Annotated in this window: 55 protein-coding genes; 29 read left to right on the top strand and 26 right to left on the bottom strand. The window is 71.4% G+C overall.

Annotation, left to right across the window (positions count from 1 at the left end):
- Window positions 1–333: 333 nt before the first annotated feature.
- Window positions 334–921 carry a MarR family winged helix-turn-helix transcriptional regulator gene (locus tag AB0E02_RS29235; RefSeq protein WP_362144486.1) on the bottom strand — a complete coding sequence of 196 codons (588 nt, stop codon included), beginning with the start codon at window positions 919–921 and terminating at the stop codon, window positions 334–336.
- A gap of 222 nt (window positions 922–1,143) precedes the next feature.
- On the opposite strand from AB0E02_RS29235, the gene AB0E02_RS29230 reads away from it, so the two are divergent.
- Window positions 1,144–1,776, top strand: coding sequence for a GNAT family N-acetyltransferase (locus tag AB0E02_RS29230; RefSeq protein ID WP_362144483.1), 633 nt, complete (start codon window positions 1,144–1,146; stop codon window positions 1,774–1,776).
- A gap of 24 nt (window positions 1,777–1,800) precedes the next feature.
- Here AB0E02_RS29230 and dusB read toward each other — a convergent pair whose 3' ends face one another.
- Window positions 1,801–2,931, bottom strand: a complete 1,131-nt coding sequence (gene dusB, locus AB0E02_RS29225) for a tRNA dihydrouridine synthase DusB (RefSeq protein ID WP_362144480.1) — start codon at window positions 2,929–2,931, stop codon at window positions 1,801–1,803.
- Window positions 2,932–3,125: 194 nt separating this feature from the next.
- Between dusB and AB0E02_RS29220 the strand changes: the two genes are divergently transcribed.
- Window positions 3,126–4,589, top strand: coding sequence for an MFS transporter (locus AB0E02_RS29220; RefSeq protein ID WP_362144477.1), 1,464 nt, complete (start codon window positions 3,126–3,128; stop codon window positions 4,587–4,589).
- Between the two features lie 71 nt (window positions 4,590–4,660).
- On the opposite strand, the gene AB0E02_RS29215 is transcribed toward AB0E02_RS29220, so the two are convergent.
- A complete protein-coding gene (locus tag AB0E02_RS29215) occupies window positions 4,661–5,599 on the bottom strand; it encodes a helix-turn-helix transcriptional regulator (RefSeq protein WP_362144474.1) in 939 nt (312 codons plus the stop codon).
- A gap of 161 nt (window positions 5,600–5,760) precedes the next feature.
- Between AB0E02_RS29215 and AB0E02_RS29210 the strand changes: the two genes are divergently transcribed.
- The 3 genes from AB0E02_RS29210 (at window position 5,761) to AB0E02_RS29200 (ending at window position 9,185) form a co-directional block, all read left to right on the top strand.
- A complete protein-coding gene (locus AB0E02_RS29210) occupies window positions 5,761–7,188 on the top strand; it encodes an MFS transporter (protein ID WP_362144540.1) in 1,428 nt (475 codons plus the stop codon).
- A gap of 200 nt (window positions 7,189–7,388) precedes the next feature.
- Entirely contained in the window at window positions 7,389–8,393 is a 1,005-nt protein-coding gene (locus AB0E02_RS29205) for an aldo/keto reductase (protein ID WP_362144471.1), read from the top strand.
- 183 nt (window positions 8,394–8,576) lie between these two features.
- Window positions 8,577–9,185, top strand: a complete 609-nt coding sequence (locus tag AB0E02_RS29200; protein ID WP_362144468.1) for a TetR family transcriptional regulator — start codon at window positions 8,577–8,579, stop codon at window positions 9,183–9,185.
- 144 nt (window positions 9,186–9,329) lie between these two features.
- Here AB0E02_RS29200 and AB0E02_RS29195 read toward each other — a convergent pair whose 3' ends face one another.
- From AB0E02_RS29195 to AB0E02_RS29185, 3 genes are all read right to left on the bottom strand, one after another.
- Window positions 9,330–10,223 carry a D-alanyl-D-alanine carboxypeptidase gene (locus tag AB0E02_RS29195; protein WP_362144465.1) on the bottom strand — a complete coding sequence of 298 codons (894 nt, stop codon included), beginning with the start codon at window positions 10,221–10,223 and terminating at the stop codon, window positions 9,330–9,332.
- Window positions 10,224–10,489: 266 nt separating this feature from the next.
- Complete coding sequence (locus AB0E02_RS29190; RefSeq protein WP_362144536.1) at window positions 10,490–11,128, bottom strand: response regulator transcription factor; 639 nt, start codon at window positions 11,126–11,128, stop codon at window positions 10,490–10,492.
- Window positions 11,129–11,229: 101 nt separating this feature from the next.
- Window positions 11,230–12,447, bottom strand: a complete 1,218-nt coding sequence (locus AB0E02_RS29185; RefSeq protein ID WP_362144462.1) for a sensor histidine kinase — start codon at window positions 12,445–12,447, stop codon at window positions 11,230–11,232.
- Between the two features lie 152 nt (window positions 12,448–12,599).
- Here AB0E02_RS29185 and AB0E02_RS29180 point away from each other — a divergent pair, with 152 nt between their 5' ends.
- On the top strand, window positions 12,600–13,076 hold the full coding sequence (locus tag AB0E02_RS29180) for a hypothetical protein (protein ID WP_362144460.1): 477 nt from the start codon (window positions 12,600–12,602) through the stop codon (window positions 13,074–13,076).
- A gap of 507 nt (window positions 13,077–13,583) precedes the next feature.
- Here AB0E02_RS29180 and AB0E02_RS29175 read toward each other — a convergent pair.
- Window positions 13,584–14,966: a glycine--tRNA ligase gene (locus AB0E02_RS29175; RefSeq protein WP_362144457.1), complete on the bottom strand. Its 1,383-nt coding sequence runs from the start codon at window positions 14,964–14,966 to the stop codon at window positions 13,584–13,586.
- 210 nt (window positions 14,967–15,176) lie between these two features.
- Between AB0E02_RS29175 and AB0E02_RS29170 the strand changes: the two genes are divergently transcribed.
- The 6 genes from AB0E02_RS29170 (at window position 15,177) to AB0E02_RS29145 (ending at window position 19,989) form a co-directional block, all read left to right on the top strand.
- Window positions 15,177–16,139, top strand: a complete 963-nt coding sequence (locus AB0E02_RS29170; RefSeq protein ID WP_362144454.1) for a metal ABC transporter substrate-binding protein — start codon at window positions 15,177–15,179, stop codon at window positions 16,137–16,139.
- 52 nt (window positions 16,140–16,191) lie between these two features.
- The gene (locus tag AB0E02_RS29165) at window positions 16,192–16,971 is read left to right on the top strand and encodes a metal ABC transporter ATP-binding protein (RefSeq protein WP_362144451.1); all 780 of its coding nucleotides are present in this window, start codon (window positions 16,192–16,194) and stop codon (window positions 16,969–16,971) included.
- Window positions 16,971–17,870: a metal ABC transporter permease gene (locus tag AB0E02_RS29160; RefSeq protein ID WP_362144448.1), complete on the top strand. Its 900-nt coding sequence runs from the start codon at window positions 16,971–16,973 to the stop codon at window positions 17,868–17,870. The genes AB0E02_RS29165 and AB0E02_RS29160 overlap by 1 nt, the downstream gene beginning before the upstream one ends.
- 101 nt (window positions 17,871–17,971) lie before the next feature.
- Window positions 17,972–18,400, top strand: coding sequence for a transcriptional repressor (locus tag AB0E02_RS29155; RefSeq protein ID WP_030413701.1), 429 nt, complete (start codon window positions 17,972–17,974; stop codon window positions 18,398–18,400).
- Between the two features lie 153 nt (window positions 18,401–18,553).
- A complete protein-coding gene (locus AB0E02_RS29150; RefSeq protein ID WP_030413702.1) occupies window positions 18,554–18,907 on the top strand; it encodes a WXG100 family type VII secretion target in 354 nt (117 codons plus the stop codon).
- A 29-nt stretch (window positions 18,908–18,936) separates the two neighbouring features.
- Window positions 18,937–19,989, top strand: coding sequence for a hypothetical protein (locus tag AB0E02_RS29145; RefSeq protein ID WP_362144443.1), 1,053 nt, complete (start codon window positions 18,937–18,939; stop codon window positions 19,987–19,989).
- A gap of 79 nt (window positions 19,990–20,068) precedes the next feature.
- On the opposite strand, the gene AB0E02_RS29140 is transcribed toward AB0E02_RS29145, so the two are convergent.
- Both AB0E02_RS29140 and recO read right to left on the bottom strand, forming a co-directional pair.
- The gene (locus AB0E02_RS29140) at window positions 20,069–20,887 is read right to left on the bottom strand and encodes an isoprenyl transferase (RefSeq protein ID WP_261951562.1); all 819 of its coding nucleotides are present in this window, start codon (window positions 20,885–20,887) and stop codon (window positions 20,069–20,071) included.
- A 119-nt stretch (window positions 20,888–21,006) separates the two neighbouring features.
- Window positions 21,007–21,753, bottom strand: coding sequence for a DNA repair protein RecO (recO, locus tag AB0E02_RS29135; protein WP_261951561.1), 747 nt, complete (start codon window positions 21,751–21,753; stop codon window positions 21,007–21,009).
- 481 nt (window positions 21,754–22,234) lie between these two features.
- Here recO and AB0E02_RS29130 point away from each other — a divergent pair, with 481 nt between their 5' ends.
- From AB0E02_RS29130 to AB0E02_RS29100, 7 genes are all read left to right on the top strand, one after another.
- The gene (locus tag AB0E02_RS29130) at window positions 22,235–23,695 is read left to right on the top strand and encodes an ATP-binding protein (protein WP_362144440.1); all 1,461 of its coding nucleotides are present in this window, start codon (window positions 22,235–22,237) and stop codon (window positions 23,693–23,695) included.
- Window positions 23,692–24,120, top strand: a complete 429-nt coding sequence (locus AB0E02_RS29125) for a roadblock/LC7 domain-containing protein (protein WP_362144437.1) — start codon at window positions 23,692–23,694, stop codon at window positions 24,118–24,120. Before AB0E02_RS29130 ends, AB0E02_RS29125 begins: the two co-directional genes overlap by 4 nt.
- A complete protein-coding gene (locus AB0E02_RS29120; protein ID WP_030413708.1) occupies window positions 24,117–24,479 on the top strand; it encodes a DUF742 domain-containing protein in 363 nt (120 codons plus the stop codon). Before AB0E02_RS29125 ends, AB0E02_RS29120 begins: the two co-directional genes overlap by 4 nt.
- 34 nt (window positions 24,480–24,513) lie before the next feature.
- Window positions 24,514–25,092 (top strand): ATP/GTP-binding protein, encoded by a 579-nt coding sequence (locus AB0E02_RS29115; protein WP_078866169.1) that lies wholly within the window; start codon window positions 24,514–24,516, stop codon window positions 25,090–25,092.
- Between the two features lie 65 nt (window positions 25,093–25,157).
- On the top strand, window positions 25,158–26,543 hold the full coding sequence (locus AB0E02_RS29110; protein WP_362144532.1) for a cytochrome P450: 1,386 nt from the start codon (window positions 25,158–25,160) through the stop codon (window positions 26,541–26,543).
- Entirely contained in the window at window positions 26,459–27,730 is a 1,272-nt protein-coding gene (locus AB0E02_RS29105; RefSeq protein WP_362144433.1) for a cytochrome P450, read from the top strand. Before AB0E02_RS29110 ends, AB0E02_RS29105 begins: the two co-directional genes overlap by 85 nt.
- A 124-nt stretch (window positions 27,731–27,854) precedes the next feature.
- Entirely contained in the window at window positions 27,855–28,487 is a 633-nt protein-coding gene (locus tag AB0E02_RS29100) for a hypothetical protein (protein ID WP_362144431.1), read from the top strand.
- Here the strand turns inward: AB0E02_RS29100 and AB0E02_RS29095 are convergent.
- Window positions 28,379–29,089 (bottom strand): TerB family tellurite resistance protein, encoded by a 711-nt coding sequence (locus AB0E02_RS29095; RefSeq protein WP_362144428.1) that lies wholly within the window; start codon window positions 29,087–29,089, stop codon window positions 28,379–28,381. The genes AB0E02_RS29100 and AB0E02_RS29095 overlap by 109 nt on opposite strands.
- 211 nt (window positions 29,090–29,300) lie before the next feature.
- Window positions 29,301–31,064 (bottom strand): 2-isopropylmalate synthase, encoded by a 1,764-nt coding sequence (gene leuA / locus AB0E02_RS29090; protein ID WP_362144425.1) that lies wholly within the window; start codon window positions 31,062–31,064, stop codon window positions 29,301–29,303.
- A gap of 287 nt (window positions 31,065–31,351) precedes the next feature.
- On the opposite strand from leuA, the gene AB0E02_RS29085 reads away from it, so the two are divergent.
- The 4 genes from AB0E02_RS29085 to AB0E02_RS29070 all read left to right on the top strand — a co-directional run bounded on the left by AB0E02_RS29085 (window position 31,352) and on the right by AB0E02_RS29070 (window position 35,781).
- A complete protein-coding gene (locus AB0E02_RS29085) occupies window positions 31,352–32,461 on the top strand; it encodes a M4 family metallopeptidase (protein ID WP_362144422.1) in 1,110 nt (369 codons plus the stop codon).
- A 204-nt stretch (window positions 32,462–32,665) separates the two neighbouring features.
- Window positions 32,666–32,932, top strand: coding sequence for a protealysin inhibitor emfourin (locus tag AB0E02_RS29080; protein ID WP_362144420.1), 267 nt, complete (start codon window positions 32,666–32,668; stop codon window positions 32,930–32,932).
- Window positions 32,933–33,061: 129 nt separating this feature from the next.
- Window positions 33,062–34,429 (top strand): GH1 family beta-glucosidase, encoded by a 1,368-nt coding sequence (locus tag AB0E02_RS29075; RefSeq protein WP_362144418.1) that lies wholly within the window; start codon window positions 33,062–33,064, stop codon window positions 34,427–34,429.
- Window positions 34,430–34,554: 125 nt separating this feature from the next.
- Entirely contained in the window at window positions 34,555–35,781 is a 1,227-nt protein-coding gene (locus tag AB0E02_RS29070) for an MFS transporter (RefSeq protein ID WP_362144529.1), read from the top strand.
- 171 nt (window positions 35,782–35,952) lie between these two features.
- On the opposite strand, the gene era is transcribed toward AB0E02_RS29070, so the two are convergent.
- From era to AB0E02_RS29035, 7 genes are all read right to left on the bottom strand, one after another.
- Window positions 35,953–36,891, bottom strand: coding sequence for a GTPase Era (gene era / locus AB0E02_RS29065; protein WP_362144415.1), 939 nt, complete (start codon window positions 36,889–36,891; stop codon window positions 35,953–35,955).
- Entirely contained in the window at window positions 36,888–37,949 is a 1,062-nt protein-coding gene (locus tag AB0E02_RS29060) for an aldo/keto reductase (RefSeq protein ID WP_362144412.1), read from the bottom strand. Before AB0E02_RS29060 ends, era begins: the two co-directional genes overlap by 4 nt.
- A 233-nt stretch (window positions 37,950–38,182) precedes the next feature.
- The gene (locus AB0E02_RS29055; protein ID WP_362144409.1) at window positions 38,183–38,542 is read right to left on the bottom strand and encodes a cytidine deaminase; all 360 of its coding nucleotides are present in this window, start codon (window positions 38,540–38,542) and stop codon (window positions 38,183–38,185) included.
- 323 nt (window positions 38,543–38,865) lie between these two features.
- Window positions 38,866–40,182 (bottom strand): hemolysin family protein, encoded by a 1,317-nt coding sequence (locus AB0E02_RS29050; RefSeq protein ID WP_362144406.1) that lies wholly within the window; start codon window positions 40,180–40,182, stop codon window positions 38,866–38,868.
- A 12-nt stretch (window positions 40,183–40,194) separates the two neighbouring features.
- Window positions 40,195–40,692: an rRNA maturation RNase YbeY gene (gene ybeY / locus AB0E02_RS29045; RefSeq protein WP_362144404.1), complete on the bottom strand. Its 498-nt coding sequence runs from the start codon at window positions 40,690–40,692 to the stop codon at window positions 40,195–40,197.
- 42 nt (window positions 40,693–40,734) lie between these two features.
- On the bottom strand, window positions 40,735–41,739 hold the full coding sequence (locus AB0E02_RS29040) for a PhoH family protein (RefSeq protein WP_362144401.1): 1,005 nt from the start codon (window positions 41,737–41,739) through the stop codon (window positions 40,735–40,737).
- 219 nt (window positions 41,740–41,958) lie between these two features.
- Entirely contained in the window at window positions 41,959–43,122 is a 1,164-nt protein-coding gene (locus AB0E02_RS29035; protein WP_362144398.1) for a PfkB family carbohydrate kinase, read from the bottom strand.
- A gap of 48 nt (window positions 43,123–43,170) precedes the next feature.
- Here AB0E02_RS29035 and AB0E02_RS29030 point away from each other — a divergent pair, with 48 nt between their 5' ends.
- Window positions 43,171–44,508, top strand: a complete 1,338-nt coding sequence (locus tag AB0E02_RS29030) for a 6-phospho-beta-glucosidase (protein WP_362144395.1) — start codon at window positions 43,171–43,173, stop codon at window positions 44,506–44,508.
- A 255-nt stretch (window positions 44,509–44,763) separates the two neighbouring features.
- On the opposite strand, the gene AB0E02_RS29025 is transcribed toward AB0E02_RS29030, so the two are convergent.
- The 3 genes from AB0E02_RS29025 to AB0E02_RS29015 all read right to left on the bottom strand — a co-directional run bounded on the left by AB0E02_RS29025 (window position 44,764) and on the right by AB0E02_RS29015 (window position 47,994).
- On the bottom strand, window positions 44,764–45,393 hold the full coding sequence (locus AB0E02_RS29025; protein WP_362144392.1) for an MBL fold metallo-hydrolase: 630 nt from the start codon (window positions 45,391–45,393) through the stop codon (window positions 44,764–44,766).
- The gene (locus AB0E02_RS29020; protein ID WP_362144389.1) at window positions 45,393–46,478 is read right to left on the bottom strand and encodes an S-(hydroxymethyl)mycothiol dehydrogenase; all 1,086 of its coding nucleotides are present in this window, start codon (window positions 46,476–46,478) and stop codon (window positions 45,393–45,395) included. The genes AB0E02_RS29025 and AB0E02_RS29020 overlap by 1 nt, the downstream gene beginning before the upstream one ends.
- 208 nt (window positions 46,479–46,686) lie before the next feature.
- The gene (locus AB0E02_RS29015; protein WP_362144386.1) at window positions 46,687–47,994 is read right to left on the bottom strand and encodes an enolase C-terminal domain-like protein; all 1,308 of its coding nucleotides are present in this window, start codon (window positions 47,992–47,994) and stop codon (window positions 46,687–46,689) included.
- Between the two features lie 280 nt (window positions 47,995–48,274).
- Between AB0E02_RS29015 and AB0E02_RS29010 the strand changes: the two genes are divergently transcribed.
- Window positions 48,275–49,105: an HAD family acid phosphatase gene (locus tag AB0E02_RS29010; protein WP_362144382.1), complete on the top strand. Its 831-nt coding sequence runs from the start codon at window positions 48,275–48,277 to the stop codon at window positions 49,103–49,105.
- 28 nt (window positions 49,106–49,133) lie between these two features.
- On the opposite strand, the gene AB0E02_RS29005 is transcribed toward AB0E02_RS29010, so the two are convergent.
- Window positions 49,134–50,039, bottom strand: a complete 906-nt coding sequence (locus AB0E02_RS29005) for a ribonuclease Z (protein WP_362144380.1) — start codon at window positions 50,037–50,039, stop codon at window positions 49,134–49,136.
- Window positions 50,040–50,045: 6 nt separating this feature from the next.
- Window positions 50,046–50,405 (bottom strand): histidine triad nucleotide-binding protein, encoded by a 360-nt coding sequence (locus AB0E02_RS29000; RefSeq protein ID WP_362144377.1) that lies wholly within the window; start codon window positions 50,403–50,405, stop codon window positions 50,046–50,048.
- Window positions 50,406–50,556: 151 nt separating this feature from the next.
- Here AB0E02_RS29000 and AB0E02_RS28995 point away from each other — a divergent pair, with 151 nt between their 5' ends.
- The gene (locus AB0E02_RS28995; RefSeq protein ID WP_030815083.1) at window positions 50,557–50,988 is read left to right on the top strand and encodes an OsmC family protein; all 432 of its coding nucleotides are present in this window, start codon (window positions 50,557–50,559) and stop codon (window positions 50,986–50,988) included.
- 98 nt (window positions 50,989–51,086) lie between these two features.
- On the opposite strand, the gene AB0E02_RS28990 is transcribed toward AB0E02_RS28995, so the two are convergent.
- Window positions 51,087–51,728, bottom strand: a complete 642-nt coding sequence (locus AB0E02_RS28990) for a TetR/AcrR family transcriptional regulator (RefSeq protein ID WP_362144374.1) — start codon at window positions 51,726–51,728, stop codon at window positions 51,087–51,089.
- A gap of 195 nt (window positions 51,729–51,923) precedes the next feature.
- Here AB0E02_RS28990 and AB0E02_RS28985 point away from each other — a divergent pair, with 195 nt between their 5' ends.
- From AB0E02_RS28985 to AB0E02_RS28975, 3 genes are read left to right on the top strand one after another with little or no spacing between them, the layout of a single operon-like run.
- Entirely contained in the window at window positions 51,924–52,481 is a 558-nt protein-coding gene (locus AB0E02_RS28985) for a dihydrofolate reductase family protein (RefSeq protein WP_362144371.1), read from the top strand.
- Window positions 52,482–52,507: 26 nt separating this feature from the next.
- Complete coding sequence (locus AB0E02_RS28980) at window positions 52,508–53,077, top strand: dihydrofolate reductase family protein (RefSeq protein ID WP_362144368.1); 570 nt, start codon at window positions 52,508–52,510, stop codon at window positions 53,075–53,077.
- 49 nt (window positions 53,078–53,126) lie between these two features.
- Window positions 53,127–53,339 (top strand): DUF4287 domain-containing protein, encoded by a 213-nt coding sequence (locus tag AB0E02_RS28975; protein ID WP_362144365.1) that lies wholly within the window; start codon window positions 53,127–53,129, stop codon window positions 53,337–53,339.
- 27 nt (window positions 53,340–53,366) lie between these two features.
- Here the strand turns inward: AB0E02_RS28975 and AB0E02_RS28970 are convergent, their stop codons facing one another.
- Both AB0E02_RS28970 and AB0E02_RS28965 read right to left on the bottom strand, forming a co-directional pair.
- Window positions 53,367–54,110: a 16S rRNA (uracil(1498)-N(3))-methyltransferase gene (locus tag AB0E02_RS28970; protein ID WP_362144362.1), complete on the bottom strand. Its 744-nt coding sequence runs from the start codon at window positions 54,108–54,110 to the stop codon at window positions 53,367–53,369.
- Window positions 54,107–55,249, bottom strand: coding sequence for a nitronate monooxygenase (locus AB0E02_RS28965; RefSeq protein ID WP_362144359.1), 1,143 nt, complete (start codon window positions 55,247–55,249; stop codon window positions 54,107–54,109). Before AB0E02_RS28965 ends, AB0E02_RS28970 begins: the two co-directional genes overlap by 4 nt.
- Window positions 55,250–55,411: the final 162 nt, after the last annotated feature.

The raw sequence follows: 55,411 nt of genomic DNA, 5'->3' as shown, positions 1-55,411 counted from the left end.
CGGTGCCACCTTTCCGAGAGGTGGAGCCCGGCCCTATTCGCTCATCTGAGCGCAACCCCTATCAGGGGTGGCGAGAATCACGCGCTCATGTGTGCTGGGGTCCCATCATTTGGACCCTCCTGGTGGTCGGTCGATCAAGAAAACCGCACCGTCGGACAGTCGTCCGCGCACACGCGGTAGTCCGGTCACTACGCAATTCGGCCACCCGGCACCCGGCAGCCAGGTTTCGGCAGGGCCTGCCGGGAGGGGGCGTAGCTATCAGGCCATAGTTTCCGGCCGGGCCGGAACGCTGCCCGGACGTCCGGAGTCGTATACGACCCGGCGGGCGGGGCCTCACAGCGCACCTGCACCCTTCGGCCGGCGGCCGCTGCGGCGGGGCGGCGGGTCGCGGCCGTCGAGCAGTTCCAGCCGCCGTTCCGCGCCGCGGCGCTCCACCTGCGCCACGATCCGGCGCAGCAGCTCCGCCAGGTCCAGCGCCTCGTCGTCGTTCAGCCCGCCGGTCACGAAGACCTCTTCGTCGTGGAACTCCGGGAAGAGCCGGGCCATCAGCCGCTCCCCCTCGGGCGTCAGGGAGAGCAGCGCGAGCCGCCGGTCGGTGGGGTGCGCCCGGCGCTCCAGCAGGCCGCGGTTCTGCAGGGTGCGGGCGACGCCGGTGAGCGTGCCCTTGGAGATGCCGGCCTCCTCGGCGACCTTGCGGGTCTCGCGTTCGCCGCCGATCCACACCACCCAGAGCACGACGAAACCGGTCCAGGTCAGATCGGCGCCGCGCAGTACGGAGTTCTCGAAGTGCTGGCGCACCGCGGCCGCGGCCCGGTAGATGCCCGCCACCGCGGCCATCTGCTCGGAGCGCACGGGCAGGTCCCCGACCCGGGCCCGGACCGCCCGCTCCACCTCCCCGGGCGAACGGTCCCCGCTCAGCACGACTGCGTCCTCGCCACGGCGGCTCCTTCACATCCGGCATGCCGTAAATCCGGCATTCGGCCTCAAACGGTACGCGGCCACCGCCGATATCCCCGCACGCCGCGCCCGACGCCAACCCGCCCGCGTAAAGAGGTGCCTCGACGGCCCCCCATCGCGTAATGTGCGCACCCGGGCGGCACCACTTACTGTCACCACCAACGACCGCCACTCGGGGAGGACTTGATGCTTTCGGAACTCGTCAGCAACTGGGGAGCCGGCTGGGCGATATCGCGCGGCACGCCGGAGCCGGTGGCCACGCCCTGGGGCCTGTACCTGGAGGTCGGCGCGCCCGGCCAGGTCGGGCGGCACGTCCTGCCCGAGGCCACCGAGGCCGCGGTGCGCGCGGCCACCGCGTCGGTGACCGTGCCCGACACCTGGCTCAAGGTGTGCCTGGAGGACGCGGAGGTCGAGCGCTGGCTCCCGGCGGGCTGGTACGCCGACCGGGAGGACGCCGGCCACCTGATGGCCGCCGATCTGCGCACCACGCATCCGGTGACTCCCGACGGCTACGCCACCTCCGTGGAGCAGCGCGCCGGCGTCACCCACGTACGGGTGCACGACGCGGCCGGCACGCTCGCCGCGAAGGGACAGATGGCCGTCGTCGGGGACACCACCATCGTCGACCGGGTCGAAACCCATGCCGCCCACCGCCGTCGCGGGCTCGGCAGCGTGGTCATGCGCACCCTCGCCGACCGCGCCGTGGCCGAGGGCGCCCGCGTCGGCATCCTGGGCGCCACCGACGAGGGCCGGGCGCTCTACGAGTCCCTGGACTGGAAGCGGCAGGCACCGCTGGCGGCGTGCGTGTACCGGCCGTAGGGACGGCAGGCCGGGAAGCGGGCGTCAGCCCCCGGACGTGTCCAGCTCGGCGTCCACGCTCACGCCCGCGCAGTCGTTCGGGTCGTCCAGCCAGCCGTCGGGGAGGACCACGCGGTTGCGGCCGGAGGTGCGGCCGCGGGGGCCGTCGGCGCCGGTCGGCCAGGGCTGGTCGAGGTCCAACTCGCCCAGCAGGTCGGAGAGTTCGTTGAGGGAGGAGGAGACCGCGAGGTTCTTGCGCATCTCCGATCCGATCGCGAAGCCCTTGGTGTACCAGGCGACGTGCTTGCGGAAGTCGATGACGCCGCGGGCCTCGTCGTTCAGCCACTCGCCGAGCAGGGTGGCGTGCCGCAGCATGACGTCGGCGACCTGCTTCATCGTCGGCCGGGCGTAGTCCTCGGGGCGCCCCTCGAAGGCGGCCACGAGATCGCCGAAGAGCCACGGCCGGCCCAGGCAGCCCCGGCCGACGACGACACCGTCGCAGCCGGTCTCGCGCATCATCCGGACCGCGTCGTCCGCGGACCAGATGTCGCCGTTGCCCAGCACGGGGATCTCGCCGACGTGGTCCTTCAGGCGCGCGATGGCGTCCCAGTCGGCGGTGCCGCCGTAGTGCTGGGCGGCCGTGCGGCCGTGCAGGGCGATCGCGGTCACCCCCTCCTCGACGGCGATCCGGCCGGCGTCCAGGTAGGTGATGTGGTCGTCGTCGATGCCCTTGCGCATCTTCATGGTCACCGGCAGCCCGCCGGCGTTCGCCACCGCCTCGCGCAGGATGGAGCGGAGCAGCGGGCGCTTGTACGGCAGGGCCGAGCCGCCGCCCTTGCGGGTCACCTTGGGGACCGGGCAGCCGAAGTTCAGGTCGATGTGGTCGGCGAGGTCCTCCTCCGCGATCATGCGGGCGGCCTTGCCGACGGTGTCCGGGTCGACGCCGTACAGCTGGATCGAGCGCGGCTTCTCCGTCGCGTCGAAGTGGATCAGCTGCATGGTCTTCTCGTTGCGCTCGACCAGCGCCCGGGTCGTGATCATCTCGCTGACGAACAGGCCCTTGCCCGCGGAGAACTCCCGGCAGAGCGTCCGGAACGGGGCATTGGTGATCCCGGCCATGGGCGCGAGGACCACGGGCGGCTGCACCGTGTGCGGACCGATCTGCAGCAGCGACATGGAGCGATACCTTCGACTTTCTCCGGCGGTTCTCTTCGGGTGTGCCCGGCTTCCGGGGCGGCGGTACGGGCGGGCGGGCCGGTGCCTCGCGGCCTGACGCGCCACGGACGACGGGCTGCGGCCTCCCATTGTCCCGCACCGTGCCCGCGGCCCCGCCCGGGCCGGACCCACCGGGATCGTTGTAGCGTTCAAGGATGCCCGATCTCAGCCGCCGACGGCGTCTGCTCGTGCTGGCGATCTGCTGTCTGAGCCTGCTGATCGTCAGCCTGGACAACACCGTCCTCAACGTCGCACTGCCGTCCATGCAGCGCGAACTGCACGCCTCGGTCTCGGGGATGCAGTGGACGATCGACGCCTACACGCTGGTGCTGGCGTCGCTGCTGATGCTGGCCGGTTCGACCGCCGATCGGCTCGGCCGGCGGCGGATCTTCCTGGTCGGGCTGGTGGTCTTCGCGCTCGGCTCGCTGCTGTGCAGCCTGGCGCCCGACCTGGAATGGCTGGTCGTCTTCCGGATGGTGCAGGCGGTCGGCGGCTCGATGCTCAACCCCGTCGCGATGTCGATCATCACCAACACCTTCACCGACCCCCGGGAGCGGGCCCGCGCGATCGGGGTGTGGGGCGGGGTCGTCGGCATCAGCATGGCGGCCGGGCCGGTGATCGGCGGGCTGCTGGTGCAGAGCGTCGGCTGGCGCTCGATCTTCTGGATCAACGTCCCGATCGGCGCGCTGGCCCTCTTCCTCACCCTGCGGTACGTGCCGGAGTCCCGCGCCCCGAAGCCGCGCCGGGTCGACCCGGTCGGCCAGCTGCTGGTGATCGCGCTGCTCGGCTCGCTGACGTACGCGATCATCGAGGCCCCGGACGCCGGCTGGGCCTCGGCGGAGATCCTGGCGTTCGTGCTGGTGGCGCTGGTCTCGCTGGTGGCACTGATCGGCTACGAGCGGCGCCGGCGGGAGCCGCTGATCGATCTGCGGTTCTTCCACAGCGCGCCGTTCAGCGGCGCCACCATCGTGGCGGTCAGCGCGTTCGCCGCACTCGGCGGCTTCCTCTTCATCAACACGCTCTACCTGCAGAACATCCGCGGGCTGTCCGCACTGGACGCCGGCCTCTACATGCTGCCGATGGCCGGGATGACGCTGATCTTCGCGCCGCTGTCGGGGCGGCTGGTCGGCAACCGCGGCCCCCGGCTGCCGCTGCTGCTGGCCGGTACGACGATGGGCGCGAGCGGGCTGCTCTTCGCCGGGTTCGACGCCCAGTCGACGAACTGGCTGCTGTTCCCCGGCTACGTCCTCTTCGGCATCGGGTTCGGCCTGGTCAACGCGCCGATCACCAATACGGCGGTGTCCGGGATGCCGCGCGCCCAGGCGGGGGTGGCCGCGGCCGTGGCCTCCACCAGCCGCCAGGTGGGGCAGTCGCTCGGCGTCGCGGTGATCGGCGCCGTATTGGCGAGCGGGGCCCATGCGGCGGCCACCGCGGACGAGTTCATCGCGGCCGGCCGCCCGGCCTGGTGGATCATCGCCGGCTGCGGCGCGGCGGTCCTGCTGCTCGGCGCGCTGACCACGGGCCGCTGGGCGCAGGCCACCGCGCGACACACGGCGGAACTGTTCGAGGACGACGAGCGGAGCGCCGCGGCCGCCCGGGCACCGGGCCGCAGCGCCTGAGCCCGCGGCACTGCGTCGTACGAGCCTTCGGCATTGCGTCCCGCAAGGCCTCGGCACTGCCTCCTACGACCTCACGCCGGGACGAGCGCCAGCTTCTCCAGCTGCTCCAGCCGCTGGCGGGAGGTCTCGTCCACGGGGGTGTAGGAGACCAGCTTGGGGCCGGGGTTGGGGCCCGTCCACAGGCTCGTGGCGGTCAGTTCGAGCACGCCCACCCGTGGGTGGCGGAAGAGCTTGACCGCGCTGACCGGGCGGACGACCTCGTGCTGGGCCCAGATCTCACAGAACTCCGGTGAGGCCTCCGTCAGCCGCGCGACCAGCGCCTTCCAGGCCGGCTCGGCGACGTGCTCGGCCATCGAGGCGCGGAACTTGGCGGCCATCACCCGCATCGCGGCGTCCAGGTCGACCACGCTCGCCCGCCACTGGGGGTGGGTGAACGCCAGCCACATGCAGTTGCGGTCCTCCTCGGGCAGCGCGTCGAGGTCGCACAACAGCTGCCCGTAGGTGCTGTTGTAGGCGAGGATGTCGAACCGCGAGTTCTGGATGACCGCGGGGAACGGCGCGAGCTGGTCGAGGACCTGGCGCAGGGCCCGCGGGACGCCGGTGCACTCCTTGCCCGGCACGGGGTCGACGGCGCCGGCGAGCGCGAAGAGGTGGCTGCGCTCGGCGCGGTCGAGCAGCAGCGCACGGGCCACCGCGTCGAGGACCTGCGGCGATACGTGGATGTCCCGGCCCTGTTCGAGCCAGGTGTACCAGGTGACGCCGACCGCCCCGAGGTGCGCGACCTCTTCGCGGCGCAGTCCCGGTGTGCGGCGGCGGGCACCGCGGGGCAGACCGACCTGCTCGGGAGTGATCCGCTCGCGCCGGCTGCGCAGGAAGGCGGCCAGCTCGGCCCGGCGGGCGGCATCGTCGCGCGGGGGTGCGGCGCCCGTGGGGCGGGCCGTCCCGGACGGCGGGGTCGTGGCGGCACCGGGTGGTGTGGCAGCCTGCGTCAGGGTCGCGTCGACGGTCATGCCTCCAGCGTGCCGCAGCGCCCAGGCGGTTGCCAGGTAGCAGTGATACCAGGATAAGGACACTCTGGTACCCGGCTGAGCGCTCCACGATCGTCGTATCCGTGAGCGAAACCCGAGCACAGACCATCCCTGTTGAACCCCCGGTGGAAACACCGGTCGAAATCCCGGCCGGCACCCCGTCCGGCACCCCGCGACAGGCATCGGCCACCGCCGCCCTGACTCCGCTCGGTCTGCTGACCGTGCTGCTGGGCGCGGCCCTTCCGATGATCGACTTCTTCATCGTCAATGTCGCCCTGCCGACCATCGACCACGACCTGCACGCGGGACCCGCGATGCTGGAGATGGTGGTGGCCGGTTACGGCGTCGCCTACGCCACGCTGCTGGTCCTGGGCGGGCGGCTCGGGGACATGATCGGCCGGCGCCGGCTGTTCCTGTGGGGCCTGGCCACCTTCGGCCTGACCTCGCTGGCGTGCGGCCTCGCCCCGGACGCCGCGACGCTGGTGGCCGCCCGGGTCGCCCAGGGGGCGTCCGCGGCCCTGCTGCTGCCCCAGGTGCTGGCCACCATCCAGGCCACGACCACCGGGAAGCGGCGCGCCAAGGCGGTCAGCCTGTACGGCGGCACGGCCGGGGTCTCCAGCGCCGTCGGCCAGGTGCTCGGCGGGCTGCTGGTCTCGGTGGACCTGGCGGGCTCCGGCTGGCGCGCGGTCTTCCTGGTGAACGTCCCGATCGCCGCGGCGGCCTGGCTGCTGGCCGCCCGCACGGTCCCCGAGACCCGCTCGCCGCACCCGACCCGGGTCGACGTCCCCGGCACCGCCCTGCTGGCCGTCTCGCTGATCACACTGCTGCTGCCGCTGACCGAGGGGCGGGCGGCCGGCTGGCCCCTGTGGTCGTGGCTCCTGCTGGCCGTCTTCCCGTGCGCCGGCGTCGCGTTCTTCCTGGTGGAGCGGCGCGCCGAAGGCAGCGGCCGGACCCCCCTCGTCCCGCCGTCCCTCCTGCGCATCCCGTCGGTGAACAGCGGCCTCACCATGATCGTGCCGTTCTCGGTGGGGTTCGGCGGCTTCATGTTCGTGGTGGCCGTGGCGCTCCAGACCGGCCTGCACTACGGCCCGTTGGCGGCCGGGCTGTCCCTGGTGCCGCTCTGCGTCACCTTCTTCTTCGCCTCGCTTGCGGGGCCGCGGCTGGTGGGCCGGTTCGGGCGGCGGGTGGTGTTCACCGGCTCGCTGATCCAGGGGGCCGGGCTGATCGCGCTGGCGCTGACCGTGCACGCGGGCTGGCCGGGCATCTCGGTCGCCGGTCTCGCGCCGAGCATGGCGCTGCTCGGCCTCGGCCAGGGGCTGGTGCTGCCGGTCCTGATGCGCATCGTGCTGAGCGAACTGCCGGTGGCGCAGGCGGGCGTGGGCGGCGGCGTCATGGTCACCACCCAGCAGTCCGGCCTGGCGCTGGGCGTGGCCACCCTCGGCACGCTCTTCCTCGCGCTGCTGCCGTCCGTCGGCATCCGCGATGCGCTGCTGGCGGCCCTGCTGACGCAGCTGGCGATCGTGGCGGGGACCACGGCGCTCGCCCTCCGACTGCCGCGCGCACTGCGCTGACCTGCGGGAACGGGAGGGGAGGGAGTCGAAGGGAGCACGGGGAGGAGCACGCTCCACATCGTGAGGACTGACAAATATTGAAATCTGTCAGCCGTCATGCCATAGTTGCTTGCGTGAGGGATCCGGACCGGCCCCGCCGGACGGCAGACCGGGCCCGCCTCCCTCCCCCGCCCCCCTCGTCATCCATTCAGGAGCACGCAGTGCAGACCCGCACCCTGGGCACCACCGGCCCGCAGACCTCCGCCCTCGGCCTCGGCTGCATGGGCATGTCCGCCCTCTACGGCGACAGCGACCGCACGGAGTCCCTCGCCACCGTCCACGCCGCCCTCGACGCCGGCATCACCCTGCTCGACACCGGCGACTTCTACGGCATGGGCCACAACGAACTACTGATCAACGAAGCGCTGCGCACCGCCCCCGCCGCGGCTCGCGAACAGGCGCAGATCAGCGTCAAGTTCGGTGCCCTGCGCACCATCGAGGGCGGCTTCACCGGCTACGACGGCCGGCCCGACGCGGTGAAGAACTTCGCCGCCTACTCCCTCCAGCGCCTGGGCACCGACCACATCGACATCTACCGGATCGCCCGGCTCGACCCGGACGTCCCGGTCGAGGAGACGGTCGGCGCCATCGCCGAGCTCGTCGAGGCGGGACACGTCCGGCACATCGGCCTCTCCGAGGTCGGCGCGGAGACACTGCGCCGCGCGTCCGCCGTGGCCCCCATCTCCGACCTCCAGATCGAGTACTCCCTCATCTCCCGCGGCATCGAGGACGCGATCCTGCCCACCGCCCGCGAGCTGGGCATCGGCATCACGGCCTACGGCGTGCTCTCCCGCGGCCTGATCAGCGGCCACTTCGACCGGGACCGCAAGCTCGCCGCCAACGACTTCCGCGGGATGAGCCCGCGCTTCCAGGGCGAGAACCTCGACCGCAACCTCGACCTGGTCGACGCGCTGCGCAAGATCGCCGAGCAGAAGGGCGTCTCGGTGGCGCAGATAGCCATCGCCTGGGTGCTCTCCCGCGGCGAGGACATCGTCCCGCTGGTCGGTGCGCGCCGCAGGGACCGGCTCTCCGAGGCGCTCGGAGCCCTGGACGTGGCGCTGGACGCGGAGGACCTCGCCGCGATCGAGCGGGCGGTCCCGGCCGGTGCCGCGGCCGGCGACCGGTACCCCGCCGAGCAGATGGCCCACCTCGACAGCGAGCACTGACCACCGGCGGGGCGGCGGCTTGCGGGAGCGGCCAGGTACCGTCCGTAGGTACCGCACAGGGTCCCCGGTGCGCCTCGGTGCACCACCGGCCCCGCCCGCGGATCCGGTACGGGTGCCGCCTTGGCGCTCGCCCACCGTCGTCCGTACCCGCCCGTCCGCTCCTCCCGAAAGGCCGTCCGCGCCATGCCCCCCGAGTCGTTGACCCCCGAGCGCATCCTCGAAGCCACCGAGGAGGTGCTGCGCCGCTACGGCCCGGCGAAGGCCACGGTCGTGGACGTGGCGCGCGCCCTGGGCGTCAGCCACGGCAGCGTCTACCGCCACTTCCGCACGAAGACGGCGCTGCGTGAGGCGGTCACGGCGCGCTGGCTGGACCGTACGAGCCAGCAGCTGTCCGGCATCGTGACGGAGGAGGGGCCGGCGGCCGAGCGTCTGGACCGCTGGCTGACCGCGCTCTTCGAGGCCAAGCGGCACAAGGCGGGCGACGATCCGGAGCTGTTCGCGACGTACATGGCGCTGATCGGCGAGAGCGGTGGTGTGGTCGACCGGCACGTCACGGACCTGGAGTCCCAGCTGACCCGGATCATCGAGGACGGAGTCGGCGAGGGCACCTTCCAGACCCCCTCCCCCGCCGTCACCGCGCGCGCCGTCTTCGACGCCACCGGCCGCTTCCACGACCCGTGTTACGCCGCCGAGTGGTCCCGCCCGGAGATCACCGCCGATTTCGAGGCGGTCCGCGATCTGGTCCTCCGCGGCCTGCGCCCCGCCCCGACGGGCCGGGCGGACCGGACGTAGACCCGGCGGAAACGGCAGGACGGCAGGGAGGCAGGGGAGGGCCCGGCAGAAACGGCAGAGGGCCTGCCCACGGCCGACCGGCCGCCGACAGGCCCCTTGACCCCAGCGGTACGGCCCGGGCCGTACCAACCCGGGCCGTAGGGACTACTTCTTGAAGGCGTAGTCCAACAGCTTCTTCGCGTCCGCCGTGCGGTTGGGAACCGAGGAGGAGGCGAGGACGGTACCGATGACGGTCTTGCCGTTACGGGTGGCGGCGAAGGCCAGGCAGAACTTGGCCTCCGGACCCGAGCCTGTCTTGACGCCGATGGTGCCGGCGTAAGTGCCCAGCAGGGGGTTGGTGTTGGTCCACTCCATGTAGCGGTAGCCACCGCTCTTGGTCGTGACCTTCTGCTTCGTCGACTTCGTCTTCACGACCGTACGGAACGTGGAGTACTTCATCGCGTTGCTGGCGAGCTTGGTCAGATCGCGCGGCGTGGAGTAGTTCGCGCCGTGGCCGATGCCGTCGAACGAGTCGAAGTGCGTGTTCGTCAGGCCGAGGCTCTTGGCCGTGCTGTTCATCTTGCCGATGAACGACTTGACCCGCGCGGCCCGGGTGGAGCCGCTGCCGAACTTGTCGGCGAGCGCGTAGGCGGCGTCGCAGCCGGACGGCAGCATCAGCCCGTAGAGCAGCTGACGGACCGAGACCTTGTCGCCGACGATCAGGTGGGCCGAGGAGGCCCAGTTGTTGTCGACGATGTAGTCGCTGTACGCCTTCTGGATCGTGACCTTGGAATCCAGGTTGAGGTTCGACTGCCCGAGCACCACCCGGGCGGTCATGATCTTGGTGGTGGAGCCGGTGGAACGACGGGTGTCCGCAGCCTTGGTGAACAGGGACTTGCCCGTGCTGTTGTTCATCACGAACCCGCCCGCGGCGGTGATCGTGGGCGTCGGGAGTGTGGCGGCCTGCGCCGGAGCGGCGAACGCCCCGGCCGTCAGAACGGCACCCGCGGTGACGACTGCCGCGGAGACGCGACGAATGCCCTTAATGCCGGTTTTCAAATTGAATACTCCAAATACCCCTGCGGTGCGGCCCATAGGAGAAAGCCGCTCGCCTGTGAGACGCGGGAAAAGAGGCAATGGATGCACGTGAAGGGACAGGAAATGCGTTCCCAGCCGGATCTGCACGGGAAAGCGCGGCCCGGATCGAATACCCCGGCGGCCGGCGAACCACGGTTCGAGCCGCCATGACCATCGATGCCCCCTCCCGCATAACCGCCAAGGTCCCCTGGGTGACCGCCAACGCCCCCTGGGTGACCCCGGGCCCCCTAGCCGCCGACCCCCAGGAAGCGCAGCACCGCCAGGACCCGGCGGTGGTCGGCGTCCGCCTTCGGAAGGTCCAGCTTGGCGAGGATGTTGTTGATGTGCTTGGCGACCGCGCTCTCGCTCACCACCAGCCCGGCGGCGATCCCCGCGTTGGACCGGCCTTCGGCCATCAGCGCGAGGACCTCGCGCTCACGGGCCGTCAGCCGCTCCAGCGGATCGCTCGACCGCCGCACCAGCAACTGCGCGACGACCTGCGGGTCCAGCGCGGTGCCGCCGTCCGCCACCCGCCGCAGCGCCTCGATGAACTCCTCGACGTCCGCCACCCGCTGTTTGAGCAGATAGCCCACACCGCTGGTGTTCGAGGCCAGCAGATCGGCCGCGTAGCGCTCCTCGACGTACTGCGACAGCATCAACACCGCGGTGCCGGGCCACCGTTCGCGGATCGACAGGGCGGCGCGCACCCCCTCGTCCGTGAAGCCGGGCGGCATCCGCACGTCCACCACCGCGAGGTCCGGCCCGTGTTCGGCGACCGCGGCCAGCAGCCCCTCGGCGTCCCCCGCCTCGGCGGCCACCTCGAACCCGGCCATCTCCACGAGCTTGACCAGCCCGATCCGCAGCAGAACGGAGTCCTCCGCGATCACCGCACGCCGTACGGCACCCGGCTCGGCGCCTTGCGCACCAACCACCGCCGCCTCCGCCGCACGCCCCCTCTCATCCCCCACGTCACGCCCCACGTCACGCCTCACTTCGGGCACGGCAGCTCCACGCTCATCATGGTCGGGCCCCCCACGGGGCTGCTCATCCGGAATGTTCCGTCCACGGACCGCACGCGCTGGGCGAGCCCGGTGAGACCACTCCCCTTGGACGGATCGGCCCCGCCCGCACCGTCGTCGGCGATCACCACCCGCAGTATCTCGCCCAGCCGGGTGACCGTCACATCCACCCGGGTCGCCTCCGCGGCGTGCTTGGCCACGTTCGTCAGCGCCTCGGAGACCACGAAGTACGCCACCGCCTCGATGGCCGGCACGGTGCGCTGCGCCAGATCCACCCGCAGCCGTACGGGCAGCGGCGCCCGGGCGGCGAGCCCGGACAGCGCGGCGTCCAGCCCCAACTCGTCCAGCACGGCCGGGTGCAGACCGCGCACCAGACTGCTGAGTTCCTCGATGGCCTCCTTCGCCTCCCGGTGCGCGGTGTCGATCACCTCGCGCGCCTCGGGCGGCAGGTCGGTCAGCGTCGCCTTGGCCAGACCCAGGTTCAGAGCCAGCGACACCAGGCGCTGCTGGGCGCCGTCGTGCAAATCCCGTTCGATGCGGCGCCGTTCGGCATCCGCGGCGTCGACCGCACCGGCCCGGCTCTCGGTCAGGTCGATCACCCGGCGCGCCAGGTCCTCGTTCCGGTCGGGCCCCAGCAGACCGGGCGCGAGGTGGGTCTCCAGGCGTACCACGACCGCGGCGAGAGAGGGGACGGCGGCGAGCGCGGCGAGGCCGGCGAGGGTGACGTAGAGGGCCTGCGTGTAATACCCGGGGTGGCTGACCCGCCACCCCAGGGGGGCCGCCCATATCCACGCGTACACCGTGACCGCGGCCAGACCCGCCAACAGCAGGCCGAGCACCAGCACTTCGAGCCCGCCGAGCAGCGCCCCCACCAGGCAGTGGTAGCCGAACCGGCGCTGCCACCGCCGCCACCACCCCGGTGCGGGGATGTCGATCCCGAGGAACCGCCGGAAACGCCAGCGCTGGGCGGCGGTCAGCGCGGGCACGGACGACGCGGTGAGCACCAGCGTGAGCCCCAGGACCACCGGCACGCTGCTGTCGTTCCCCTCGACGATCTCCCATACGAGACCGAAGGCCATGAACAGCAGGAACCCGATGAGGAGGTGCAACGGCGCCCCGAGGGCGAGGAAGTACGTATCGCGGGTCAGCCGGGTGAGCGCGCGCCGCGTCCGGGGCGGAATCTTCATGATCCAACGTTATGCGCCGACCGCTGCGACCTGCCATGAAGCCCGCTGCCGGACCAGGGGTGTAGCTGGTGCCACCCCAAGTCGGACAGCCGCATTACTGACCGTGACCGGCAAAAACCGGAGTCTTGATCACGAGCCCGAAGGCCGGGTTCGTGACCTTGAAAGAGACCTCCGCCATGGCCCTGATCGCCTTCAACCCCCCTGTCGACCAAGGACGTTGCACGGCGAACGGCGCCGTGCGCGGGGGCCTGCTGAGCCGCGCCCGTCGCCGGCAGGGCCGTATCCTCGCGGGTGCCGGACTCGCGCTGCTGCCCTGGCTCGGCTACCTCGCCGGCACCCTGCCGCCCGCCGAGGCCACCGCCTGGGTCACCCTCGACGCCCTGGAGGCCGTCGCACTGCTCACCGCCGGCCTCCGCATCCTGCGTGCCGATCCCCGCCACCGCGCCCCCGCCGGCGCCGCGGCCGTCCTCCTGCTCGCCGACGCCTGCATCGACCTCGCCACCGCCGCCCCCGGCCCGGAGCTGGCCACCGCAACAGCCATGGCCGTGGCCGCCGAACTCCCCCTCGCCGCCGTCTGCGCCTGGCTCGCCACCCGGCCGATGCGGGCCGTTGAGCGCCCGGGCACTTGAGAGACGCGGCGCCCAACGGGGGGGCACGTACGCCACGCCCAACGGAACGCCCGGCGGGGCGCCCAAGGGACCACTAGGGGGCCGTCGAACAGATCCCGTAGGGGACGCGAGGCCCCCCTGCGGGGCCACAACGTACGGGCAGGGGTGGGTATTCCCGGGCCAGCACGAGCAGGCGCGCACGAGCAGGCGCGCACGCGCGGGCGCGCACACACAGGCGCACAAACAGGCGAGCACGCGCAGACGAGCACGCGCAGGCAAGCACACACAGGCGCACAAACAGACGAGCACGCACAGACGAGCACGCACACGCGAGCACGCGCAGGCGAGCATCCCCAGCGACCTCAAGGCAAAAACGATGACGGGGCCGGTTCCCCCGAGGGAACCGGCCCCGTTCACCTACCTGCCCGATGACCGACTCAGCAGCCGGCAGCCACCCGATGACTGACTCAGGACTCAGCAGCCGGCAGCTACCTGGCGGCTGACCTCAGCAGCCACCCGGTGCCGGATTCAGCAGCCCAGCAGGCGCGCCGCCAGGTAGGGCTGGATCTGGTCCAGGCTGACGCGCTCCTGCTTCATGGTGTCGCGCTCGCGGACGGTGACCGCGTTGTCGTCGAGGGTGTCGAAGTCGACGGTGACGCAGAACGGGGTGCCGATCTCGTCCTGGCGGCGGTAGCGGCGGCCGATGGCGCCCGCGTCGTCGAACTCGATGTTCCAGTTCTTCCGCAGGTCCGCGGCGAGGCCCTTGGCCTTCGGGGAGAGCTGCGGGTTGCGGGACAGCGGCAGAACCGCGACCTTGACCGGCGCCAGGCGCGGGTCGAGGCGCATGACCGTGCGCTTCTCCATCTTGCCCTTGGCGTTGGGCGCCTCGTCCTCGACGTAGGCGTCGAGCATGAAGGCGAGCATCGCGCGGTTCACACCGGCCGCCGGCTCGATGACGTACGGGGTCCAGCGCTCGCCGGCCTCCTGGTCGAAGTACGACAGGTCCTGGCCGGACGCCTTGGAGTGCGCGCCGAGGTCGTAGTCGGTGCGGTTGGCCACGCCCTCCAGCTCGGAGAACTCGGTGCCGCCGAAGTTGAAGCGGTACTCGATGTCAGCGGTGCGCTTGGAGTAGTGGGAGAGCTTCTCCTTGGGGTGCTCGTACCACCGGATGTTCTCCTCCTGGATACCGAGATCGCGGTACCAGTTCCAGCGCTGCTCCATCCAGTACTCGTGCCACTGCTCGTCCTCGCCCGGCTTGACGAAGAACTCCATCTCCATCTGCTCGAACTCGCGGGTGCGGAAGATGAAGTTGCCCGGAGTGATCTCGTTCCGGAAGGACTTGCCCATCTGCGCGATGCCGAACGGGGGCTTCTTGCGCGAGGTCTGCTGGACCTGGGCGAAGTTGGTGAAGATGCCCTGGGCGGTCTCGGGGCGCAGGTAGGCGACCGAGGCGGTGTCCTGGGACGGGCCGAGGTGGGTGGAGAGCAGGCCGGAGAACTGCTTGGGCTCGGTGAAGCCGCCCTTGTTGCCGCAGTGCGGGCAGTTGATGTCGGCGAGGCCGTTCTCGGGCAGCTTGCCGTGCTTGGCCTCGTACGCCTCCTCCAGGTGGTCGGCGCGGAAGCGCTTGTGGCAGGAGGTGCACTCGGTGAGCGGGTCCGTGAAGGTGGCGACGTGGCCGGACGCCTGCCACACCTCGGGCGCCAGGATCACCGACGAGTCGAGGCCGACGACGTCCTCGCGCGAGGTGACCATGGCGCGCCACCACTGCCGCTTGATGTTCTCCTTGAGCTCGACGCCCAGCGGACCGTAATCCCAGGCAGCCCGGGAGCCGCCGTAGATCTCACTGCAGGGGTAGACGAAGCCACGGCGCTTGCTCAGGCTGACGATGGTATCGATCTTGTCGGCGGCCACGGTGCTCTCTTCATTACGACGACGAACGATGAATTGGGCGGCGCCCTCGCGTCTCGTCGGGGGTGCAGGTCGCAAGACGGCTGGGCGAATAGTTCAGGGTACCGGCGGGCGCCGCCCCGGGACCAAATCGGTTCCCGGCCACTGTCTGCCCGCTCACACCGGCCCGAGGTTTATTGACAATCGTTTCCAGGTTTGTTGAAAATGAGTGTCATGAACATACGCCGTCACCTCACCACCGCCGCGGTCGCCGGAGCCGCGGGGCTCGGCCTGCTGGCCCTCTCCGCCTGCTCCCCCACCGCCAGTGGCAGGACGGCCGACGGCAAGCTGAGGGTGACAGCGTCCTTCTATCCCATGGAATTCCTCGCCGCGCAGATCGGCGGCAAGCACGTCGAGGTGACCGACCTCACCAAACCCGGCGTCGAGCCGCACGACCTGGAGCTCACCGCCAAGCAGACCGCCCAGCTCGGCGAGTCCGGCGCGGTCGTCTACCTCAAGGGCCTGCAGCCCGCCGTGGACGCGGCGGTCGCCCAGTCCGGCGTCAAGCACATCGCCGACGCCGCCGCGCTGACCTCCCTGGAGAAGCACGGCACCGAGGTCGACGGCCACCACCACACCACCGGCGACAACGCCTCGCACTCCGACTCCGAGGGCGGCAACGACCCGCACATCTGGCTCGACCCGGTCAAGTACGCCGAGGTCGCCAAGGGCGTCAACAAGACCCTCGCCAAGGCCGACCCGAAGCACCGGGCCGACTACCAGAAGAACACCGACACCCTGGTGAAGAAGCTGACCGGGCTCGACACGGAGTTCAAGGACGCCCTGAAGAACCGGGCGTCGGACACCTTCCTCACCACCCACGCGGCCTTCGGCTACCTCGCCGAGCGCTACGGCCTGACCGAGGAGGCCATCAGCGGCCTGGACCCCGAGTCCGAGCCCAGCGCGCACCGCATGAAGGCCCTGCACACCCTCGCCGCCGACCACCACGTCTCCACGGTCTTCTTCGAGACGATCGCCAACCCGGCCACCGCCAAGACCCTGGCCGGCGATCTCCACCTGCGGACCGACGTCCTGGACCCGCTCGAAGGGATCACCGCCAAGTCCCGCGGCACGGACTACTTCGGCGTGCAGCGCGCCAACCTCGCGGCGCTGCAGAAGGCGCTCGGCAGCAAGTGAGCAGCAAGCGAACCGCACCGACCAGCCCGCCCCGCACCCCACGGAGGTCACCGTGAAAGAACCGCTCCCCGAGCCGGTCATCGACCTGCGCGGCGCCACCGCAGCACTGGGCGCCCGCCCCGTGCTGCGCGGCGTCGACCTGACGGTGCGCTCCGGCGAGGTCGTCGCGCTGCTCGGCGCGAACGGCTCCGGCAAGTCCACCGCCGTCCGGTCGGTGATCGGCCAGGTCCCGCTGAGCGGCGGCTCGCTGTCGCTGTTCGGCACGGAGTTCCGCCGCTTCAAGAGCTGGGCCCGCATCGGATACGTCCCGCAGCGCACCACCGCGGCCGGCGGGGTGCCCGCCACCGTCCGCGAGGTCGTCACGGCCGGCCGGCTGGCCCGTACGAAGCTGGGCGTGCTGCGCAAGGCCGACCGGGCCGCGGTCCACCACGCACTGGAGCTGGTCGGCATGGCCGACCGTGCCAAGGACTCGGTCAACGCGCTCTCCGGCGGACAGCACCAGCGGGTGCTGATAGCCCGGGCGCTGGCCGGCGAACCAGAACTGCTGATCATGGACGAGCCGATGGCCGGCGTCGACCTCGCCAGCCAGGAAGTGCTCGCCGCCGCCCTGCGCGAGCAGGTCGCCCGCGGCACCACCGTCCTGCTCGTGCTGCACGAGCTCGGCCCGCTGGAGCCGCTGATCGACCGCGCGGTGGTGCTGCGCGACGGCTGCGTCGTCCACGACGGCCCGCCGCCCGAGGCCGTGGGCCAGCACGCCCTCCCCGGCCACGACCATGTCCACCCGCACGCCGACGCGGCCGCGGAACCGATCCGGACGGGGTTGCTCACCTGATGGACATCCTGAACTACGCCTTCATGCAGCGGGCCCTGATCGCCGCCCTGATCGTCGGCATCACCGCGCCCGCCATCGGCATCTACCTCGTCCAGCGCCGCCAGGCCCTGATGGGCGACGGAATCGGCCATGTCGCGCTCACCGGCGTCGGCCTCGGCTTCCTGCTCAACCAGAGCCCGGTGTGGCTGGCCACCGCCGTCGCCGTCCTCGGCTCCGTCGTCATGGAGTTGATCCGCTGGTTCGGCAGGACCCGCGGCGATCTCGCGCTGGCCATGCTGTTCTACGGCGGTATGGCGGGCGGTGTGATGCTGATGAACCTCTCCGACGCCGGCTCCAACGCCAACCTCGGCACCTACCTCTTCGGCTCGATCCTCACCGTCTCGCCGCAGGACATGACGACGATCTACGTGCTCGCCGCGCTGGTACTGGCGATCACCGTCGGGCTGCGCCGCCAGCTGTTCGCGGTGTGCCAGGACGAGGAGTTCGCGCGGGTGACCGGTCTGCCGGTCCGGCTGCTGAACCTGCTGATCGCGGTCACCGCCGCGGTCACCGTCACCGTCGCCATGCGGGTGGTCGGCCTGCTGCTGGTCAGCGCCCTGATGGTGATCCCGGTCGCGGCCGCCCAGCAGATCAGCCGCAGCTTCGCGGTCACCTTCTCGGTGGCCGTCGCGATCGGTGTCGCGGTCACCCTTACGGGCACCACCACCTCGTACTACGTGGACGTCCCGTCCGGTGCCACGATCGTGCTCTTCGCCATCGGCCTGTTCGTCGTGCTGACCGCGCTCGCCACGCCGCTCGCGAAAAAGCGCGCCAGGGCTGCCGCACAGCCCGGTGCGGGGTGCACCCTGGAGGTACCCGCCGGTCGCACCGCCCCGGACGATGTGAGCGTGGCCGGATAGCCGCACGCCGGTAAGCGTCCCACCAGGGCGCCGGTCATCACCTGGCACAATGGCGGGACGCATGCGCAGGGGGAAGACCTGACGTCCTAAGGGAGGCAACGGTGGCGACGAGCGCGGGATCTCCGGTACGCGGCCGGTCGACGCGGCAGCGGACCGCGGTGTCCGCCGCACTCGACGAGGTGGACGAGTTCCGTAGTGCCCAGGAACTGCACGACATGCTCAAGCACCGGGGCGACTCGGTCGGCCTGACCACCGTCTACCGCACGCTGCAGTCGCTCGCCGACGCCGGTGAGGTAGACGTGCTGCGCACCAGTGAGGGCGAGGCGGTCTACCGCCGGTGCAGCACCGACGACCATCACCACCACCTGGTCTGCCGGAGCTGCGGCAAGGCCGTCGAGGTCGAGGGTCCCGCGGTGGAGAAGTGGGCCGACCAGATCGCCGCCGAACACGGCTTCCGGGACGTGGCGCACACGATCGAGATCTTCGGTACCTGTGGCGAGTGCGCGGAGCGGACCGCCGAGGAGAAGTAGCCGCAGGAGCAGCAACTGCGCCGGGGCCGCCGCCGAGTTGATCGGGGCGGCCCTTCGTATGCCCTGCGGCACAGCGCACAGGTGACAGGTACACGCTGGTGGTAGCCTCGGTGGGCTATCGGCGCGGTGCTCGCGCCCACACGGGGGGTAGTAATGGGTCTCGGGGATCTCTGGGAAGACGGCAAGCAGCTCGTCGGCGACGTGGTCGAGGTCGGCAAGGACGTCATGATGGCGCCCGCCGAGATCGCGCACTGGGTGCTGACCCAGATGTTCGGCGGCGGCGACGCGGATCTGCAGAAGATCGCGGCCGAACTGGCCAAGCTCAGCAAGGAGCTGGACGGGTTGACCAAGGAGGTCAATACCGCCCTCGGCAAGCTGACCTGGCACGGCCCGGCGTCCGACGCCTTCGTCGCCGTCGCGCACGGCCGCGTCAAGGAGATGAACAAGATCTCCGACGATCTCACCACGCTGGGCCAGGCCGTCACCCGGCTGTCCCAGGTCTACTGACGAGCCACGACAACACGGGGGTTGTACGGATGGCAGGCGACACGTTCGGTGTCGAGATGGCGGAGCTCAACACCATCGAGAAGGACTGGCGCTCGGCCGCCGAGAAGATGCTGGAGCTGCACCGGCGGCTGTGCGAGGTCAAGGACACCATGGCCGCCGCGGCGAGCATCGACCTCGCGACCGCGCCGCTGGCGTCCCTTCCCGGCTTCGGCATCGCCTACCAGGTGCTCGCCGACGTCGAGGAGATCGCCGAGGTGAGCGAGCGCCTCGCCGCGGCCAAGTCCCAGCTGCTCGACGGGCTCGCGGCGGACGCCGACAAGATCAAGCAGGTCAAGGCCGAGTACGAGGCCAACGAGAAGAAGATCGAAGAAGACCTCAAGAAGATCAGGGACGGCAAGCACCACGACACGCCCAAGTCACCGCAGACCGGCTCGCACGGCGCCGGGTCCGGCTCCGGCTCCGGTGGCGGCGGCGGCGGTGGCGGTGCCAGCGGCGGCGGCCACGGCGGTGGTGGCCACGGTGGTGGCGGCGCCGGCGGTCCGGCCCCCTCCCAGGGCCACGGCGACGGCAAGTGGGAGACGAAGGGCGACTGGGACGCCTGGTCGCCGGGCAAGCACCACACCACCACCGGCGCCGGCGTGCAGGACGCCCCCGACACCTCCGGGCTCCCCAAGGAGCGCAAGGACATCATCGACCGGGCCCTGGAGCGGGTGAACCACCGCATCGGCTACAGCCAGTCGGCCACCACCAACGGCTACCGCGACGACTGCTCGGGCTTCGTCTCCGCCGCCTGGGGCCTCGAACCCCCGGGACTGAACACCTACGGCCTGATGGGCGGCAACACCGCCCACGTGATCACCAAGGACGACCTGCAGCCGGGCGACGCCCTGATCGCCGGCGATCACACCGTGCTCTTCGGCGGCTGGGCCGACGAGGCCCACACCAAGTACATCGCCCTGGAGGACAACGGCTCCCAGGGCACCGTCTCGCACGTCATCCCGTACCCGTACTACTCGGGCGACGCGGCGCACGAGAGGTCGATCGGCCAGCCGTACGTGCCCTACCGCCGCAACGGCCTCTAGGCAGGGGCCTGAACGGCCCGTACGCGTACGGCCCGGCTTCCTGGAGCACAGGAAGCCGGGCCGCCCGCCCTCGGGCCCGTCAGGTCGCGGACTCGCCCTCCGCCACCGGCGCGGCACCGAAGCGCCGGTCCCGCTTGGCGTACTCCAGGCACGCGTCCCACAGGTTCCGCCGGTCGAAGTCCGGCCACAGGATGTCCTGGAAGACCATCTCGGCGTACGCGCTCTGCCAGATCAGGTAGTTCGAGGTGCGCTGCTCACCGGACGGCCGCACGAAGAGGTCCACGTCCGGCATGTCCGGGTAGTACATGTACTTCGCGACGGTCTTCTCGTTGACCTTCGACGGGTCCAGCTTCCCGGCCCGTACGTCCCGGGCGATCGCCGCCGCGGCGTCCGCGATCTCCGCCCGGCCTCCGTAATTCACGCAGAAATACAGGGTCATCGCGTCATTGTTCTTGGTCTGCTCCTGGGCGATCTGGAGCTCCTGCACCACGGACTTCCACAGCTTCGGCATCCGCCCGACCCACCGGATGCGAATACCGAGCGCATCCATTTCGTCACGCCGCCGCCGGATGACATCGCGGTTGAAGTTCATCAGGAACTTCACCTCGTCCGGCGACCGCTTCCAGTTCTCGGTGGAAAAGGCGTAGAGCGAGAGGTTCTTCACGCCCATTTCGATGCAGCCCTTGAGGACGTCCAGCACGACGCCCTCGCCGACCTTGTGGCCCTCGGTGCGCGGCAGGCCCCGCTCCTTCGCCCACCGGCCGTTGCCGTCCATGACCACGGCCACATGGTTCGGGACGAGCTCCCCGGGGATCTTCGGTGGCCGCGCGCCGGAAGGGTGCGGCTCGGGCGTGACGTACTCGCGTCGGTTACGGCCCAGAATCCCGCGTCGTGCCATGCGGCCCACGTCTCCTATGTGTCGCTGTGTCGCTGTGTCGCTGTGTCGCTGTGTCGCTGTGTCGCTTCGAGGATTGTCGTTGTGCGCGGGTGACCACTGCCTCACCGCGCCCGCCTGCCCTACTGCTCTACATACCGCAGGGAACGCAGCCCCCGCTCCAGGTGCCAGTGCAAATAGGCCGTGACCAGCCCGCTGCCCTCCCGCGCATGGCGGGCCTCGCAGGCGTCCGCGGTCTCCCAGTCGCCGGTCAGCAGCGCGCTCAGGAGCCCGATGGCCTCCGAGGAGGGTACGACGCTCCCGGGCACCCGGCACTCACCGCATATCACCCCGCCCGACGCGACCGAGAAGAACCGGTTCGGGCCCGGCATCCCGCACCGTGCGCAGCTGTCGAAACTCGGCGCGTAACCGTTCACGGCCAGCGAGCGCAGCAGGAACGCGTCGAGCACGAGATGCGGCGCGTGCTCCCCGCGGGCCAGCGTCCGCAGCCCGCCGACCAGCAGCAGGTACTGCTGGACCGCCGGCTCGCCCTCGTGGTCGGTGAACCGCTCGGCGGTCTCCAGCATGGCCGTACCGGCGGTGTAGCGGGCGTAGTCCGTGACGATGCCGCCGCCGTACGCGGCGATCGTCTCGCTCTGCGTACAGAGCGGCAGCCCGCGCCCGACGAGCTCGCTGCCGCGGGCGTAGAACTGCACGTCCACATGGGAGAACGGCTCCAGCCGCGCCCCGAACTTCGACTTCGTCCGCCGCACGCCCCGGGCCACGGCACGGACCCGGCCGTGGCCGCGGGTGAGCAGCGTGATGATCCGGTCCGCCTCACCCAGCTTCTGGGTGCGCAGCACGATGCCGTCGTCGCGGAACAGACTCATGGCGCCATTCTCGCGCATGCGGAGAGGGGGCCGACCGGCAGCACTGTGCGCGCTCGCGCGGTGACGCTCCGGAAGCGCGTCGGGGTCGTCGGAGGCGTCGCCGTGCCTGGTGGAGTCGACGGCGTCGGACAACGGACGATGCGCGAGTACGACCTGAGCGGAGCTCGGTGGGGCAGGAGCACCACCGCTTGGTCCGCTTTCGTAGAGGCCGTCAAGAACGCGCGGTTCCGGGCCGCCTGACCGGCTTTCACCAAGGGCACACAACAGGCACACAGCGGCACCGCCATCTGCCCTGGATGACAGGGCCGCATCACGTTATCGTCCGGTCATCGCGGGCGGAAGGTGACCTTCCGTACTTCTCAGTCGCCCCTTGGGATCGCACCTCACGGCACGTCAACTCCCCGGTAGCATCCCGTGATGATCGGCAGCACGTCGCCGTGATGGCCGGCCGACCCAGTCAGTACCCCACATGAGGATCTCGATGACATCCATACCGGAGGCGCTGTTGTGGTGCCTCAGCGCAGGTACGGCCGCCGCCGTGGTCCTGGCGGCGTTCTCGGTCCGGGCCAGCGGACAACGCAAGGCCCTGAGAGCGCGCCTGACCGCCGCTGAGGAACAGAACAGCGCCACGCTCCACAGCAATACGGAGCTGTCGGCCCGGCTGCGCGCCACCGAGGCCGAGATCCGGCACCTGGCCGGTACCCGGCTCCCGGACCTGACGATGGCGCTGGCGCATCCGCACGTACCGGTGCGCGGTCTGCTCGACGCCCGGTTCGCCGGGTCGGAGACCGACGAGGCGCTCGCCGCCGTACTGGAGCAGGTCGGCGAGGCCATCACCAAGGAGCGCACGCGGGTCGACGCGGCCGCCCAGTCGGCGCTCCGCGGCGCGACCACGACCATCCAGGCGCTGCTCTACCGGCTGCAGACGGCGCTGCAGGAGATGCAGCACCGCTACGACGACCCGGAGATCGCGCAGGACCTGCTGAACGCGGACTTCCTCAACGAGCAGGCGCTGCGGCGCGTGCAGGCCACCGGCGTCGTCTGCGGCGCCTGGCCGGGCCTGACCCGCGAGGACTCGTACCTGGCCGAGCTGGTCGTGGGCGCCATGTCCCGGCTGCGCGGCTACGAGCGCGTCCAGATCAGCAACCAGCTGCGCGACCCGGTCGCGGTCGTCGCGCGGGCCGTCGAGCCGATCGCGATCACCGTCACCGAGCTGCTGGCCAACGCGCTGCACCACTCGCACCGGGAGCTGCCGGTCACCATCACCCTCCAGCAGGGCAACCGCGGCGCCTCGGTGATCATCGACGACTACGGCGTCGGCATGCACGACGACGAGATCAAGGCGGCGATGGAGCTGCTGGCGGGCGACGGCGATCTACTGCTGACCCAGCTCGGCGACCCGCCGCGGTCCGGTTTCGCCGCGGCCGGGCAGCTGGTGCGCCAGTACGGCTTCGGAGTGCACGTCGAGCCGTCGCCGTACGGCGGTGTGCGGGCCGTGGTGTACATCCCGGGTGACCCCCTCCTCACCGTCCTAGACGAGAGCGCCCAGCCCATGTCCGTGATGGCTCCGCTGCCGCACCGTTCCGGGATGACGGAACGATCCTCCTCCGCCCTGCCGACCGGGGCGACGCCCTCCTCGGCAGCGTCCTCCGCCGGTCAGCCGGTTCCCGCCCCGGCCGCGCCGGCCGCCCCCGCGGCGCCCGCCGCGCCCGCCGTGCACGCCTCGTACGACGCGCCGGCCACCGAGGGCGAACTGCCGCGCCGGCGCCGCCGCAAGCCCGCGTCGGAGGCCGAACAGGCCCCGCGCACCGAACCGATTCCCCCGCGCTCCCCGGAGGAGACCGGATCCCGCTGGGCCGCCCTCCAGCGGGGCACCGAATCCGGCCGGGCAGCCGCCCAGTCAGAACCCCCTCGCAGTCCCGAAGGGAACGCCCAGTCATGAACAACCCCACCCGCCGCCGTGTCGCCGAGGACAAGTCCTGGGTGCTGGCGCCGCTCTTGGAGTTGCCGCATGTTATCCACGCAGCCGTGATCTCCGGTGACGGCTTCATCGAGGGTGCCTCGCCGGGCCTCACCCGGGAGGCCGGCGAGGGTGTCGCCGCGATGATGTCCGCGCTCCAGGGCGCCGCGCGCGCCGTCACCGCCGCGTTCGCCGAGAAGGACGACACCCGGTTGCGGCAGACCGTCATCGAGTCCGACGAGGGCTTCGTCTTCGCGATACCGGCCGGCGAGAACACCTGCCTGGCCGTCTTCGCCGACCCGGAGGTGAACATGGGAGTCGTCGCACACCACATGCAGATCCAGGTGACGACGCTGGGCAGCAAGGTGATGAACAGCCCGGCCCGGGACCTCGGTAACCCGGCATGACGCCCCGCCAGAGCAGCGGCAGGCGCCTCGTTCCGGCCTACCTGGCCACCGGCGGACGCGCCCGCCCCAGCCGCAACACGTTGGACCGGCTCACCCTGCTGCACAGCGTGGGGATGCCGATCACCAGTGAGGTACGCCCGGAAGAGCACCGCATCCTGGAGCTGCTGCAGCCCGGGGCGCTGTCTCTGGCCGAGGTCGCCGCCCACCTTCACCTGCCCGTCAGCGTGGTGAAGGTGCTGGTGGCCGACCTTGTCGATGCCGGGCGACTGCACGCCCGTGTCCCCATCCCCGAAGCCGAGCAATTCGACCGGCAGATTCTGGAGAGGGTTCTCGATGGACTCCGCTCTCTCAAGTCCTAGCAGCGCGACCGGTACGGGTACCGGCACCGGCACCATGTACCTCTCCGGCGAGCACCAGACCCTGGTCAAGCTGCTGGTCGCGGGGCCGTTCGGGGTCGGCAAGACGACGCTCATCCGGGCGTTGTCGGAGACCCCGCCGCTGCACACCGAAGAGGTCATGACCCAGTCCGGCGCGATCGTCGACGATCTCGCCGGCGTACGGGAGAAGACCACCACCACCGTCGCGATCGACTTCGGGCGGCTGACGCTGCCCGGGGACCTGGTGCTCTATCTGTTCGGCACGCCCGGGCAGAAGCGCTTCCGGCCCCTGTGGCAGGACATCGCCCGCGGTGCGCTGGGCGCCCTGGTCCTCGCGGACACCCGCCGGCTGGCGGACTCCTTCGAGGTGATGGACATCGTCGAGGAGGCCGGGCTGCGCTACGCGGTCGCGGTCAACACCTTCCCCGACGCGCCCCAGTACTCCGTCGAGAAGCTCCGCGAGGCACTCGACCTGCACCCCGAGACACCGCTGGTGCTGTGCGACGCCCGCGACCGCGACCAGTCCGTCGATGCGCTGATCGCGCTCGTCGGCCACGTTCTGGCCCACACTCCCGAGGAGAACCCGAACCCGTGACTTCCCCGCACCAGCCGGAAGAATGGGGTCTCCCCCGCCCGAGCGCAGCCGAGAGCTCGGGGAGTCTGCCGCAGCAGGGCGCCGCGCCGCCACCGGGCTGCCCGGCGCACTCCGCGGTCCCGCCGCAGCAGGCCACGGGGTACCCGCAGGCCCGGCCCGACGCGCACGAGCCGGTGAAGCTCTACGGACCGGAGTTCGCCGCCGACCCGGGCTGCGTCTACGGCCGGCTGCGGCAGTACGGCGCGCTGGCGCCGGTCGAGATCGCGCCCGACGTGACCGCGATGCTGGTCACCGACTACCGCGCGGCCCTCGACCTGCTGCACGACGACTCGACCTGGTCGAAGGACTCCCGGGAGTGGATGCAGACCATCCCGCCGGACTCCCCGATCCTGCCGATGCTGGGCTGGCGGCCGAACGTCTTCTACAGCGACGGGCCGGCGCACGTCCGCTACCGGGACGTCATCGTCGACAGCTTCAAGCTGGTGGAGCCGCACGAGCTGCGGGCCCGTGTGCACCACGCCGCGGACACCCTGATCCAGCGGTTCGGCGCCCGCGGTGAGGTCGATCTGATCGCCGACTACGCGCGGCTGATCCCGCTGCTGATGTTCAACAACCTCTTCGGGCTGCCCGACTCCTACAGCGACCGGCTCATCGAGGCCCTCGCCGGGATGATCGAGGGCACCTCGCCCGAGGAGGCGGCGGCCGCCAACGAGGCTTACACCGCGTACATCATGGAGCTGGTCGGCTCGAAGAAGGCGCAGCGCGGCGCGGACCTGACCTCGTGGTTCATGGACCATCCCAACGGGCTGACCGACGAGGAGCTCATCCACAACATCATCCTGGTGATGGGCGCGGGCAACGAACCGCTCGCCAACCTCATCGGCAACGCGCTGTCGCGGATGCTCTCCGACGACCGTTACTACAACACCCTCACCGGTGGCGCCCTGACCCCGCAGGACGCCATCAACGAGGTGCTGTGGAACGACCCGCCGCTGACCAACTACTCCGCCCACTTCCCGGTCCGGGACGTCTTCTTCCACGGCACCTGGGTGCGCCGGGGGCAGCTGGTGATGGTGTCGTACGCGGCCGCCAACAGCCAGTTCGACACCACCTCGCTGGACGTGCCGGGCTCGGGCGGCGGTTCGCACCTTTCCTGGGCGGCCGGACCGCACGCCTGCCCCGTCAAGCGGCACGCACTTCTGATCGCCACGACCGCGATCGAGCGGCTCACCGCATGGCTCTCCGACATCGAACTCGCCGTTCCCACCCGCGAGTTGGAGTGGCGGCACGGCGCCTTCCACCGGGCCCTGGTCGCGCTGCCGGCCCGCTTCTCCCCCATCACCCCCGACCAGGCAGGAGCCACTCCATGGCACAACAGGGACAGCAGCCCTATGTCATCGACCCGGTCGGAAGCGACATCCACGGGGAGGCAGCCCGCCTCCGCGCGATAGGCCCGGCGGCCCGGATCGAGCTGCCCGGCGGCATCGAGGCGTGGGCGGTCACCGGCCACGCCCTGCTCAAGTCGCTGCTGACCGACGACCGGGTCTCCAAGAACCCCCGGGAGCACTGGCCGGCCTGGCAGCGCGAGGAGATCCGCGGCAGCTGGCTGCAGTCGTGGATCGGCGTCACCAACATGTTCACCGCGTACGGCCCGGACCACCGGCGGCTGCGCAAGCTGATCGCGCCGGCGTTCACGGCCCGCCGTACGGACGCCATGCTGCCGCGCGTCGAGCGGATCACCCAGGCCTTACTGGACGATCTCGCGGGCCGCCCGGCCGGCTCGGTCGTGGACCTGCGTGAGGTGTTCACCCACCCGCTGCCCATGCAGGTCATCTGCGAGCTCTTCGGCTTCCCGGAGGGCGAGCCGCGCGCCGAACTGGCCCGGCTGGTCGAGGCGATCATGGACACCACCGCCACGCCGGAACAGGCCGGTGCCACCGCCGCGGCCGTGCACTCCCTGCTGACCGGCCTGGTCACCGCCAAGCGCGAGGCACCGGCGGACGACCTCACCAGCCTGCTGGTCTCCGCACGGGACGACGACGGCGAGCGGATGACCGAGCAGGAACTCCTGGACACCCTGCTGCTGGTCATCGGCGCCGGCCACGAGACCACCGTCGACCTCATCGGCAACGCGGTGACGGCCCTGCTCACCCACCCCGACCAACGCGAGCTGGTGCTGTCGGGCCAGGTGCCGTGGAGCGATGTGATCGAGGAGACGCTGCGCTGGGCCCCCAGCATCGCGAGCCTGCCGCTGCGCTTCGCGGTGGAGGACATCGAGCTGCCGGACGGGATCACCATCCGCAAGGGCGACGCGATCCTCCCCGGGTACGCCGGCGCCGGCCGCGACCCGGAGTTCCACGGCCCCGGGGCGGACACGTTCGACGTCCGGCGCGGCGTCCAGGAGCACCTGGCCTTCGGCCACGGCGTGCACCACTGCCTCGGTGCCCCGCTGGCCCGTATGGAGGCCCGGATCGCCCTCCCGGCGCTCTTCGCCCGCTTCCCGGACCTTCAACTGGCCGTACCCTCCGAGGAGTTGCAGCCCGCGGGCGGCTTCATCTCGGGCGGCCTGCGGGGGCTTCCGGTGCGCCTGACGCCGGCCGAGGCCCCGACGTCGGCTCCGGCCGCGGCGGGCGCGTAACCGCCCCTGGCACCCGGCGCGTCCGGCCCCCGTCACCGCCCCGGCGGCGACGGGGGCCGCAACCTTCCCGCCCCCTCACCGGTCGGTAACGGCAACCGCCTCCGGATCGAGAGGGACCTTCCCGATGAAGCTCCGCCGCGCCCTGACGGCCGTCCTCGCCACGGCCCTGCTGACCCCCGCCGCCCTGCTGACCACCCCGGCCGCCGCAGCGACCGGAAGACCGGGGGTGAGCACCGAACTCCTGGACCTCCCCCGCACCGTGGCCGTCGGCTCCGGCTGGCACGGCTTCGCCGATCTCGTCCGCAACACCACGAACGGCACGCTGCCGGCCGTCACCCTCTCGCTCACCGGCACCGCGCCGGTCACCGTCCAGTTCCTCGACAACGCGGCGGGCGGCACCTGGCACACCGTCGACCTGCGCAAGGGGCGGTTCCTCCGCTACGCCGACCTCATGCCGGGCGAGTACCTGAGCAAGCCCATGCGCCTGAAGCTCAAGGCGGGCGCCCGGCCGGGCGGTCGCGCCACCCTCACCGCCCTCGCCACCTTCTGCGACGACCACGGCAGGTGCGGCGTCTCGGCACCGAAGTCCTACGCGATCAAGATCACCGCGAAGGGCACCCGTCAAGGAGCGGCAGGAGAGCCCCGGCCCTACGAGGGCGTGCGGGCCGCCGCGGCGAGCAGCCGCTCGGTGTCCGTCGGGCCGAGGGTCAGCGCCCCGCCGACCGTGATGAGCACCTCGCGCTCCGCGGGCGTGTAGGCGCCGTCCGCGAGGGCGATCCGGGCGCCCTGGAGGAGCAGCGACTCCCGCCCGGCCGGCGCGAGATGCGGGGCGAGCGGCTCCAGGGCCTCGTGCAGCTCTATGGCCAGCGCGGTGCCGCACGGGTCGAGGCCGGCGTGGCCGCAGTGGCCGCCGGTCACCGCGTCGTAGGTGCCGGTGAGCCGCCCGGTGTCGGCGGCGAGGGCGGCGAGGAGGGTCAGCAGCTGGTCCTCGGAACAGTCCGGGAAGCCGGCCGTCCGGACGGCGTCCACGGCGGTCTCCCGGACCGTGCGGGACGAGGTCCCGCCGGCGGCCAGCAGTGCGAGCGTGACGGTGTGGACGGCGTCCCGCAGCATCGCGGAGAAGCGGACGGTGGTGGGGTGGTCGAGGGCGTCCAGGCCGAAGCGGCCGTGGCAGGCGGAGCACTCCAGGACCGGGCCGGTGTGGCCGCGGGAGAGGAGCGGGACGCCGAGGAGGGTGAGACGGCGGTGGCCGGTGCGCCGGAGATAGTTGCGGTCGCCGCCGCAGTCCGGACAGAAGAACTCGCCGTCGGCGACGGTACGCCAGGACGTGCGCACTCCCATCACACACACCTTGTGCATTCCGTCAGCCTCCGTAACTCCCCGTTGCCGTCCAGGCCCGGGAGAGACCCCCACGCCACCGTCGCCGTGTTGGACGTGATGTTAGCCACATCATTGATGCGCCGTCAGCACCTCGTATCGGACAACTACGGCTCGGCGGCACGCCAGAAGCACTGGCGCGCCGCCGATATTGGCCGAAATCACGGGGCCGGGGCCGTGCTACCCCTGAGGCTCAGCGGCCGGCGCGATTGACGGCGGAGACCACGGCCTTCAGCGAGGCGCGGGTGGTGTTCGCGTCGATGCCGATGCCCCACAGGACCTTGTCACCGATCGCGCACTCGATGTACGAGGCGGCCTGTGCGGAGGCGCCCTCGCTCATCGTGTGCTCCTGGTAGTCCAGCAGCCGTACGTCCACGCCGATGCCCTGCAGGGCGTCGAAGAACGCGGAGATCGGGCCGTTGCCGGAACCGGTCAGCACGGTGTCCCGGCCGTCGACGACCGCCTCGACAGTGAGCGCGTCGATGCCGTCCCGGTCGGTCGTGGTCTGGCCGTTCTTGACCTGGATGCGGCCCCAGGGGTTCGCGGGGTTGGGCAGGTACTCGTCCTGGAAGGCGGACCAGATGGCGGCCGGCGTGACCTCGCCGCCCTCGGCGTCGGTCTTCTCCTGGATGATCCGGGAGAACTCGATCTGCATCCGGCGCGGCAGGTCCAGCTTGTGGTCGTTCTTCAGGACGTAGGCGATACCGCCCTTGCCGGACTGCGAGTTGACGCGGATGACGGCCTCGTAGGAGCGGCCGACGTCCTTCGGGTCGATGGGCAGGTACGGCACCGCCCACTCGATGTCGTCCACGGTCTTGCCGGCGGCGGCCGCCTCGGCCTCCATGGCGTCGAAGCCCTTCTTGATGGCGTCCTGGTGGGAGCCGGAGAAGGCGGTGTAGACCAGGTCGCCCGCGTAGGGGTGGCGCGGGTGGACCTCCATCTGGTTGCAGTACTCGCTGGTCCGGCGGATCTCGTCGATCTGCGAGAAGTCGATCTGCGGGTCGACGCCCTGGCTGAAGAGGTTCATGCCCAGGGTCACCAGGTCGACGTTGCCGGTGCGCTCGCCCTGCCCGAACAGGCAGCCCTCGATGCGGTCGGCACCCGCCATGATCGCCAGCTCGGCGGCGGCCACGGCCGTACCCCGGTCGTTGTGCGGGTGGACGCTCAGGCAGACGTACTCGCGCCGGGTCAGGTGGCGGGCCATCCATTCGAACCGGTCCGCGTGCGTGGACGGCGTCGAACGCTCCACCGTGGCGGGCAGGTTGAGGATGATCTCGCGGCCCTCCTCGGGACGCCAGACGTCACAGACCGCCTCGCAGACCTCCAGGGCGAAGTCCAGCTCGGTGTCGGTGAAGATCTCCGGGCTGTACTGGTAGCCGAAGACCGTCTCGTCACCGAGGATCTTCTCCGCGTACTCCATCACCAGCCGGGTGCCGTCCACGGCGATCTGCTTGATGTCGTCCTTGGAGCCGCGGAAGACCACCCGGCGGAAGGTCGGCGCGGTCGCGTTGTACAGGTGGACGGTGGCGCGCTTGGCGCCGCGCAGCGACTCGACGGTCCGCTCGATCAGGTCCTCGCGGGCCTGTGTCAGCACCGAGATCGTGACGTCGTCGGGGATCGCGCCCTCTTCGATGATCGACCGTACGAAGTGGAAGTCGGTCTCGCCGGACGACGGGAACCCGACCTCGATCTCCTTGTAGCCCATGCGCACCAGCAGGTCGAACATCTCGCGCTTGCGGGCCGGCGACATCGGGTCGATCAGCGCCTGGTTGCCGTCCCGCAGGTCGGTGGAGAGCCAGCGCGGCGCCTTGGTGATCCGGTTGTCCGGCCAGGTCCGGTCCGGCAGGTCCACGGCCTCGTACGGGCCGTACTTGTGGATCGGCATCCCGGAGGGCCGCTGGGTGACGGTCGCGGCGGTGATGGGCGTGGGGCGACCGACGGAGATTTCGGAGGTCATTGCGCGGGGCTCCTGTCGAAGGCTTTCGACGGCCGACGGTGGGCAACACCGGACTCCGCGGGGAGGGGGTCGGCCTCGACTACAGGCCCTCGCCGCGGCAGCTAAGGAGAAGCAGCCCGTAACGCATGATGCTCAGCACCCTAACCGAGGTACGCCCTGAGTGGCGGTCGCGTATCAGTATGCGGGACCGGGCCGGACGTTACGCCCTAAATGCGACGAACCACACATATGCAGGAATCTCCAGCGCAAGCAGTGACACCCGCACTACACAGTGCCACCGTTTGTCCATGGACCTCAACACGGATCCCAGCAACGACCGGACCTCGAAGGCCACCGGTCCGACCGGCCCCGACCACCCCGTCTTCTGCACGATCATCCCGCCGCACATCCTCGACAACCTCGCGCGGTCGGACGACCCGGCCCACTTCGAGCCGGCCCGCCGCACCCTGGAGCACGACGGCGCCCACCGCATCCGCCGCCGCGAGGTGGCCGCCCGCGCCACGGCCCCCGGGGAGCCCGGCGCCGACGCCGACAAGCCGACCCGCACCATCTACGACGCCGGCCACCAGGAGAACCTCCCCGGCACCAAGGTCCACTCCGAGTCCGACGGCCCCTCCCAAGACGCCTCGGTCAACCGCGCTCACGCGGGCCTCGGGGCGACCTTCGACTTCTACCTGAAGACGTACCACCGCAAGTCCATCGACGGCGCCGGCCTGGCACTCGATGCGACCGTCCACTACGGCCAGAAGTACGACAACGCCTTCTGGGACGGCGAGCGGATGGTCTTCGGCGACGGTGACGGCGACCTCTTCAAGGACTTCACCATCCCCGTCGACGTCATCGGCCACGAGCTGACCCACGGCGTCACCCAGTACACCGCCAACCTCGACTACCACGGCCAGTCCGGCGCCCTCAACGAGTCCGTCTCCGACGTCTTCAGCGTCCTGATCAAGCAGTACGCCCTCGGCCAGACCGCCGACCAGGCCGACTGGCTGATCGGCGCCGACCTGCTCGGCCCCAACGTCACCGGCAAGGCCCTCCGCTCCATGAAGGCGCCCGGCACGGCCTATGACGACGACGTCCTGGGCAAGGACCCGCAGCCGGCCACCATGAAGGGCTACGTCAGGACCGCCGACGACAACGGCGGCGTCCACATCAACTCCGGCATCCCCAACCACGCCTTCTACCTCGTCGCCAGCAAGCTCGGCGGCAAGGCGTGGGAGCGGGCCGGCCAGGTCTGGTACGACGTCCTGACCGGCGGCGAACTGCCCAAGGCCGCCACGTTCGCCGACTTCGCCAAGCTCACGATCAAGGCCGCCCAGGCCCGTTTCGGCACCGGTGACGAACACGAGGCCGTGATCAAGGCCTGGTCGCAGGTCGGCATCTCGGCGAAGTGACGACGTAGCGACACAGGAGGCCGCATCTCGGCGCGGCGGGAAGTGACCGGCGTACCTCGGGGGTGTGCCGGTTACCCGAAAGAACGGGGGCGGTGTCCGGGCGCCGGCGACCAGCAGGCGCCCACCCCCCGCCCCCGACTACCGTGGCCATATGGCCCCCCAAACGGGGAAGAAGTCCGTCGCAGGACGTCGGAGGAGCCCGTTATGCGCATTCACGTTCACCGCACCGGCGGCTTCGCGGCCATCGACCGCCGGGCCGAGATCGACACCGCGGGGCGCGACGACTCCGGCGAGTGGCAGTCGCTCGCCGAACGCGCCCTCGCCACCGCCCGCACCGAACCCCCCGTCGGCGTCCCCGACGGCTTCAGCTACCAGATCACCGTCGACGGCCGCACGGTGTACCTCTCCGACCCCCGTCTCACGGACGACCAGCGGACCTTGATCACGAGGGTGATGAAGGAAGGCGCGTAGCCGGTCGCGCAGGGCCGCCGACAAGGGGCACCAGCGGGGCGGCGACGGCGAGGCACCGCCGGCCGCCCGCCAACTCCCTTGCGTGTCCTGCCCCTTGACACTGTTACCGCCGGTTACGAAGATCCCGGCATGACTGCCGTGCCGGAGTTCCCCAGGCCCCTGCCGCGCTTCCCGAAGGAATTTCTGTGGGGGGTGTCGACGTCCGCCGCACAGATCGAAGGCGCGGTGGACGAAGGGGGGCGCGCCACCTCGACATGGGACGTTTTCGCCGCGGAGAGCGGGCGGATCAAGGACGGGTCGAATGCGCGGGTGGCGACCGATCATTACCACCGGTATCCCGAGGACGTGCGGCTGCTCAAGGAACTCGGGGTAGGCGCGTACCGGTTTTCGGTGGCCTGGCCACGGGTGGTGCCGGACGGGCGCGGGGCGGTGAATGCGGCCGGGCTGGATTTCTACGACCGGCTGGTCGACGCCTTGCTGGCGGCCGGAATCGCGCCGGTGCCGACGCTTTTCCACTGGGACACCCCGCAGGTCGTGGAGGACGGCGGCGGCTGGCTCGTACGGGAAACGGCACAGTGGTTCGCCGCGTATGCGGATGCCGTGGCCGCCCGGCTCGGGGACCGGGTGGAGCGGTGGATCACGCTCAACGAGCCGGCGGAACTGACGCTGCTGGGCTACGGGCTGGGGCAGCACGCGCCGGGGCGGGAATTGCTGTTCGGAGCGTTGCCGGCAGCACACCACCAGTTGCTGGGGCACGGCTTGGCGGTGCAGGCATTGCGGGCCCGGGGCGCCCGGTCCATCGGGATCGCGAATTCCCACGGGCCGACCTGGGCCGCCTCCGACGCGGAAGAAGACCGTACGGCGGCGGATTTCTACGACCTGCTGCTGAACCGGATGTTCGCGGACCCGATTCTGCTGGGCCGCTATCCGGACGACGACGTGGCGGAGCTGCTGCCGGGAAATGTCGACGACGACCTGAAGGTGATCTCCGCGCCGCTGGACTGGTACGGGATCAATTACTACCAGCCGTCACTGGTGGGACGGCCGAGGGGCGAGGCGACGGAGGTCGGCGGAACGCGCATACCCGAGGGGCTGCCTTTCGCGCCCCGTGACATCGAGGGATATCCCCGGACCGATTTCGGGTGGGCGGTGGTTCCGGAGGGACTGACCGAATTGCTGGTCGGATTCCACGAACGGTACGGAAAGCGGCTCCCGCCGATCGTGATCACCGAGAACGGCTGCTCGTACGAAGGCATCGAGGACGGGGAGCGGATCGCCTATCTGGACGGCCATCTGCGGGCCCTGCATGCCGCCATGGCGGCGGGGGTGGACGTCCGGGGGTATTTCGTCTGGTCCTTGCTGGACAACTTCGAATGGGCGGAGGGGTACGCGCGACGGTTCGGGCTCGTCCACGTCGACTACGCGACGCTGACGCGGACACCGAAGTCCTCGTACCGCTGGTTCCGCGAGGTGCTCCGGGAGCAGGCGGGCGGGTGAGCCGGGCCACGGGGGCGGACGGCGGCGGCCGGGCAGGTCGGGCGGCGGAGGCGAGCGGCCGTGGTCCGGTGGGCCGGCGTGCCGGAGCGGCCCGGTGGCGGAGCCGGGTCGCGGCGCCGGATCCGCTGGCCGAGCCGTCCGCGCCGGTCGGGTCCGGGTGGACCGCGTCCCTGGCGTTGGCCAACGGGGCGATCTGGGCGGGCTGGTACGGGCCGCTGCAAATACTGCTCGCCTGGCAGGCGGCGGAGGTGGCGGCACCGGCCGCCGGTATGCCCAAGGAATCCGTGCTGGCCTGGGTGACCGGCGTGGGAGCCGCCGTCTCCCTGGTGGCCAATCCCCTCTTCGGCGCGCTGTCGGACCGTACGACCTCCCGTTACGGGCGGCGAACTCCCTGGATCGTGGCGGGAGTTGTCGCAGGCGCCGCCGCGCTGGCGGCACTGGCGGCAGCCCGTACGGTCCTGGCGATGGCGCTGGCCTGGGGTTCCGTACAGCTCGCGCTCAACGCGGCGTTCGCGGCGATCACCGCGGCGGTGCCCGACCGGGTGCCGCACCGGCAGCGGGGAGCGGTGGGCGGCTGGCTGGGCGCGGCGCAGATCCTGGGGGTGGTGGCGGGTACCGGCCTGGCGACCGTCGCGGGCGGGCCCGGGGCCGGCTATCTGGCCTGCGCCGGCTTCGTGGTGCTGGGCACCCTGCCGTACGTGCTGGGGCACCGGGACACGGTGCTGCCGGCCGAGCGGCGGCCGGAGATGTCCTGGCGCACCCTGGTCACCGGCTTCTGGATCAGCCCGCGGCGCCATCCGGACCTGGGCTGGGCCTGGCTGACCCGGTTCCTGATCAACCTGGGCAACGCGCTGGCGCTGCTGTACCTGCTGTACTACCTGCGCGATGTGCTGCGGCGGGCCGACCCGGACGGCGGGGTGCTGGTACTCACCGCCGTGAACGGCGTGACGCTGCTGACCACGGTCGTCGTCGGCGGGATCTGGTCCGACCGGGCCGGGCGACGGCAGCCGTTCGTCCTGGGCGCCGGGGTGATCATGACGGTGGCCACCGCGCTGCTCGCCGTCTGGCAGACCTGGCCGGGCGCACTGTGCGCCGCGGCGCTGCTCGGCATCGGATTCGGGGTCTTCACGTCCGTCGACCTCGCACTGATGATGGACGTCCTGCCGGCCGCGGCCCATCGCGGCAAGGACCTCGGCGTCATCAACATCGCCAACTCCCTGCCCCAGGTGGCCGCCCCGGCCCTGGCCGCACCCCTCGTACACCTCGGCGGCTACCGGACGCTGTACGCCGTGGCAGCAGCGATCGGTCTGCTGGGGGCGCTGCTGGTACGACGGATTCGGGGGGTGGGGTGAGGGGGGTGGGAAGGGCTGGGTGAGGGAGCGGGCGGGCCTGGGGCCGGGCCCCTAGGGGGCGGTCGAACGGATCCCGTAGGGGTCGTGAGGGCCCCCTCGGGGGCACAACGGGGCGGGGGCGGGGGATATTCCCTGCGCCCGCCGGCGGCCCGGCTCGGGGCGCGCGGCGAACTAGAAGCCCAGCTTCCGCAGTTGCTTCGGGTCGCGCTGCCAGTCCTTGGCGACCTTGACGTGCAGGTCGAGGAAGACCGGCGTGCCGAGCAGTGCCTCGATGTGCTTGCGCGACTTGGTGCCGACCTCCTTCAGGCGCTTGCCCTTGGGGCCGATGATGATGCCCTTCTGGCTGGGGCGCTCGATGTAGACGTTGGCGTGCACGTCCAGGAGCGGCTTGTCGGCCGGGCGGTCCGCGCGCGGGAGCATCTCCTCGACGACGACGGCGATGGAGTGCGGCAGCTCGTCGCGGACGCCCTCCAGCGCGGCCTCGCGGATCAGCTCGGCGACCATGACCTGCTCGGGCTCGTCGGTGAGGTCGCCCTCCGGGTAGAGCGCCGGGCCCTCGGGCAGCAGCGGCACCAGCAGATCGGCGAGCAGGGAGACCTGGGTGTCGCCCACCGCCGAGACCGGGATGATCTCGGCCCACTCGATGCCCAGTTCCTTGCCGAGCTGGTCGATGGCGATCAGCTGGGCGGCCAGCGTCTTGGAGTCGACCAGGTCGGTCTTGGTGACGATGGCGACCTTGGGGGTCTTCTTGATCTCGGCCAGCTCACCGGCGATGTACCGGTCGCCGGGGCCGATCTTCTGGTCCGCGGGCAGGCAGAAGCCGATCACGTCGACCTCGGACCAGGTGGTGCGGACGACGTCGTTGAGCCGCTCGCCGAGCAGGGTGCGCGGCTTGTGCAGGCCCGGGGTGTCGACGAGGACCAGCTGGGCGTCGGGGCGGTGCACGATGCCGCGGACCGTGTGCCGGGTGGTCTGCGGGCGGTTGGAGGTGATCGCCACCTTCGTACCCACGAGAGCGTTCGTCAGGGTCGACTTGCCCGCGTTGGGGCGGCCGACGAAGCAGGCGAAGCCGGCCCGGTGGGCGGCGGAGGACTCTGTACGAACGCTCATGGCGCCCATTCTCCCCGATCCCGGACGCCGCTCCGACCATCCGGGCCGGACGCTCGGTCGACGACCGCCGCCGTGCCCTCGAAGGTGGTGTCCTTCAGCGCGGCGTCGATCCGGGCGAGGGTGTCGGCGGACAGGGCGATCCGGGCGGCGGCGAGGTTCTCCGCGATGTGCGCCGGGGTGCGGCTGCCGGGGATCGGCACGACGTCCTCGTCCTGGTGCAGCAGCCAGGACAGCGCCAGCTGGCCGGAGGAGATGCCGAGGTCCTCGGCGAGGCCCCGGACCGGCGCGAAGCGGTCCTGGTTGGCCTTGAGGTTGGCGGCGTCGAAGCGCGGCAGATGGCGGCGGAAGTCGTCCCCGGCGACCTGCTGGACGGTGCCGGTGAGGAATCCGCTGCCCAGCGGGCTCCAGGCGACGATGCCCACGCCCAGCTCGCGGGCGGTGGCGAGCAGCTCGGCGTCGATGGGCTGCCACATCGACCACTGGACCTGGACGGCGGCCACCGGGCGGACCGCGTGCGCACGCCGCAGCTGGTCGGCGGTCACGTTGGACAGGCCCAGGTGACGGACCAGACCGGCGTCGATCAGCTCGGCGACGGCACCGACGGTGTCCTCGAACGGAACCTGCGGGTCCGGGTAGTGCGGGTAGTAGAGGTCGATGACCTCGGTCCGCAGATTGCGCAGCGACGCCTCGGCGTAGCCGCGTACGTGGCGGGGGTCGGCGTTCACGGCCAGTTCGCCGAAGCCGTAGTTGACCGGGAAGGGGTGCGGTGCGACGCCCTCGGGGAGCCGGAAGCCGAACTTGGTCGCGAGCACGACCTCGTCGCGGCGGCCGCGCAGCGCCCGCCCGATCAGCTGCTCGTTGTGGCCGTCGGGGCCGTAGCCGTCCGCGGTGTCGATCAGGGTGGCGCCCTCGTCGAGGGCGGAGAGCAGGGCGGTGGTGCCGCGCTGCTCGTCGGTCTCGCCGTAGACGCCGGGCGAGAGGACCATCGCGCCGAAGCCGATGGCGGAGCTGGTGAGGCCGCCCAGGGTGCGGGCGGGGAGGGCGCTTGCGGCGGTCACGGCGGGCTCCTGGTGGCGCGGGCCGGCGGCGGGGCCGGCGACGGCTGCTGACACCCCTGATCCTTGCCGCCCCGGCCCGGACACGTCCAAGACATGCGGTGATAGCCGATGGTTATGGACTGTCGGTGGTGAGGGACCGTCGATGGTGAGGGACCGTCGATGGTTATCGCCTGCCCGCACGGGAGGGGCCGTGGCGGGAGCCCGCGCCCCACGCCCACGGTCCGGTGCCCGGTTTACGCCTCCCCCGCCGGGACGGTGCTGCGCAGGGTGCCGTCGAGGCCCGCGACGAGGACCGGCGTGCCGGGGCCACCGAGGTCCCGGACGGCCGCGCGGTCCGCGTCCGTGGCGCGCTCGGCGTCGGTGACCACGGCTGCCGCCTCCAGGGACGTCGCACCGCTGGCGACGGCCATCGCCACGGCCGTCTGCAGGGCGCTGAGCTGCAACGAGTCCAGCGCGACGGTGCCGGCGACGTATGTGCGGCCGGTCTCGTCGCGCACGGCGGCGCCCTCGGGCACGCCGTTGCGGGCCCGCGCCGAGCGCGCGAGCGTGATGATCTTGCGGTCTTCGGGGTCCAGCGGTGCGGCTTCGGTCATACCGGCGAGCATATGCGCCGGCCCCGCGACGTGAGGAAGAAGGTGGCTGCCCCGGTCCCCCGTGGCCGGGGCAACCTGCGCGGCAAGATTTCTCGGACGATTTCTCTCCCGCAGGACGGCCGCCTTTCGGCGACCGCCCGAAGATCCTTCCACGGCCCGCCGCGAAGAATCCAGTCCCACCGGAAATGGCTTCCAGAACATTTCTGCTGCACCGGAGATAAGTAACGCCGGAAACGGGAGCGGGACGCAGCGAGGCGTTATCCCGTCGGGTCTCGTCGGCCCTCGTCGGATTCTCGTCGGGTCATTTCCCGGACGTGCCGGAATTATGCGGAGAGCTCTCCGGCGTCCGTGGCCCGCACCGGCTCGCAGAGCACCGTGACGATCTTGTTGCGGCGGCCGGCCGGTGATTCGGCGGTCAGCCGCAGCCCCTTCAGTTCGGGGTCGGCGGCCGTGTCGGAGAGGTCGACCTCGGCCGTGGCACCGGCGATCGGGACCCGGCCGAGCAGCTTGGCCAGCAGCCCGCCGACCGTCTCGACGTCCTCGTCGTCCAGCTCCACCAGGCCGTAGAGCTCGCCGAGGTCGCCGATGTCGAGGCGGGCGGTGACGCGGTAGCGGCCGTCACCGAGGTCCTCGACCGGCGGCAATTCGCGGTCGTATTCGTCGGTGATCTCGCCGACGATCTCTTCGAGAATGTCCTCGATGGTGACGATTCCGGCGGTGCCGCCGTATTCGTCGATGACCACCGCGACATGATTGCGGTCCTGCTGCATTTCGCGCAGCAGATCGCCGGCATTCTTGGTGTCGGGCACGAAGACGGCGGGCCGCATGGCCGTGGAGACCAGCTCGGTCTCCGCGTCGCGGCTGATGTGGACCTTGCGGGCCAGGTCCTTCAGATAGACCACGCCGACGATGTCGTCCTCGTTCTCGCCGGTCACCGGGATACGGGAGAAACCGGAGCGCAGGGCGAGGGTCAGCGCCTGCCGGATGGTCTTGAACCGCTCGACGGACACCAGGTCGGTGCGCGGCACCATCACCTCGCGGACGAGGGTGTCGCCGAGCTGGAAGACGGAGTGCACCATCCGGCGCTCCTCGTCCTCGATCAGCGACTCCTTCTCCGCGAGGTCGACCAGTGAGCGCAGTTCGGCCTCGGAGGCGAAGGGGCCCTTGCGGAAGCCCTTGCCGGGGGTGAGGGCGTTGCCGATGAGGATCAGCAGCTGCGGGATCGGGCCCATGATGCGGGCCAGCGGCAGCAGGACGTAGGCGGCCGCGGTGGCGGTGTTCAGCGGGTGCTGGCGGCCGATCGTCCGCGGCGAGACGCCGACCGCGACATAACTGACCAGCACCATCACCGCGATGGCGACGGTCAGCGCCTGCCAGGTCTCGGCGAACGAGCGCAGGCAGGCGTAGGTGACCAGGGCGCCGGCGGCCATCTCGCAGCCGACCCGCACCAGCAGGGCGACGTTGAGGTAGCGGGTGGGATCGGCGGCGACCTGGGCGAGCTTGGCGCTGCCGCGGCGGCCCGAACGGACGGCCTCCTCGGCGCGGAAGCTCGTCGTACGCGCCAGGCCGGCCTCCGCGCAGGCGGCGAGCCAGGCGATCACGACGAGCAGGACCGCGACCGCGATCAGCTGGGTGGTCATCGCGGACGCCCGTCAGGTCACGGTGGGCGCCGGCGAGGGACCGGTCAGCCCCCGCTCGCCGCGCCAGCCGTCGACGATCGCCGCCTGGAGGCCGAACATCTCGGCCTTCTCGTCGGGCTCCTCGTGGTCGTAACCGAGGAGGTGGAGGACGCCGTGCACGGTCAGCAGCTGGAGCTCCTCGTCCATGCTGTGCGCGGTCGGCGCCTCCTCGCCCTGCTTCTTGGCGACCTCCGGGCAGAGCACGATGTCACCGAGCAGGCCCTGCGGGGGCTCCTCGTCGTCCTTGGCCGGCGGCCGCAGCTCGTCCATCGGGAAGGACATGACATCGGTCGGGCCGGGCAGGTCCATCCACTGCAGATGGAGCTGCTCCATGGCCTCGGCGTCCACGACGATCACGGACAGCTCGGAGAGCGGGTGGATGCGCATCCGGCCGAGGGCGTAGCGGGCGACGTCCAGGATCGCCTGCTCGTCGACATCGGTGCCGGATTCGTTGTTGACGTCGATGGACATGGGGCGTTGCGTCTCGCTTCTCGTTCGCGCGGTGCGTCCGGCTCACTGGCCGTTGCGGCTGTCGTACTTCTCGTAGGCGTCGACGATACGGCCCACGAGCTTGTGCCGGACCACGTCCTGGCTGGTGAGCAGGGAGAAGTGCACGTCGTCGACGCCCTCCAGGATTTCCCTGACCTGGCGCAGACCGCTCTTGGTGCCGCCGGGGAGGTCGACCTGGGTGACGTCGCCGGTGACGACGATCTTCGACTCGAACCCGAGGCGGGTGAGGAACATCTTCATCTGCTCGGGGTTCGTGTTCTGCGCCTCGTCGAGGATGATGAACGCGTCGTTCAGCGTCCGGCCGCGCATGTACGCCAGCGGTGCGACCTCGATCGTGCCCGCGGCCATCAGGCGCGGGATGGAGTCGGGGTCGAGCATGTCGTGCAGCGCGTCGTAGAGCGGGCGCAGATACGGGTCGATCTTCTCGTAGAGGGTGCCGGGCAGGAAGCCCAGCCGCTCACCGGCCTCGACCGCGGGGCGGGTCAGGATGATGCGGTTGACCTGCTTGGCCTGGAGCGCCTGGACGGCCTTGGCCATCGCGAGATACGTCTTGCCGGTGCCGGCCGGGCCGATGCCGAAGACGACGGTGTGCTTGTCGATGGCGTCGACGTAGCGCTTCTGGTTGAGGGTCTTGGGACGGATCGTCCGGCCGCGGTTGGAGAGGATGTTCTGGGTGAGCACCTCGGCGGGCGTCTCGCTCCCGGCGCCCTCGCCGTTCTCCGCCGCGCGCAGCATGGCGATCGAGCGTTCCACCGCGTCCTCCGTCATCGGTTGTCCGGTGCGGAGCACCAGCATCATCTCGTCGAAAAGGCGCTGGACGAGGGCCACTTCCCGGGCGTCGCCGACCGCGCTGACTTCGTTGCCCCGGACGTGGATGTCGGTCGCCGGGAAGGCTTTTTCGATCACTCGCAGGAGCGAGTCGCCGGACCCCAGGACCGTCACCATCGGGTGCTTGGCCGGGACGGTGAACTGGGCGCTCGCCTGCGGTTCCATGGGTGTCTGCGTCATAGGGCGGCTCGGTGGCCTGCTCAACCCCCATCCTTTGCTCATGAAGACGTGCCGAGGAGGTGCCTGACGGCACGGCCTCCTTGCGATACAAGAGTACGACGGGGCACCGACAGGCCCGAGAGATTTTCCTGGCGGCCGTTGTGACCTGGGTTTTCGACGCGGGACGGTGATCGGCGCGGAACCGCTTCCGATGCCGCTTCCGGGGCCTTGCGCGGTGGCTCAGGCCGGGCGGCGGAAGCCGAGCGTGGGGACCGCGCGGGCCAGCGGCGCCGGACGGTAGGCCGCGGGCAGCACCTCGTCGAGGAAGGCGTACTGCCGGCGCAGCGCGCCCGGGGCACCCGCCTCGCACAGCCGCACCTGCTGCCACCAGGCGGCGATCTCCGCCCAGCCCGGCGCGGACAGCGACCCGCCGAACTCCTGCACCGACAGCGCGGCGCTCAGCCCGGCGAACGCCAGCCGGTCGGTCAGCGGCCAGTCGGCCAGGGTGCCGGTGACGAAGCCCGCGACGAAGACGTCGCCGGCGCCGGTCGGGTCCAGCGCCTCCACCGCGATCGCGGGCACCTCGGCGGTCTCGCCGGTCCGCCCGTCCACCGCGTACGCGCCCTTGGAGCCCAGCGTGACGACGGCCAGCGGCACCCGGTCGGCCAGCTTGCGGGCGGCCGCGCGCGGGCAGGTCGTGCGGGTGTAGCGCATCGCCTCCTCGGCGTTGGGCAGGAACGCCTCGCAGTGTTCGAGGTCGGCGAGGTCGGCCGGGTCCCAGCGGCCGCTGTCGTCCCAGCCGACATCCGCGAAGATCCGGCTGCCGCGGCCGGCCGCGCACTCCAGCCAGGGCTCCCGCCGCCCGGGCACCAGCGAGGCGACGCAGGCCCGGGACGGCGGCGGGCAGCCCGGTGCGTGCCGGCCGTCGAAGGTGAAGTCGGGGGGCGGCGCCTGATGGCCGTGCGACACCATCGTGCGCTCGCCCTCGTACGCCATGGAGACGGTGACCGGGGAGTGCCAGCCCGGGACCGTGCGTGACAGCGCCAGGTCGATGCCCTCGCCCTCTTCGAGCGCCTCCCAGCAGTACTCGCCGTACTTGTCGTCGCCGAAGGCGGCGGCCAGGGAGGTGCGCAGCCCGAGCCGGGCCAGGGCAGTGGCCATGTTGGCGACGCCGCCGGGGCTGGAGCCCATGCCGCGGGCCCAGGATTCGGTGCCGCGGACCGGGGCGGAGTCCAGGCCGGTGAAGATGATGTCGAGGAAGACCGTGCCGGTGAGGTAGACGTCGGTGCGCGGATCGCCGTCCGCCCGTACCTCGGCCAGCGGGTCGAGGCCCGGTGGCGTCCCGGCCGGGCCCGTGGGCGGGTGGACATCACGTCGGCTGGTCACCGTGCACGCCCCTCTCATATCAGCACGTGCCGCCAGTGTGCCTGATGCTGCGGTACGTTCCGCCCCATGAGGCTCACGATTCTCGGCGGTGGCGGTTTCCGGGTGCCGCTGGTCTACCGCGCGCTCCTGGCCGACCCGGCGGACTCCGTCTCCGAGGTGGTGCTGCACGACACCGACGCCCGGCGGGTGGCGGTCATCGCCGAGGTGTTGACGCGGCTGGCCGAGGGGCATCCGGCACCGGTGCCGGTCCGGGTCGCGCAGAGCCTGGACGAGGCGCTGGCCGGGGCGGACTTCGTGTTCTCGGCGATCCGGGTGGGCGGCACGGCCGGCCGGATACGCGACGAACGGATCCCGCTGGCCGAGGGCGTGCTGGGCCAGGAGACGGTGGGCGCGGGCGGGGTCCTGTACGGCCTGCGGACGATCCCGGTGGCGCTGCACATCGCCGAGCGGGTCGCCCAGCTCGCGCCGGCGGCCTGGGTCATCAACTTCACCAACCCCGCGGGCATGGTGACCGAGGCGATGTCCCAGGTGCTCGGCGACCGCGTCATCGGGATCTGCGACTCCCCCGTCGGCCTGGTGCGCCGGGCCGCGCGGGCGGCGGGACTGGACCCGGCGGCCTTCGACAGAGGCCGGGTCGGCTACGACTACGTCGGCCTCAACCACCTCGGCTGGCTGCGGTCGTTGACGTTCGAGGGCTCCGAACTGCTGCCGCGGCTGCTGGCCGACGGCTCGGCGCTGGCCTCCTTCGAGGAGGGCCGGCTGTTCGGCGCGGAATGGCTGCAGACCCTGGGCGCGCTCCCGAACGAGTACCTGCACTACTACTACTTCCGCCGCGAGACCCTCGACTCCCTCCGGGACACCCGGGAGACCCGCGGCGAGTTCCTCGACCAGCAGCAGGGCGGCTTCTTCGAGCGGGCCGCGGCGGCCGGCGGCCCGGACGCGGTGTACGCACTGTGGGAGCGGACCCGGCTGGAGCGGGAGGAGACGTACATGGCGCACAGCCGGGAGGCCACCGGCGGCTGGCAGCGCGACAGCCACGACCTGGAGGGCGGCGGCTACGACCGGGTGGCGCTGGCGCTGATGCACGCCATCGTGCGCAACAGCGGCACCCGGCTGATCCTGAACGTCCGCAACGGCACGACGGTGCCGCAACTGGCGCCGGACGCGATCGTGGAGACGGTGTGCGAGGTGACCGCGCACGGCGCCCGGCCGCTGCCCTGCGCCCCGCTGCGCGAGGACCAGTTGGGGCTGATGCTCCAGGTCAAGGCGGTCGAACGGGCTGCGGTGGTGGCCGCCACCCGCAAGGACCGCGGCGCGGCCCTGCGCGCCCTGGCACTGCACCCCCTGGTGGACTCCCCCGCGGTGGCCGCCCGCATCCTGGAACGGGCGGCCAAGGAGGACTGAGCCGCCGCACCGGCCTCCGACACACCGGCCTCCCGGGCCGGCATGCCCTCCGGAGGAGAACGCCCTCCGCACGCGGAATACCCTCTCCCCGCGCCGCGTTGTGGCCCCGCAGGGGGCCCTCGTATCCCCTACGGGATCTGTTCGACCGCCCCCTACGGGTCCGCCCCTGCAACCCCGCGCCCGCCGCGACCCGCGGCTCAGTCACCGCCAGGGGCCTCCCCGGCCCCCGGCCCCGGCCAGCCAGCCAGCCGCCCCTCAGTGCCCCCGCTTGACCCACTCGTCCAGGTGCGGCGCCTCGTCCCCGATCGTCGTGGGATCGCCGTGCCCGGTGCGTACCGCCGTCTCCGGTGGCAGGGTCAGCAGCCGGTCCCGGATCGAGGCGACGATCGTCGGGAAGTCCGAGAAGGACCGGCCGGTGGCGCCGGGGCCGCCCTGGAAGAGGGTGTCGCCGGTGAAGACGGTGCGCAGGTCGGGGGCGTACAGGCAGACCGCGCCGGGGGCGTGACCGGGGGTGTGCAGCACGGTCAGGTCCGTACCGGCGATGGTCAGGACCTGGCCGTCGGTCAGGTCCGCGTCCGGGACCGTGCCGGGGTGGGTCATCTTCCACAGCGGCAGGTCGTCCGGGTGCAGATGGATCCGGGCGCCGGTGCGGGCGGCCAGCGCCGGGGCGGCGTCGATGTGGTCGTTGTGCGCGTGGGTGCAGATGATCGCGCGCAGCGTCCGGCCGGCCAGCGCCTCGAAGATGGCGTCGGCGTCGTGCGCGGCGTCGATGACGATCGCCTCGTCGTCGTTCCCGACGATCCACACGTTGTTGTCGACGTTCCAGGTGCCGCCGTCGAGCGAGAACGTCCCCGAGGTGACGAGGTGGTCGATCCGTGCCGCCATCAGAGCGCCACCACCGAACGCAGCACGTCGCCCGCGTGCATCCGGTCGAAGGCCCGCTCGACGTCGTCGATGCCGATGGTTTCGGTGACGAACGCGGAGAGGTCGATCCGGCCCTGCTGGTGCAGGTCGATCAGCATCGGGAAGTCGCGGGACGGCAGGCAGTCGCCGTACCAGGAGGACTTGAGCGCCCCGCCGCGGCCGAACACGTCCAGGAGCGGCAGTTCCAGGGTCATGTCCGGGGTGGGCACCCCCACCAGGACGACCGTGCCGGCCAGATCGCGGGCGTAGAAGGCCTGTTTGTACGTCTCGGGGCGGCCGACCGCCTCGATGACGACGTCCGCGCCGAACCCACCGGTCAGTTCGCGGATCGCCTCGACGGGGTCGGTGGTACGGGAGTTGACGGTGTGGGTGGCGCCCATGGTGCGCGCGATGTCCAGCTTGCGGTCGTCGATGTCGACGGCGATGATCCGGGCCGCGCCGGCCAGCCGGGCGCCGGCCACGGCCGCGTCGCCGACCCCGCCGCAGCCGATGACCGCGACCGAGTCGCCGCGGGTGACCCCGCCGGTGTTGATCGCGGCGCCGATGCCGGCCATCACCCCGCAGCCCAGCAGGCCGGCCACCGCGGGCGACACCTCCGGGTCGACCTTGGTGCACTGCCCCGCGGCGACCAGCGTCTTGTCGGCGAAGGCACCGATGCCCAGCGCCGGCGTCAGCTCCGTGCCGTCCTTCAGCGTCATTTTCTGACGGGCGTTGTGGGTGTCGAAACAGTATTGGGGGCGGCCGCGCAGACAGGCCCGGCACTGGCCGCACACCGCACGCCAGTTGAGGATGACGAAGTCCCCCGGCGCGACGTCGGTGACCCCGGCGCCGACCGACTCCACGACCCCGGACGCCTCATGACCGAGCAGGAACGGGAACTCGTCGTTGATGCCGCCCTGCTTGTAGTGCAGATCGGTGTGGCACACCCCGCACGCCTGGACCTTCACCACGGCCTCGCCGGGTCCCGGGTCCGGTACCAGGATCGTCTCCAGCCGTACCGGTTCGTTCTTCCCCGGCGCGATCACGCCGCGCACTTCCTGTGCCATCGGAACAGCCCCTTTCAAAGATCACTACGGGACCACTGTGGCGCGCTGCCACTGAGCCGTGCCTCACCGTACGCGTGCCGGGCGACCGCGCACAGGACCACGGCCGGGTTCATGATCCCCGGCGGGCGGCGACCGCGTCCGGGCCGGGCAGGCGTACGTACTGCCCGCGTCCGTACCCGGCCCGCTCACGGCCCGCCACCGGCCGCGGTCACCAGCGCGGGACGGCCGGAACGGTCCAGTCCGGGTGCGCGTGGCGCATCGCGGCGGCGTCGTCGCGGTCGCGCAGGCCCCCGTCGTCGGCCAGCCAGCGGCGGTGCAGCGCGGCGAGCCGGTCCCGGTCGAGGGTGACGCCGAGGCCGGGGGCGTCGTCGACGGCCACCCTGCCGTCGCGGATCGCGATCCGCTCGGTGAGGACGTCCTCGGTCTGCCAGGGGTAGTGGGTGTCGCAGGCGTGGTGGAGGTCCGGTACGGTCGCCGCCACCTGGGTCATCGCGGCCAGGCTGATGCCCAGGTGGGTGTTGGAGTGCATGGACAGGCCGACGCCGAAGGTGCGGCAGATGGCGGCCAGTTCGCGGGTGGCGCGCAGCCCGCCCCAGTAGTGGTGGTCGCAGAGCACCACCTGGACGGCGCGGCGGCAAAACGCCTCGGCGATCTCGTCGAAGGTCGTCACGCACATGTTGGTGGCCAGCGGCAGGCGGGTGCCGGCCGCCACCTCCGCCATCCGCGCGGTCCCGCCGGCCGGGTCCTCCAGGTACTCCAGCACGTCCGCCAGCTCGTCCGCGACCTTCAGCGAAGTGGCCACGCTCCAGGCGCCGTTGGGGTCGAGCCGCAGCGGCCGCCCGGGGAAGACGGCGGCCAGCGCGCGGATCGCGGCGATCTCCTGCGCGGGCTCGAAGACGCCGCCCTTGAGCTTGAAGGAGGTGAAGCCGTAGGTGTCGGCGAAGCGGTGGGCCTGGGCCACCACCCCGGCCGGGTCGAGCGCCGCGCCCCAGTCGTCCCGTTCGCCGCGGCCGCCGGGGTGTTCGGCCCAGCGGTAGAAGAGGTACCCGCCGTATTCCACGCGGTCCCGGGCCTTGCCGCCGAGCAGGGCGTGGACCGGCAGTCCGGTGGCCTTGCCCCAGGCGTCCAGGCAGGCGACCTCGAAGCCGGAGAGGACCGAGAGCCGTAGCTTTTCGGCGCTCCGGACGCCGCGCAGTCCGCCGGCGTGCACCGCGTCGGCGTCGGTGGCGGCTGGTGAGTCCCCGCACACCTCGGCGGCGAGCGCGGGCAGCCCGTTCAGATCCGTGACCCGCCGGCCGGTCAGCGCCGCGGCCAGTGGCCGGGCCAGGCCCAGATAGCCGGTGTCCCCGTAGGTCTCGCCGAGCCCGGTGACCCCCGCCTCGGTGACCAGCTCGATGATCAGCCGCGGGGTGTACGGCTGGTGTACGCCCTGGGTGTTGAGCAGTGGCGGGTCGGCCACCAGGACCGGGGTGAGCCGGACCTCGGCGATGGCGAGGGGATGCGGGGCGTCGGTCATCCGGGGCTCCTACGGGTACGGCCGGCCCGCAGCCGGATCGGTGGCACGGGCGGTGACGGGGCCGGGGGCATGGTCGGCAGCGACACACCATTCATGCATATAAACACCATCCATGCATGCAGGTGGAGGCTACGGAGACCCCTTCGGACCGTCAAGGCCCCACCTCTTGCCAGAATTTCTCGCCAAGGGTTGAATCTCCGCGCGTAGACCAAGGAATGAGGGGCCGTCAGCCACCTCAGCCCTGGGACCCACCCCCCTTCTTCTCCAAGAGGAGCCGCGCATGCCCCGTCCCGACCACTTTTGTTCCGGTCGCCTCCGCCCCGCCCTGTCGCGTCGCGCCCGCCTCGGTGCCACGACGGTCGCCGCCCTCGTCGCCGGCACCGCCGTCTTCGGCATCGGTCAGGCCACCGCCGAACACTCCGTCCCGCGGACCGACAAGGAGATCCCCAACCTCACGCAGGTCCAGGACAAGATCAAGGCGTACTACGGCGACACGGTCACGGCCGACGGCGAGCACTACGCCTCCCCGCACAGCAACTACGCCCGCCAGGTCCGCGGCATCGAGGCCAAGGCCCGCGCCTACCTGGACAAGGCGCTCGCCCGCCCGGCTCGGGCCGGCAAGAAGACCAGGCCCGCCATCGTCCTCGACATGGACGACACCACCCTGCTCACGTACAACTACGAGCTCCGGGTCGGCTTCGCCTTCACCCCGCAGAGCCAGGACACGTACCTGGAGCACACCGACATGGACCCGGTCTTCGGCATGAACCGGCTCGTCAACCGGGCCCGCGACAAGGGCGCCGAGGTCTTCTTCATCACCGGCCGCAAGGAGGCCCAGCGCGACTGGAGCGTGCGCAACCTGAAGAACGTGGGCTACGGCGTCCCGCTGGACCGGACGCACGTCTACCTGAAGGACAAGGAGCACCCGCCGGCCTACCTGCCCTGCGGCAGCACCTGCACGACCGTCGAGTACAAGTCGGGCACCCGCAAGCACATCGAGTCCCTGGGCTACGACATCGTCGCCAACTTCGGCGATCAGTACAGCGACCTGGACGGCGGCCACGCCCACCGGACGTTCAAAATGCCGAACCCGATGTACTACCTGCCGTAAGCGACAGGCCGGGGCCTCGTGCCCGTGCTCAGCGTCGCCTGGGCACGGGCACGCGCATGAGGTCCCTGGCGATCGTCAGCTCACCGTCGTACCCCGCCGCGCGGGCCTGCCGCGCGAACTCCGCGGGGTCGTCGTAACGCTGCGAGAAGTGCGTCAGCACCAGATGCCGCACCCCGGCCCGCACCGCCACCCCGCCGGCCTGCCCCACCGTCAAGTGCCCATGGTCGGCGGCGAGTTGGGCGTCCTCGTCCAGGAACGTGGACTCGATGACGAGCATGTCCACGCCCTCCGCGAGCGCCTCGACGCCCTCGCACATCCGGGTGTCCATCACGAACGCGAACCGCTGGCCGGGGCGGTGCTCGCTCACCTCGTCGAGGGTGACGCCGTTCAGCTCACCCTCCCGCTGGAGGCGCCCGACATCCGGCCCGGTGATGCCGTGCTCCGCCAGCCGCTCCGGCAGCATCCGGCGCGCATCCGGCTCCACCAGCCGGTAGCCGTACGACTCGACCGGGTGCGACAGCCGCCGCGCCTGCAGGGTGTACGAGGCGCAGCGGTCCAGCTCCCCGTCGGCCTCGACCGGCCGCTCGACCAGCCGGACGGTCTCGCGGTAGGCGGTCGCGTAGCGCAGCCGCTCGAAGAAGTGCTGGCCACTGGCCGGGAAGTGGGCGGTGACCGGGTGGGGCACCCGGTCGAGGTTGATCCGCTGGATCACCCCGGCGAGCCCGAGCGAGTGGTCGCCGTGGAAGTGGGTGATGCAGATCCGGTTGAGGTCGTGGGCCGCGACCCCGGCGCGCAGCATCTGGCGCTGCGTGCCCTCGCCGGGGTCGAAGAGCAGCCCCTGGCCGTCCCACCGCAGCAGATAGCCGTTGTGGTTGCGGTGCCGGGTGGGGACCTGGCTGGCGGTGCCGAGGACGACCAGTTCACGTACGGACATGGCTGGTTACCCGGGGGGCCACTGGAGGCCGCGGCCGCCCAGGACGTGCAGATGGGCGTGGAAGACGGTCTGGCCCGCGCCGGAGCCGGTGTTGAAGACCACCCGGTAGCCGGTCTCCTCGACCCCGTCCTCGGCGGCGACCTTCCGGGCCTCGCACAGTATGTCGGCGACGACCTGCGGTTCGGCGGTGGCGAGGGCCGCGGCGTCGGGGTGGTGCACCTTGGGGATGATCAGGACGTGCGTCGGGGCCTGGGGGTTGATGTCGCGGAACGCGACGGTGGTCGCGGTCTCGCGGACGATGGTCGCCGGCACCTCCCCGGCCACGATCTTGCAGAACAGGCAATCGGCCTGCGGTTCTCCCGCCACCGTTGGCTCCTCCCAGCTCATCCCTCGTGCGCACGGTGCGCACGGCCTCGGATGCTACCGGGCGAGCCGGGTGGGGCGTCGCAGCGACGGGGGGAACGGGATCACTAAGCTGGCCTTGATCGCTTTCGCCCACAACCGGGAGTTATGCACCATGGCAACCACGCGCACCGCCAAGACCCACTGGGAAGGCAACCTCCTCCAGGGCAAGGGCACCGTCGCCCTGGAGTCCTCCAAGGTCGGTACGTACGACGTGAACTGGCCCGCCCGCGCGGAGCAGCCGAACGGCGTGACCAGCCCCGAGGAGCTGATCGCGGCGGCCCACTCGTCCTGCTACTCCATGGCCTTCTCGCACGGCCTGGCGGGCAAGGGCCACACCGTCGAGGCCCTGGACACCCAGGCCGACGTCACCTTCCAGCCCGGTGAGGGCATCACCGCGATCGCGCTGACCGTGAAGGCCCGGGTCCCCGGCCTGTCCGAGGAGGACTTCCAGGCCGCGGCCGAGGACGCCAAGAAGAACTGCCCGGTGAGCCAGGCGCTGGCCGGGGTCAAGAACATCACGCTGACGGCCGAGCTGCTGAGCTGACGGCAGGCGGCTTTCCTTTCGCGAACGGCGGTGCGCCGACGGGTCGTTGAGGCCGGTCGGCGCACCGTTGCGTGGGGGGCGGGCGCGGTGCGGCGGGCTCAGATGCCCCGCTCGATCATGTCGATGACGTGCTGGCCCGCGTCGTGGGCCTGGGAGGGCAACAGGCCGCGCAGGGGCCCGTCGATGAGGAGTGCGGCGAGGCCGTGGACGGCCGACCAGGCGAGGAACTCCGCGCCGGGGCGCCGGTCCTCGGGCAGCAGACCGTTCTCCACGAGGTCGTCGAGGGCCGCGCCCAGGAGCTCGAAGGGGGTCCTGCCGCTGCCGCCCGCGGCGGTGTCTTCGGCGGCGTACGTCATGTCGCCGGGAACGTGGAACGCGGTGCGGAACAGGCCCGGTTCCTCCTGGGCGAAGCGCAGATAGCCGGTGCCGACCGCCCGGAAGCGGGCCCGTGCGGCGGCCGCGGCGTCCGGGGCCGGCGGCAGTGCGGCCTGCTCGGCCTCCATGGTGCGGGCGAGCCGGGCCATGGCGGCCTGCGAGACGGCGTGCAGCAGGGCGCCGCGGTCGGCGAAGTGCCGGTAGGCGGCGTTGGGCACCACGCCCGCCTGGCGGGTCGCGGCGCGCAGCACCACCGCCTCGGGGCCGCCCTCCCGGGCCAGTTCGAGTCCCGCCTGGACGAGGGCGTTACGGAGATCGCCGTGGCGGTAGGTGGTCCGCTTCGCCCTGCCGCTCTCCGCCGCCATTACCCCTCCAACGTGGACATCCACGGGGACGCCTCTCCCGTGTGGACATCGAGGCGTCATCCAATGTGGACAGCATCCACTTAACTCGTCTAGGCTTCCGCATGATCGAACGGGGGCTGCGGATCGCCGCGTTCCCCATTTGTGGACATCGTACACATGGGCAGATCCGTGCCCGTAACCGAGGGGGAGCCTCGCATGCGCAAGGTCATCGCATCGCTCTACATCACGCTCGACGGAGTCGTGGAGAACCCGGCCTGGACGGCCCCGTTCTTCGACGAGGAAGCCGCCGCGTTCGCCCGCGGCCAGCTCTTCGCCGCCGACGCCCTGCTGCTGGGCCGGGTGACCTACCAGGGCTTCGCCGCCGCCTGGCCGACGATGACCGACGAGGACGGCTTCGCCGAGCGGATGAACGCGCTGCCCAAGTACGTCGCCACCACGACGCTCGACACGCCGGAGTGGAACGCCACCTTCCTCACCGGCGACCTCCCCGCCGCCGTCGCCGAACTGAAGCAGCAGGACGGCCAGGACCTGCTCGTCTACGGCAGCGGCGGGCTCGTCAACACCCTCCTGGCGCACGACCTGATCGACGAACTCCGCCTGTGGACGCACCCGGTCGTCGAGGGCACCGGCAAGCGCCTGTTCACCGAGAGCTCCCCGAAGAAGACACTCCGGCCGCTCGGTACCACCACCTTCCGCAGCGGCGCGCAGGTCCTCACGTACGCTCCCGCCACCGCCCCCGCTTCGGCCCGTTGACGGCCGGCGACCACCGGGAGAACCCCATGGGCAAGATCACCCACTTCGTGCACCAGTCACTGGACGGCTACATCGAAGGCCCCGACGGCGCCTTCGACTGGCCCCTCATGGGCCCCGAACTCTCCGCCCACTCACTCCAACTCACCACCGAGGCCGACCAGTTCCTGTACGGCCGCAAGGTCTGGGACATGATGTCCGGCTTCTGGCCCCGGGCGGAGGAGTACTCCACCGACGCGCACGACCTGGCCTTCGCCCCCGTATGGCGCAGCGCACCAAAGATCGTCGTCTCCTCGACGCTGGAGCAGGCCGACTGGAACACCCGCGTGATCGGCACGAACGTCGTCGAGGAACTCACCGCCCTCAAGCGGAGCGGGGCCCGCCTACTGCTCTTCGGCGGCTCGGACCTCGCCGGATTCCTCACCCGGCACGGGATGATCGACGAGTACCAGATCTTCGTCCACCCGGTCGTGCTGGGCGGCGGCCGGCCCGTCTTCAGCACGCCGCAGGAGCGGATGGACCTGAGCCTCGTCGAGTCCAGGACCGTCGACTCCCAGGTGGTCCTGCTGCGCCACCGGCCGGCGAACCTCCAGTCCTGACGACGGGGCGAACCCTACGCAACCCCTCCAGAAGAACGGAGACCGCCACATGACCGACGCCGTCAAGGGACCCGCCAGCTACTTCCCCTCCATCGAGAAGAAGTACGGCCGCCCGACAGCCGAATGGAAGGAACTCATCCGCTCCGCGCCGCCGGCCAAGCACGGGGAACTCGTCACCTGGCTCAAGACCGAGCACGGCCTCGGCCACGGCCACGCCAACGCCCTCGTGGCCCACACCCTCGCCGAGGACAACGGGAAGTGAGCCGCTGCGGCCGGACGGGCCCGGGGCTCAGCTCCAGCGTCCCGTGCGGCCCAGCAGGAGGGCGGTGGCCGCGGTGCCGGCCGTAGAGGTGCGCAGGACGGTCCGGCCCAGGCGGTACGGCCTGGCGCCGGCCTCGGCGAAGAGGGCCAGCTCCTCCGGGGAGACACCGCCCTCCGGCCCCACGACCAGCACGATCCGGCCGGTGGCCGGGAGTTCGGCGGTGGCGAGCGGGGCGCTGCCCTCCTCATGGAGCACGGCCGCGAAGTCGGCGTCGGCGAGCAGGGCGGCCACCTGCTTGGTGGACAGCGGGTCCGCGACCTCCGGGAAGATCAGCCGGCGGGACTGCTTGCCCGCCTCACGGGCCGTGGCCCGCCACTTGCCCAGCGCCTTGGCGGCCCGCTCGCCCTTCCACTGGGTGACACAACGCGCCGCCGGCCAGGGCACGATGGCGTCCACCCCGGTCTCGGTCATGGTCTCGACGGCCAGCTCGCCCCGGTCGCCCTTGGGGAGCGCCTGGACGACCGTGATGGTCGGGTCCGGCGCCTCCTCGGTGCGCAGTTCGGCGACCGCGACGGTCAGCCGGTCCTTGCCCTCGGCGGCGGCCACCGTGCCGTAGGCGCCGCTGCCCTGACCGTCCGTCAGTACGACCTCCTCGCCGGCCCGCAGTCGGCGCACCGACACCGCGTGCCGGCCCTCCGGCCCGTCGACGGTGACCGTGCCGCCCGCCCGTACGTGCGCGAGCGACTCGACGAGGAACACGGGCGCGGTCATGCGGCTCCCCCGGCAGCCGGCGAGTCACCGGATCCCGTGCTTCCGGCCCCGGTTTCCGCCGTCCCGGCCCCGGTGCGGCTCAACCCGGCCCGTGCCGCGTCGAGTTCGGCCACGAGGACCTCCACCAGCCGGGCGGCCGGCATCTCCCGGGCCAGCCGGTGCCCCTGCCCCGCCCACAGGTTCAGCCCCTGGGCGTCCCCGGCCTTGGCCGCGGCCTTGCGCACCGTGGAGGTGAGGTAGTGGACCGCGGGGTAGGCGGCCGGTGCGTACGGGCCGTGCTCCCGCAGGAAACGGTTCACCAGGCCGCGGGCCGGTCGCCCGGAGAACGCCCGGGTCAGCTCCGTATGGGTGAAGAGGGGGTTGGTCAGCGCCTGCTTGTGCAGCGGGTTGGCGCCCGACTCCGGGGTGGCGAGGAAGGCGGTGCCGAGCTGCGCCATGGTCGCCCCGGCGGCCAGCACCGCCGCGATCTGCGCCCCGCGCATCAGCCCGCCCGCGGCGATCACCGGAATCTGCACGGCCTCCCGGACCTGCCCGAGCAGCGCCAGCAGGCCCAGCCCCGCGCCGCTCCCGTCGGCGTGCGGGTCGTCGCGGTGGGTGCCCTGGTGACCGCCCGCCTCCACACCCTGCACACAGACGGCGTCCGCACCGGACCACTGCGCGGCCTGTGCCTCGGCCGCCGTGGTGGCCGTGACGATGGTGTACGTGCCCACCCTGGCGAAGGCGTCGAGGACCGCGCGCGAGGGGCAGCCGAAGGTGAACGACACCACCGGCACCGGGTCCTCGCGCAGGATCGCGAGCTTGGCCTCGTAGCCGTCGTCGGTCGGCCCGTCGGTGTCGCCGAGCTCGGTCTCGTACCACGTGGCCTCGCCGGCGAGCTGTTCGCGGTACGCCTCGACGGCGGAGTGGTCGGCGAGCGACGGCTGCGGCATGAAGAGGTTGACGCCGAAGGGCCGGTCGGTCAGCGACCGCAGCTGTTTGATCTCCTGGTACATGCCGTCGGCGGTTTTGTAGCCGGCGGCGAGGAAGCCGAGACCGCCGGCGCCGCAGACGGCGGCGGCCAGTCCGGGTCCCGAGCCGCCGCCCGCCATGGGGGCCTGCACGATCGGGTAGCGGCAGAGATCGGTCAGTGCGCTGGGCATGACCACATCGTGTCACGGGATGCACCGACGCCCCGCATCAGGGGCTGAGCGGGGGCAGGCCGACCCTTAAGAGGGCGTCTGATCTGGGTTCAGGCTGTTGTGGGTGGGTTGCCTGTTTCGGTTCGCCAGGTTGGTGTGGATTCGCCGGTGAGGGCGCGGCTC

Source organism: Streptomyces sp. NPDC048196 (genome assembly GCF_040652715.1).
Lineage (GTDB): Bacteria > Actinomycetota > Actinomycetes > Streptomycetales > Streptomycetaceae > Streptomyces > Streptomyces siderophoricus.
Note: the sequence above shows the minus strand (reverse complement) of the source record. Positions and strands in the feature narration are given on the sequence as shown.

Bases quoted from the DNA above. Each gene is read 5' to 3' on its own strand.
- AB0E02_RS29160 (WP_362144448.1), top strand. From the start codon at position 16,971: ATGGACATCCTGAACTACGCCTTCATGCAGCGGGCCCTGATCGCCGCC.
- AB0E02_RS28980 (WP_362144368.1), top strand. From the start codon at position 52,508: ATGGGCAAGATCACCCACTTCGTGCACCAGTCACTGGACGGCTACATC.
- AB0E02_RS29215 (WP_362144474.1), bottom strand. From the start codon at position 5,599: ATGACCGTCGACGCGACCCTGACGCAGGCTGCCACACCACCCGGTGCC.
- AB0E02_RS29010 (WP_362144382.1), top strand. From the start codon at position 48,275: ATGCCCCGTCCCGACCACTTTTGTTCCGGTCGCCTCCGCCCCGCCCTG.
- AB0E02_RS29220 (WP_362144477.1), top strand. From the start codon at position 3,126: ATGCCCGATCTCAGCCGCCGACGGCGTCTGCTCGTGCTGGCGATCTGC.
- dusB (WP_362144480.1), bottom strand. From the start codon at position 2,931: ATGTCGCTGCTGCAGATCGGTCCGCACACGGTGCAGCCGCCCGTGGTC.
- AB0E02_RS28990 (WP_362144374.1), bottom strand. From the start codon at position 51,728: ATGGCGGCGGAGAGCGGCAGGGCGAAGCGGACCACCTACCGCCACGGC.
- AB0E02_RS28965 (WP_362144359.1), bottom strand. From the start codon at position 55,249: ATGCCCAGCGCACTGACCGATCTCTGCCGCTACCCGATCGTGCAGGCC.
- AB0E02_RS29005 (WP_362144380.1), bottom strand. From the start codon at position 50,039: ATGTCCGTACGTGAACTGGTCGTCCTCGGCACCGCCAGCCAGGTCCCC.
- AB0E02_RS29115 (WP_078866169.1), top strand. From the start codon at position 24,514: ATGTACCTCTCCGGCGAGCACCAGACCCTGGTCAAGCTGCTGGTCGCG.
- era (WP_362144415.1), bottom strand. From the start codon at position 36,891: ATGAGCGTTCGTACAGAGTCCTCCGCCGCCCACCGGGCCGGCTTCGCC.
- AB0E02_RS29080 (WP_362144420.1), top strand. From the start codon at position 32,666: ATGCGCATTCACGTTCACCGCACCGGCGGCTTCGCGGCCATCGACCGC.
- AB0E02_RS29105 (WP_362144433.1), top strand. From the start codon at position 26,459: ATGGCACAACAGGGACAGCAGCCCTATGTCATCGACCCGGTCGGAAGC.
- AB0E02_RS28975 (WP_362144365.1), top strand. From the start codon at position 53,127: ATGACCGACGCCGTCAAGGGACCCGCCAGCTACTTCCCCTCCATCGAG.
- AB0E02_RS29085 (WP_362144422.1), top strand. From the start codon at position 31,352: ATGGACCTCAACACGGATCCCAGCAACGACCGGACCTCGAAGGCCACC.
- AB0E02_RS29130 (WP_362144440.1), top strand. From the start codon at position 22,235: ATGACATCCATACCGGAGGCGCTGTTGTGGTGCCTCAGCGCAGGTACG.
- AB0E02_RS29230 (WP_362144483.1), top strand. From the start codon at position 1,144: ATGCTTTCGGAACTCGTCAGCAACTGGGGAGCCGGCTGGGCGATATCG.
- AB0E02_RS29025 (WP_362144392.1), bottom strand. From the start codon at position 45,393: ATGGCGGCACGGATCGACCACCTCGTCACCTCGGGGACGTTCTCGCTC.
- ybeY (WP_362144404.1), bottom strand. From the start codon at position 40,692: ATGTCCATCGACGTCAACAACGAATCCGGCACCGATGTCGACGAGCAG.
- AB0E02_RS29040 (WP_362144401.1), bottom strand. From the start codon at position 41,739: ATGACGCAGACACCCATGGAACCGCAGGCGAGCGCCCAGTTCACCGTC.
- AB0E02_RS29185 (WP_362144462.1), bottom strand. From the start codon at position 12,447: ATGAAGATTCCGCCCCGGACGCGGCGCGCGCTCACCCGGCTGACCCGC.
- AB0E02_RS29015 (WP_362144386.1), bottom strand. From the start codon at position 47,994: ATGACCGACGCCCCGCATCCCCTCGCCATCGCCGAGGTCCGGCTCACC.
- AB0E02_RS28970 (WP_362144362.1), bottom strand. From the start codon at position 54,110: ATGACCGCGCCCGTGTTCCTCGTCGAGTCGCTCGCGCACGTACGGGCG.
- leuA (WP_362144425.1), bottom strand. From the start codon at position 31,064: ATGACCTCCGAAATCTCCGTCGGTCGCCCCACGCCCATCACCGCCGCG.
- AB0E02_RS29140 (WP_261951562.1), bottom strand. From the start codon at position 20,887: ATGGCACGACGCGGGATTCTGGGCCGTAACCGACGCGAGTACGTCACG.
- AB0E02_RS29020 (WP_362144389.1), bottom strand. From the start codon at position 46,478: ATGGCACAGGAAGTGCGCGGCGTGATCGCGCCGGGGAAGAACGAACCG.
- AB0E02_RS29145 (WP_362144443.1), top strand. From the start codon at position 18,937: ATGGCAGGCGACACGTTCGGTGTCGAGATGGCGGAGCTCAACACCATC.
- AB0E02_RS29095 (WP_362144428.1), bottom strand. From the start codon at position 29,089: ATGCACAAGGTGTGTGTGATGGGAGTGCGCACGTCCTGGCGTACCGTC.
- AB0E02_RS28995 (WP_030815083.1), top strand. From the start codon at position 50,557: ATGGCAACCACGCGCACCGCCAAGACCCACTGGGAAGGCAACCTCCTC.
- AB0E02_RS29170 (WP_362144454.1), top strand. From the start codon at position 15,177: ATGAACATACGCCGTCACCTCACCACCGCCGCGGTCGCCGGAGCCGCG.
- AB0E02_RS28985 (WP_362144371.1), top strand. From the start codon at position 51,924: ATGCGCAAGGTCATCGCATCGCTCTACATCACGCTCGACGGAGTCGTG.
- recO (WP_261951561.1), bottom strand. From the start codon at position 21,753: ATGAGTCTGTTCCGCGACGACGGCATCGTGCTGCGCACCCAGAAGCTG.
- AB0E02_RS29050 (WP_362144406.1), bottom strand. From the start codon at position 40,182: ATGACCACCCAGCTGATCGCGGTCGCGGTCCTGCTCGTCGTGATCGCC.
- AB0E02_RS29120 (WP_030413708.1), top strand. From the start codon at position 24,117: ATGACGCCCCGCCAGAGCAGCGGCAGGCGCCTCGTTCCGGCCTACCTG.
- AB0E02_RS29125 (WP_362144437.1), top strand. From the start codon at position 23,692: ATGAACAACCCCACCCGCCGCCGTGTCGCCGAGGACAAGTCCTGGGTG.
- AB0E02_RS29035 (WP_362144398.1), bottom strand. From the start codon at position 43,122: ATGAGAGGGGCGTGCACGGTGACCAGCCGACGTGATGTCCACCCGCCC.
- AB0E02_RS29100 (WP_362144431.1), top strand. From the start codon at position 27,855: ATGAAGCTCCGCCGCGCCCTGACGGCCGTCCTCGCCACGGCCCTGCTG.
- AB0E02_RS29200 (WP_362144468.1), top strand. From the start codon at position 8,577: ATGCCCCCCGAGTCGTTGACCCCCGAGCGCATCCTCGAAGCCACCGAG.
- AB0E02_RS29150 (WP_030413702.1), top strand. From the start codon at position 18,554: ATGGGTCTCGGGGATCTCTGGGAAGACGGCAAGCAGCTCGTCGGCGAC.
- AB0E02_RS29055 (WP_362144409.1), bottom strand. From the start codon at position 38,542: ATGACCGAAGCCGCACCGCTGGACCCCGAAGACCGCAAGATCATCACG.
- AB0E02_RS29030 (WP_362144395.1), top strand. From the start codon at position 43,171: ATGAGGCTCACGATTCTCGGCGGTGGCGGTTTCCGGGTGCCGCTGGTC.
- AB0E02_RS29075 (WP_362144418.1), top strand. From the start codon at position 33,062: ATGACTGCCGTGCCGGAGTTCCCCAGGCCCCTGCCGCGCTTCCCGAAG.